At 68.8% G+C, this 55265-nt stretch carries 57 protein-coding genes, 1 tRNA gene and 1 pseudogene (1 of these 59 running past the window's edge); 26 read left to right on the forward strand and 33 right to left on the reverse strand.

All coding sequences use genetic code 11. The features are described 5' to 3' along the window. Both GBO37_RS05075 and GBO37_RS05080 read left to right on the forward strand, forming a co-directional pair. Positions 1–591: HAD-IC family P-type ATPase (locus GBO37_RS05075; RefSeq protein ID WP_252927600.1), on the forward strand; the 591-nt coding region annotated here is incomplete at its 5' end. Then, on the forward strand, positions 588–1232 hold the full coding sequence (locus GBO37_RS05080; protein ID WP_148910945.1) for an arylesterase: 645 nt from the start codon (positions 588–590) through the stop codon (positions 1230–1232). The genes GBO37_RS05075 and GBO37_RS05080, both read left to right, overlap by 4 nt. Positions 1233–1238: 6 nt before the next feature. Here the strand turns inward: GBO37_RS05080 and GBO37_RS05085 are convergent, their stop codons facing one another. The 4 genes and pseudogenes from GBO37_RS05085 to meaB all read right to left on the reverse strand — a co-directional run. Next, positions 1239–1709: a copper chaperone PCu(A)C gene (locus GBO37_RS05085; protein ID WP_045984182.1), complete on the reverse strand. Its 471-nt coding sequence runs from the start codon at positions 1707–1709 to the stop codon at positions 1239–1241. 120 nt (positions 1710–1829) lie between these two features. Next, complete coding sequence (rpmB, locus tag GBO37_RS05090) at positions 1830–2126, reverse strand: 50S ribosomal protein L28 (protein WP_252927601.1); 297 nt, start codon at positions 2124–2126, stop codon at positions 1830–1832. A gap of 126 nt (positions 2127–2252) precedes the next feature. Continuing rightward, entirely contained in the window at positions 2253–3287 is a 1035-nt protein-coding gene (locus GBO37_RS05095; protein ID WP_252927603.1) for a bifunctional transcriptional activator/DNA repair enzyme AdaA, read from the reverse strand. A 65-nt stretch (positions 3288–3352) separates the two neighbouring features. Further along, a pseudogene (gene meaB / locus GBO37_RS05100) lies at positions 3353–4258 on the reverse strand (methylmalonyl Co-A mutase-associated GTPase MeaB); the annotation flags it as partial. 29 nt (positions 4259–4287) lie between these two features. Here meaB and GBO37_RS05105 point away from each other — a divergent pair. The 3 genes from GBO37_RS05105 to GBO37_RS05115 all read left to right on the forward strand — a co-directional run bounded on the left by GBO37_RS05105 (position 4288) and on the right by GBO37_RS05115 (position 6851). After that, positions 4288–4674 carry a SoxS protein gene (locus GBO37_RS05105; RefSeq protein ID WP_252927605.1) on the forward strand — a complete coding sequence of 129 codons (387 nt, stop codon included), beginning with the start codon at positions 4288–4290 and terminating at the stop codon, positions 4672–4674. Between the two features lie 86 nt (positions 4675–4760). Further along, positions 4761–6053, forward strand: a complete 1293-nt coding sequence (gene serS, locus GBO37_RS05110) for a serine--tRNA ligase (protein WP_252927608.1) — start codon at positions 4761–4763, stop codon at positions 6051–6053. Between the two features lie 54 nt (positions 6054–6107). Further along, on the forward strand, positions 6108–6851 hold the full coding sequence (locus GBO37_RS05115; RefSeq protein WP_252927610.1) for a hypothetical protein: 744 nt from the start codon (positions 6108–6110) through the stop codon (positions 6849–6851). Between the two features lie 6 nt (positions 6852–6857). On the opposite strand, the gene der is transcribed toward GBO37_RS05115, so the two are convergent. The 9 genes from der to GBO37_RS05160 form a co-directional block, all read right to left on the reverse strand. Beyond that, positions 6858–8342: a ribosome biogenesis GTPase Der gene (gene der, locus GBO37_RS05120; RefSeq protein WP_046001301.1), complete on the reverse strand. Its 1485-nt coding sequence runs from the start codon at positions 8340–8342 to the stop codon at positions 6858–6860. Then, on the reverse strand, positions 8339–9655 hold the full coding sequence (locus GBO37_RS05125; RefSeq protein ID WP_252927612.1) for a PQQ-binding-like beta-propeller repeat protein: 1317 nt from the start codon (positions 9653–9655) through the stop codon (positions 8339–8341). Before GBO37_RS05125 ends, der begins: the two co-directional genes overlap by 4 nt. Before the next feature lie 26 nt (positions 9656–9681). Continuing rightward, positions 9682–10323 carry a tetratricopeptide repeat protein gene (locus GBO37_RS05130; protein WP_252927614.1) on the reverse strand — a complete coding sequence of 214 codons (642 nt, stop codon included), beginning with the start codon at positions 10321–10323 and terminating at the stop codon, positions 9682–9684. Positions 10324–10453: 130 nt separating this feature from the next. Continuing rightward, positions 10454–11053, reverse strand: coding sequence for a superoxide dismutase (locus GBO37_RS05135; RefSeq protein WP_045983614.1), 600 nt, complete (start codon positions 11051–11053; stop codon positions 10454–10456). A 110-nt stretch (positions 11054–11163) separates the two neighbouring features. Then, a complete protein-coding gene (locus tag GBO37_RS05140; RefSeq protein ID WP_252927616.1) occupies positions 11164–11682 on the reverse strand; it encodes a sarcosine oxidase subunit gamma in 519 nt (172 codons plus the stop codon). Next, entirely contained in the window at positions 11675–14605 is a 2931-nt protein-coding gene (locus tag GBO37_RS05145; RefSeq protein WP_252927618.1) for a sarcosine oxidase subunit alpha family protein, read from the reverse strand. The genes GBO37_RS05140 and GBO37_RS05145 overlap by 8 nt, the downstream gene beginning before the upstream one ends. Further along, positions 14602–14949 carry a sarcosine oxidase subunit delta gene (locus GBO37_RS05150; protein WP_046001297.1) on the reverse strand — a complete coding sequence of 116 codons (348 nt, stop codon included), beginning with the start codon at positions 14947–14949 and terminating at the stop codon, positions 14602–14604. The genes GBO37_RS05145 and GBO37_RS05150 overlap by 4 nt, the downstream gene beginning before the upstream one ends. 165 nt (positions 14950–15114) lie before the next feature. Further along, complete coding sequence (locus tag GBO37_RS05155; protein WP_046001296.1) at positions 15115–15375, reverse strand: hypothetical protein; 261 nt, start codon at positions 15373–15375, stop codon at positions 15115–15117. Between the two features lie 91 nt (positions 15376–15466). Further along, positions 15467–16732 carry a sarcosine oxidase subunit beta family protein gene (locus GBO37_RS05160; protein WP_252927621.1) on the reverse strand — a complete coding sequence of 422 codons (1266 nt, stop codon included), beginning with the start codon at positions 16730–16732 and terminating at the stop codon, positions 15467–15469. A 174-nt stretch (positions 16733–16906) separates the two neighbouring features. Between GBO37_RS05160 and ccmI the strand changes: the two genes are divergently transcribed. From ccmI to GBO37_RS05175, 3 genes are all read left to right on the forward strand, one after another. Beyond that, entirely contained in the window at positions 16907–18136 is a 1230-nt protein-coding gene (gene ccmI, locus GBO37_RS05165) for a c-type cytochrome biogenesis protein CcmI (RefSeq protein WP_252927623.1), read from the forward strand. Next, entirely contained in the window at positions 18133–18609 is a 477-nt protein-coding gene (gene ruvX, locus GBO37_RS05170; RefSeq protein ID WP_252927625.1) for a Holliday junction resolvase RuvX, read from the forward strand. Before ccmI ends, ruvX begins: the two co-directional genes overlap by 4 nt. A gap of 120 nt (positions 18610–18729) precedes the next feature. Then, the gene (locus GBO37_RS05175; protein ID WP_045983361.1) at positions 18730–18915 is read left to right on the forward strand and encodes a DUF1289 domain-containing protein; all 186 of its coding nucleotides are present in this window, start codon (positions 18730–18732) and stop codon (positions 18913–18915) included. Here the strand turns inward: GBO37_RS05175 and GBO37_RS05180 are convergent. After that, the gene (locus GBO37_RS05180) at positions 18879–19823 is read right to left on the reverse strand and encodes a DnaJ C-terminal domain-containing protein (protein ID WP_252927627.1); all 945 of its coding nucleotides are present in this window, start codon (positions 19821–19823) and stop codon (positions 18879–18881) included. The two genes, GBO37_RS05175 and GBO37_RS05180, sit on opposite strands and share 37 nt — an antisense overlap. A 57-nt stretch (positions 19824–19880) precedes the next feature. Next, positions 19881–20939: an aldo/keto reductase gene (locus GBO37_RS05185; RefSeq protein WP_252927629.1), complete on the reverse strand. Its 1059-nt coding sequence runs from the start codon at positions 20937–20939 to the stop codon at positions 19881–19883. Between the two features lie 338 nt (positions 20940–21277). Between GBO37_RS05185 and GBO37_RS05190 the strand changes: the two genes are divergently transcribed. Next, positions 21278–21949: an autoinducer binding domain-containing protein gene (locus GBO37_RS05190; RefSeq protein WP_045983358.1), complete on the forward strand. Its 672-nt coding sequence runs from the start codon at positions 21278–21280 to the stop codon at positions 21947–21949. Here GBO37_RS05190 and GBO37_RS05195 read toward each other — a convergent pair. The 8 genes from GBO37_RS05195 to ltnD all read right to left on the reverse strand — a co-directional run bounded on the left by GBO37_RS05195 (position 21946) and on the right by ltnD (position 30292). Further along, a complete protein-coding gene (locus GBO37_RS05195) occupies positions 21946–23442 on the reverse strand; it encodes a phospholipase D-like domain-containing protein (RefSeq protein WP_252927631.1) in 1497 nt (498 codons plus the stop codon). The two genes, GBO37_RS05190 and GBO37_RS05195, sit on opposite strands and share 4 nt — an antisense overlap. Positions 23443–23573: 131 nt before the next feature. Then, positions 23574–24971 (reverse strand): GntP family permease, encoded by a 1398-nt coding sequence (locus tag GBO37_RS05200; RefSeq protein WP_252927633.1) that lies wholly within the window; start codon positions 24969–24971, stop codon positions 23574–23576. Positions 24972–25021: 50 nt separating this feature from the next. After that, positions 25022–25951, reverse strand: coding sequence for a D-erythronate dehydrogenase (gene denD / locus GBO37_RS05205; RefSeq protein WP_252927635.1), 930 nt, complete (start codon positions 25949–25951; stop codon positions 25022–25024). Continuing rightward, entirely contained in the window at positions 25948–26730 is a 783-nt protein-coding gene (locus GBO37_RS05210) for a DeoR/GlpR family DNA-binding transcription regulator (RefSeq protein ID WP_046001288.1), read from the reverse strand. The genes denD and GBO37_RS05210 overlap by 4 nt, the downstream gene beginning before the upstream one ends. Continuing rightward, on the reverse strand, positions 26727–27515 hold the full coding sequence (gene otnI / locus GBO37_RS05215; protein WP_252927636.1) for a 2-oxo-tetronate isomerase: 789 nt from the start codon (positions 27513–27515) through the stop codon (positions 26727–26729). The genes GBO37_RS05210 and otnI overlap by 4 nt, the downstream gene beginning before the upstream one ends. 1 nt (position 27516) lies before the next feature. Next, on the reverse strand, positions 27517–28143 hold the full coding sequence (locus tag GBO37_RS05220) for an aldolase (RefSeq protein WP_252927638.1): 627 nt from the start codon (positions 28141–28143) through the stop codon (positions 27517–27519). Beyond that, positions 28140–29387, reverse strand: a complete 1248-nt coding sequence (otnK, locus tag GBO37_RS05225) for a 3-oxo-tetronate kinase (RefSeq protein ID WP_252927640.1) — start codon at positions 29385–29387, stop codon at positions 28140–28142. The genes GBO37_RS05220 and otnK overlap by 4 nt, the downstream gene beginning before the upstream one ends. After that, a complete protein-coding gene (gene ltnD, locus GBO37_RS05230; protein ID WP_252927642.1) occupies positions 29384–30292 on the reverse strand; it encodes an L-threonate dehydrogenase in 909 nt (302 codons plus the stop codon). The genes otnK and ltnD overlap by 4 nt, the downstream gene beginning before the upstream one ends. A 225-nt stretch (positions 30293–30517) precedes the next feature. Here ltnD and GBO37_RS05235 point away from each other — a divergent pair, with 225 nt between their 5' ends. From GBO37_RS05235 to GBO37_RS05270, 8 genes are all read left to right on the forward strand, one after another. Beyond that, complete coding sequence (locus tag GBO37_RS05235) at positions 30518–31558, forward strand: NAD(P)-dependent alcohol dehydrogenase (protein WP_252927644.1); 1041 nt, start codon at positions 30518–30520, stop codon at positions 31556–31558. Between the two features lie 301 nt (positions 31559–31859). After that, the gene (locus GBO37_RS05240; RefSeq protein WP_252927646.1) at positions 31860–32744 is read left to right on the forward strand and encodes an AraC family transcriptional regulator; all 885 of its coding nucleotides are present in this window, start codon (positions 31860–31862) and stop codon (positions 32742–32744) included. A gap of 96 nt (positions 32745–32840) precedes the next feature. After that, positions 32841–33758, forward strand: a complete 918-nt coding sequence (locus tag GBO37_RS05245; RefSeq protein ID WP_371927494.1) for an ABC transporter substrate-binding protein — start codon at positions 32841–32843, stop codon at positions 33756–33758. 50 nt (positions 33759–33808) lie between these two features. After that, the gene (locus GBO37_RS05250) at positions 33809–35311 is read left to right on the forward strand and encodes a sugar ABC transporter ATP-binding protein (protein ID WP_139599201.1); all 1503 of its coding nucleotides are present in this window, start codon (positions 33809–33811) and stop codon (positions 35309–35311) included. After that, the gene (locus GBO37_RS05255) at positions 35301–36263 is read left to right on the forward strand and encodes an ABC transporter permease (protein ID WP_217845386.1); all 963 of its coding nucleotides are present in this window, start codon (positions 35301–35303) and stop codon (positions 36261–36263) included. The genes GBO37_RS05250 and GBO37_RS05255 overlap by 11 nt, the downstream gene beginning before the upstream one ends. Beyond that, positions 36263–37882 carry an FGGY-family carbohydrate kinase gene (locus GBO37_RS05260; RefSeq protein ID WP_252927650.1) on the forward strand — a complete coding sequence of 540 codons (1620 nt, stop codon included), beginning with the start codon at positions 36263–36265 and terminating at the stop codon, positions 37880–37882. The genes GBO37_RS05255 and GBO37_RS05260 overlap by 1 nt, the downstream gene beginning before the upstream one ends. Continuing rightward, on the forward strand, positions 37866–38579 hold the full coding sequence (locus tag GBO37_RS05265; protein WP_148910926.1) for an SDR family oxidoreductase: 714 nt from the start codon (positions 37866–37868) through the stop codon (positions 38577–38579). Before GBO37_RS05260 ends, GBO37_RS05265 begins: the two co-directional genes overlap by 17 nt. A 26-nt stretch (positions 38580–38605) precedes the next feature. Continuing rightward, positions 38606–39334: an SDR family oxidoreductase gene (locus GBO37_RS05270; RefSeq protein WP_252927652.1), complete on the forward strand. Its 729-nt coding sequence runs from the start codon at positions 38606–38608 to the stop codon at positions 39332–39334. Here the strand turns inward: GBO37_RS05270 and hydA are convergent. Genes hydA through GBO37_RS05295 form a run of 5 tightly spaced genes read right to left on the reverse strand, consistent with a single transcriptional unit; the run spans position 39331 to position 44208 of the window. Then, positions 39331–40734, reverse strand: coding sequence for a dihydropyrimidinase (gene hydA, locus GBO37_RS05275; protein WP_252927654.1), 1404 nt, complete (start codon positions 40732–40734; stop codon positions 39331–39333). The two genes, GBO37_RS05270 and hydA, sit on opposite strands and share 4 nt — an antisense overlap. Beyond that, positions 40731–41960, reverse strand: a complete 1230-nt coding sequence (locus GBO37_RS05280; protein ID WP_252927656.1) for a cysteine desulfurase-like protein — start codon at positions 41958–41960, stop codon at positions 40731–40733. The genes hydA and GBO37_RS05280 overlap by 4 nt, the downstream gene beginning before the upstream one ends. 12 nt (positions 41961–41972) lie before the next feature. Beyond that, positions 41973–42710: an amino acid ABC transporter ATP-binding protein gene (locus GBO37_RS05285; protein ID WP_127899191.1), complete on the reverse strand. Its 738-nt coding sequence runs from the start codon at positions 42708–42710 to the stop codon at positions 41973–41975. A gap of 1 nt (position 42711) precedes the next feature. After that, positions 42712–43383, reverse strand: coding sequence for an amino acid ABC transporter permease (locus GBO37_RS05290; protein ID WP_252927657.1), 672 nt, complete (start codon positions 43381–43383; stop codon positions 42712–42714). 45 nt (positions 43384–43428) lie between these two features. Beyond that, the gene (locus GBO37_RS05295; protein ID WP_252927659.1) at positions 43429–44208 is read right to left on the reverse strand and encodes an ABC transporter substrate-binding protein; all 780 of its coding nucleotides are present in this window, start codon (positions 44206–44208) and stop codon (positions 43429–43431) included. Positions 44209–44307: 99 nt separating this feature from the next. Here GBO37_RS05295 and GBO37_RS05300 point away from each other — a divergent pair, with 99 nt between their 5' ends. Continuing rightward, positions 44308–45057, forward strand: a complete 750-nt coding sequence (locus GBO37_RS05300; protein ID WP_245008422.1) for a FadR/GntR family transcriptional regulator — start codon at positions 44308–44310, stop codon at positions 45055–45057. 83 nt (positions 45058–45140) lie between these two features. Continuing rightward, positions 45141–45217: transfer RNA gene (locus tag GBO37_RS05305), tRNA-Met, on the forward strand. A 69-nt stretch (positions 45218–45286) separates the two neighbouring features. On the opposite strand, the gene GBO37_RS05310 is transcribed toward GBO37_RS05305, so the two are convergent. The 5 genes from GBO37_RS05310 to GBO37_RS05330 all read right to left on the reverse strand — a co-directional run bounded on the left by GBO37_RS05310 (position 45287) and on the right by GBO37_RS05330 (position 49451). After that, positions 45287–45568 (reverse strand): hypothetical protein, encoded by a 282-nt coding sequence (locus GBO37_RS05310; RefSeq protein WP_252927661.1) that lies wholly within the window; start codon positions 45566–45568, stop codon positions 45287–45289. Between the two features lie 136 nt (positions 45569–45704). After that, entirely contained in the window at positions 45705–46283 is a 579-nt protein-coding gene (locus GBO37_RS05315; RefSeq protein ID WP_252927663.1) for a YceI family protein, read from the reverse strand. Between the two features lie 92 nt (positions 46284–46375). Beyond that, the gene (locus GBO37_RS05320) at positions 46376–47530 is read right to left on the reverse strand and encodes a cytochrome b/b6 domain-containing protein (protein ID WP_252927665.1); all 1155 of its coding nucleotides are present in this window, start codon (positions 47528–47530) and stop codon (positions 46376–46378) included. Positions 47531–47618: 88 nt separating this feature from the next. Further along, positions 47619–48725: a Gfo/Idh/MocA family protein gene (locus tag GBO37_RS05325; RefSeq protein ID WP_252927667.1), complete on the reverse strand. Its 1107-nt coding sequence runs from the start codon at positions 48723–48725 to the stop codon at positions 47619–47621. A 9-nt stretch (positions 48726–48734) separates the two neighbouring features. Then, positions 48735–49451 (reverse strand): GntR family transcriptional regulator, encoded by a 717-nt coding sequence (locus GBO37_RS05330; protein WP_369799445.1) that lies wholly within the window; start codon positions 49449–49451, stop codon positions 48735–48737. A 91-nt stretch (positions 49452–49542) separates the two neighbouring features. Here GBO37_RS05330 and GBO37_RS05335 point away from each other — a divergent pair, with 91 nt between their 5' ends. From GBO37_RS05335 to GBO37_RS05365, 7 genes are all read left to right on the forward strand, one after another. Beyond that, complete coding sequence (locus GBO37_RS05335) at positions 49543–50697, forward strand: LLM class flavin-dependent oxidoreductase (protein WP_252927669.1); 1155 nt, start codon at positions 49543–49545, stop codon at positions 50695–50697. A 1-nt stretch (position 50698) separates the two neighbouring features. Next, the gene (locus tag GBO37_RS05340) at positions 50699–51589 is read left to right on the forward strand and encodes an aldo/keto reductase family oxidoreductase (protein WP_252927671.1); all 891 of its coding nucleotides are present in this window, start codon (positions 50699–50701) and stop codon (positions 51587–51589) included. Then, positions 51586–52092 (forward strand): flavin reductase family protein, encoded by a 507-nt coding sequence (locus tag GBO37_RS05345; protein WP_252927673.1) that lies wholly within the window; start codon positions 51586–51588, stop codon positions 52090–52092. The genes GBO37_RS05340 and GBO37_RS05345 overlap by 4 nt, the downstream gene beginning before the upstream one ends. Before the next feature lie 65 nt (positions 52093–52157). Next, positions 52158–52751, forward strand: a complete 594-nt coding sequence (locus GBO37_RS05350; RefSeq protein ID WP_252927674.1) for a TRAP transporter small permease — start codon at positions 52158–52160, stop codon at positions 52749–52751. Continuing rightward, on the forward strand, positions 52751–54040 hold the full coding sequence (locus tag GBO37_RS05355) for a TRAP transporter large permease (RefSeq protein WP_252927676.1): 1290 nt from the start codon (positions 52751–52753) through the stop codon (positions 54038–54040). Before GBO37_RS05350 ends, GBO37_RS05355 begins: the two co-directional genes overlap by 1 nt. Positions 54041–54060: 20 nt before the next feature. Continuing rightward, positions 54061–55107, forward strand: coding sequence for a TRAP transporter substrate-binding protein DctP (dctP, locus tag GBO37_RS05360; protein ID WP_139599207.1), 1047 nt, complete (start codon positions 54061–54063; stop codon positions 55105–55107). A gap of 39 nt (positions 55108–55146) precedes the next feature. After that, positions 55147–55265, forward strand: partial view of a YeiH family protein gene (locus GBO37_RS05365; RefSeq protein ID WP_252927678.1) — the beginning only. Its footprint extends 889 nt past the window's final position; the window shows 119 of its 1008 coding nt (coding positions 1–119); its start codon is at positions 55147–55149; its stop codon lies beyond the right edge, outside the window.

Raw genomic sequence — 55265 nt, forward strand, 5'->3', positions numbered from 1 at the left:
GTGCATCTGGCCGCCGACGGCCGCCACGTGGCGACATTCGCGCTGGCCGATCCCGAACGACCGGAATCCGCCGCGGCCATTGCCGCCCTGCGCGACATGGGCCTGCGGACCCAGATGCTGTCGGGCGACCTCCCCGCCACCGCGCAGGCCATGGGCGCGCGGCTTGGCATCGACCGGGCGCAGGGCGGGCTGACCCCCGATGACAAGCTGACGGCGATCCGCGCGATGGGGCCGGGCAGCGTCTTCGTGGGCGACGGCATAAACGATGCGCCGGCGCTGGCCGCCGCCGACACGGGCATCGCCATCGGCACCGGGACCGATATCGCCATCGAGGCCGCCGATGCGGTGCTGATGGCGGGCGATCCGCAGGGCGTCGCCCGCGCGATCCGCCTGTCGCGCGCCGTGATGCGCAACATCCGCCAGAACCTGTTCTGGGCATTCGCCTACAATGCCGCGCTGATCCCGGTTGCCATGGGCGCGCTGGTGCCCTTTGGTGGGCCGCAACTGTCGCCCATGCTGGGGGCCGGCGCGATGGCGCTGTCCTCGGTCTTCGTGGTGACCAATGCCCTGCGCCTGAGGACTGCCGCATGATCCTGACCCGCCGCCACCTACTGACCGCCGCCGCCGCCGCCACGCTGGTCCGCCCCGCCCAGGCACAGGCGCTGCCGCGCATCCTGTGCTTTGGCGACAGCCTGACCGCCGGTTTCGGCCTTGGCCCGACCGAGGGGCTGGTCCCGCAGCTGTCGGCCTGGCTGGCCGATGCGGGGCGCCCGGCGGACCTGATCGATGCGGGGCTGTCGGGGGACACGACCTATGGCGGCCGCGTGCGGATCGAGCTGTCGATGCGCCGCCACCGCCCCGATGCCGTCATGGTCGAGCTGGGCGGCAACGACATGCTGCGCCGCTGGCAGCCCGCAGATGCCGAGGCGAACCTGGACGCGATCCTGCAGACCGCGGGCAGCGGCGGGCGGCCCCTGCTGCTGGTCGGCATCCACGCCCCGGCGGGCCAGCCCGACTGGCGCCGCGCCTGGAGCGGGATCTGGCCGCGTTTGGCCGAACGCCACGGCGCGCTGCTGCTGCAGGATCTGTATGCGCCGCTGGCACAGGTGCCCGCGACCGATCGGGCGCCCCTGCTGCTGCGGGACGGGGTTCACCCGTCGGCGCAGGGGGTGGCGCTGATCGTCCGGCACCTGGGTCCGGTGGCCGCCCAGCTGGTCGAACGGGCGGCCTGAGGGGCCTCAGTGGCCCTGATGGTCGCCGTGGTCGTGATCGGCGGGGGCGGCATCCTCGCGCTGGTTGTCGACGACGACCTGCACCTCCTCGGTGCCGCAATCGCCGAAATCCATCGACAGGGTCAGCGTGTCGCCATCGGCCAGCGGTTCGGCCAGGCCCAGCATCATGATGTGGTCGCCGCCGCGGTTCAGGGCGTGGGTCTGACCGGCGGCGACGGCGATCCCGTCCTCGATCCGGGTCATCTTCATGACGCCGCCTTCCTCGACATGGGTGTGCAGCTCGACCCGCTCGGCCGCGTCGGACGACACGCCCTGCAGGGTGCAGGCGACCTGACGGTGGTTTTCCAGCTGCATGAAGACCGCGCCCACCTTGGGGTTGGTGCTGCGCGCATAGGCGTCGTTGGCGTGCATGCCGTCATGGGCAAGGGCGGCCACCGGGGACAGCACCGCGACGGCGGCCAGGATCGACAGTTTCATTCGGCAAGGTCCTTGGATGGGGCCGGGGCGCGCACAGGCCGCACCGCACGGGCCGGGGTTCCGGACATGCAAAAGCCCCGCCGGAACGGCAGGGCCATGCATCATCCGACGATCATCGGATCAGGCGGTCGCGGCAGCCGATTCGGCCTTGACCAGGTCGCGCTTGATCTTCTGGGCGCGGTCCGAGAGGTCGGTGTCCTTGGCTTTGGCCAGGAAGGCGTCCAGGCCGCCACGGTGATCGACCGAACGCAGCGCCGCGGCCGAGATGCGCAGCGAGTAGCCGCGGCCCAGCTTTTCGGACAGCAGCGTGACCTCGTTCAGGTTCGGCAGGAACCGGCGACGGGTCTTGTTGTTGGCATGGCTGACATTGTTACCGCTCATCGGGCCTTTGCCGGTCAGTTCGCAGACGCGCGACATGGTGTGTTCCTTCGTCTCAGCTGTGCGGGCGGGGGGTCCGTCCCAATGTGAAAAGGCGCCGCGAGGCAGCGCCCGGAATTCCGTTCGCGGGTGGCTACCGCATGAGGGGCGCGTCGTCAAGCCTTGTCAGGTGATTCCATAGCCGCGCTCCAGCGCGATCAGGCGCTCCTTGCGCCACAGGCCGCCCGCATATCCGGTCATGGTGCCATCTGTGCCGATGACCCGGTGACAGGGCACGACCAGCGCCAGCCGGTTCGCCCCATTGGCCGCCGCGACCGCGCGGACGGCGGTGGGATGGCCGATGGCCGCCGCAAGCTGGGCATAGCTGCGCGTCCGGCCCGCGGGAATCGCCTGCAGTTCCTGCCAGACGCGGGTCTGGAACGGCGTGCCGCGCAGGCGCACCGGCAGGTCCAGCCGCCCGTCGCTGCCCGCGAAGAACCGGGCCAAAGCGGCCTCGGCCCGGTCGGTCACCGCGGTGCGGCCCAGCCCGATTCGCCCCCCCGCCATCACCGACAGCCGCCGCAGCCCCTGGGGCAGCGCCTTGCGGTCGGTGAATTCCAGCAGGTGCAGGGCGTCGTCATCGGCGATGGCGATCATCCCGCCCAGGGGCGTATCGATCCAGTCCGCGCGCAGGTCCGCGGCCCCCCGCATCTGGTGCGGGGCATGCCCGAACAGGCGTGTAAAGGCCTGCCGGAACCCCGATGCCGAATCGAACCCCGCGTCCAGCTGTGCGTCGATCATCCTGCCTCCTTGCGTCAATGTGGTCAGGCCCGCGCGCAGCCGTGCCGCGCGCGCCAGCTGCAGAAAGCTGGTGCCCAGATGCTGGCGGAACAGCCGCCGCACGGTCGAGGGGTCGTGCCCCAGGGCGGTCAGCTCCGCCTCGGACCAGCGGTGGGCGGGGTCGGCGGCCAGCGCCGCACCCAACGTGGCGACCAGCGTCGGCACCTGCCCTTCGGGACGGCAGCGCAGGCAGGGGCGGAACCCCGCGGCCCGCGCGGCGGCGGCATCCGCGAACCAGCGGCAGTTGTCGCGCCGCGGCTTGCGCGCCGGGCAGCTCAGCCGGCAAAAGATCCCGGTCGAGGTGACGCCGACCAGCGCCCGCCCGTCATATCCCGGATCGCGCGCCAGCAGCGCGGCATACAGATCGTCATGGTCCGGCATCGCCCCCTCCTGTGCGGACCGGTCTAGCCGATTCGCGGACAGGGCGGGGCGCGTTTTCGGGCATTTCATCGCGGCTGCCGCAACCAGTCCAGCATCTGGCGCGCCGCCTCGACCGGGGGCAGCGCGCCTTGGGTGACACGGGCGCCCAGATCACTGATGCGCGCGCGGGCGTCCGGGGCGTCCAGCTGCGCCAGCAGCCCACCCTGCAGTTCGGCCATGAACCAGTCGCGCGCCTGTTCGGCCCGGATGCGGTCGAAATGACCGGCATCGCGGCGCCAGTCGGCCAGATGGCGCATGCAGGACCAGGCCTCGGGCAGGCCCGCGCCGGTGGTCGCGCTGACCGGCATGGCCTTGGGAAAGCCGTCGGGATCCTGCGGGCGCTTGCGCAGCAGGCGCAGCGCGCCCGCGTAATCGGCCACCGTCCGGCGCGCGGGCGACAGCAGGTCGCCATCGGCCTTGTTCACCAGAATCAGGTCGGCCATCTCCATGATGCCGCGCTTGACCCCCTGCAATTCATCGCCGCCCGCAGGCGCCAGCAGCAGGATGAACAGGTCCGACATCTGTGCGACCAGGGTTTCGGACTGGCCGACGCCCACCGTCTCGATCAGGACGACGTCGTGGCCCGCGGCCTCGCACAGGCGGATCGCCTCGCGCGTGCGGCGGGCGACGCCGCCCAGATGGGCGCTGGACGGGCTGGGCCGGACATAGGCGCGGGGGTTGCGCGACAGAAGCTCCATCCGCGTCTTGTCCCCCAGGATCGAACCGCCCGACCGGGTCGAGGACGGATCGACCGCCAGCACCGCGACGCGCAGCCCCTGTTCGGTCAGCATCGTGCCGAACGCCTCGATGAAGGTCGACTTGCCCACCCCCGGCGTGCCCGACAGGCCGATCCGCAGGGCCGTGCTGTCGGGCAGCGCCGCGATCAGGCGGCCTGCGCGGTCGCGGTGGTCGGGGCGGCCCGATTCCACCAGGGGGCGCCATCCCGCGTGGAGGTCCCGTCATGCCCATCCTGTCCCGCCGCACCGTCCTGATGGGCGCCGCGGTCGTGATGCTGCCCCTGGGGGTGCGGGGTGCGCCGCCGTCGGGCTGGCGGCTGATGATGGTCGAATCGCCCGCCTGCCACCATTGCCGCGCCTGGCATGCGCAGATCGGGCCGGGCTATGCGGCCTCGGCCGCGGGGCGGGCCGCGCCGATCCTGCATGTCGACGTGGATGGCCCCTATCCCGATGGGCTGGCACTGGCGCGGCGACCCTGGATCACGCCCACCTTCGTGCTGCTGTCGGATGGATCCGAGGCGGGCCGGATCGAGGGTTATGTCGGCCAGCGCTATTTCTATCCCGTGCTGGAGGAGATGATGCGCGGTGCGGGACTGACACTGGGCGCGTGATATTCCCGCGGTGGCGGCGGGCCGGGCTTTCTGTCGCAGTCGGCATGCGCTAGTCAGGCACCCAGACAATTTGCGAAGGTGCCGCCATGCATGACATCCGTGCGATCCGTGACAATCCCGATGCCTTCGAGGCGGCGCTGAACCGCCGCGGGCTGACCGGCCTGACCGCGCAGATCCTGTCGCTGGACGAGGCCCGCCGCGGTCGCATCGCCGCCGCCGAGACCGCGCAGGCGGACCAGAACAAGGCCAGCAAGGACGTGGGCGCCGCCAAGGCGCGGGGCGACGACGCCGAGTTCGAGCGTCTGCGCGCGCTGGTCGCCACGACCAAGGCCGACATCGCCCGCATGCAGGCAGAGGCCGCCGATCTGGACGCGCAGCTGCGCGATCTGCTGCTGGGTATTCCGAACCTGCCGCTGGACCGTGTCCCCGAGGGCCGGGACGAGGACGACAATGTCGAGCTGCGCCGGTGGGGCACGCCTGCGGCACTGGACTTCGCCCCGGTCGAGCATTTCCAGATCGCCGGCGTCGTGCCGGGCATGGATTTCCAGACCGGCGCCAAGCTGTCCGGCAGCCGCTTCGTCGTGCTGAAGGGGGCGGTCGCGCGCATCCATCGCGCGCTGGCACAGTTCATGGTCGACCTGCATGTCGACCAGCACGGGCTGGAGGAGACCTGGACCCCCGTCCTGGTGCTGGAACAGATGATGCTGGGCACCGGCCAGCTGCCCAAGTTCGGAGAGGACAGCTATCTGACCCGCGAAGGGTACTGGCTGATCCCCACATCCGAGGTGACGCTGACGAACACCGTGAACGGCGACCTGCTGGACCAGGCCGCCCTGCCCCGCCGCATGGTCGCGCACAGCCAGTGCTTCCGATCCGAGGCAGGCAGCGCGGGCCGCGACACCACCGGCATGCTGCGCCAGCACCAGTTCGAGAAGGTCGAGATGGTGTCGATCACCGACGCCGATACCGGTCTGGCCGAACATGACCGCATGACCCGCTGCGCCGAGGCCGTGCTGGAGGCGCTGGAGCTGCCCTATCGCACGATGATCCTGTGCACCGGCGACATGGGCGCGGGCGCGCGCATCACCCACGACCTGGAGGTCTGGCTGCCGGGACAGGACCGCTATCGCGAGATCAGCAGCGTCAGCTATTGCGGCGACTATCAGGGACGGCGGATGAACGCGCGCTATCGCCCGGCAGGCGGGGGCAAGCCGGAATTCGTGCACACCCTGAACGGGTCCGGCCTGGCCGTCGGGCGCGCGCTGATCGCGGTGCTGGAAAACGGCCAGCAGGCCGACGGATCGGTCCGCCTGCCCGCGGTCCTGCACCCCTATCTGAAGGGCGCGACCACGCTGACCGCCCAGGGATCGCTGGCCTGACACCCCGATTGCGGACGGCGCGAAACTGCCGCAGGCCGGCGCGCGTTGGCCTGCATGACACGGATCGGTTCAGTCTTGCATCTGGTGGTCGCCGCGATCTTCGTGATCTGCGGCGTGATCTTCGCGATGCAGCCCGATGCGCGCATCATCACGGACGCGGCGCGTCTGGCGGCGCCGCTGCTGCCGCCCGTCGCGCCGACCAGCATCGCCATTCCCCATCTGTACCTGAACCCCGACAACCTGCTGATGTGGATGCTGCTGATCGCCGTCTGGATGATGGTGATGCTGGATGCGGTCGGGCAATGGATCGACCCGTCTGATGACGAGCCGATCCGTGCGGGCCGACCGCGCGTGTGGCCGATGCTGCTGGGCGCGCTGGTCCTGGCATCGGTCTGGCCGCTGCTGATCGACAATTCGGGCGTGCTGACCCTGGCCTCCGTGGCCGGGGCCGTCGCCGCCACGGTGGGTGCCCGGCGCGCGGCAGGTCGGCACCGCCCCGCGATCGGGTTTCTGGCCGGATGGGCCACCGCCCKGGCCTCGGCCGCGCTGGCGGAGCTGACCGCCGTGCAGTTCGGCCTGTCCGCGCAGATCGTGTCGGCCGTGGCGATCCTGCCCGCCGCGGCCCTCGGCATGGCCGCGCAGATGTGGATCGGCCCAAGCGTGGGCTATTCCGTGGCGCTGATCTGGGCATTCTGTGGGCTGGCCATCTCGACCATGGGCAGCGATCCAATGATCGCGCTGGCCGCGATCATCGGGATCAGCGCGATGGCCACAGTGCTGATCCGCGCGGCCAGCTGAGCCGGGTCAGCTGCCCTTGGGTTTCTGGCGATGCTTGTGCTTGGACAGCGCACCTGACTGCACGATCTTGGTAGCCTTGGCCTTGTAGGGGTTCTCGCCGCCCTGATCGCGGAAGAACAGGCGGATCGGCGTGCCGGGCATGTCGAAATCGGTCCGCAGCCCGTTGATCAGATACCGCTGATAGCTGGTGGGTATCTGGTCGGTATGGGTCGATTTCACGATGAACGCAGGCGGACGCGTCTTGACCTGCGTCATGTAGCGCAGGCGGATGCGGCGGCCGCCGGGGGCCGGGGGCGGATGGCTTTCGGTCATCGCACCCAGCCACTGATTCAGGCGGGCGGTCGGCACGCGGCGGTTCCAGACCTCGTGCGCCTTGATGACGGCGTTGTGCAGGCGGTCCAGCCCCTTGCCGGTCTTGGCCGACACGGTGATCAGCGGCGCGCCGCGCAGCTGCGGCAGCAGCTTTTCGAAACTGGCGCGCATCTCGTTCAGCTTGTGGGACTTGTCGTCCTCGGTGTCCCACTTGTTCACGGCAATGACGACGGCCCGCCCCTCGGTCTCGGCGAAATCGGCGATGCGCAGGTCCTGGGTCTCGAAGGGGATCTCGACGTCCAGCAGGACGACGACGACCTCGGCAAAGCGCACGGCCCGCAGGCCGTCGGCCACCGACAGCTTCTCCAGCTTCTCGGTCACGCGGGCGCGCTTGCGCATGCCGGCCGTGTCGAAGATGCGCATGGGCGTGCCCATGAAGTTCGTGGTCACGCTGATCGAATCGCGGGTGATCCCGGCCTCGGGGCCGGTCAGCAGGCGGTCCTGCCCCAGGATCTTGTTGATCAGCGTCGACTTGCCCGCATTGGGGCGGCCGATCACGGCGATCTGCAGGGGACGGGCCTCGGACGGGCGCCAGTCCTCGGAACCCTCGCCCGATTCGGCGTCCTCCTCGGACAAGTCCAGGTCGGTCACGGCCTCGATCGGGGCGGGACGCTCGGCCTCGATCCTGTCGGCCAAGGGCATCAGCACGCCGTAAAGGTCGTCCATCCCCTCGCCATGCTCGGCCGAGATGCGCAGGGGCTCACCCAGACCCAGAGCGTAGGCCTCCATGGCCCCCGCCTCTCCGGCGCGGCCCTCGGACTTGTTGGCGGCGACGATGACGTGCTTGGCGCGGCGGCGCAGGATCTCGGCGAAATACTCGTCGGCCGCGGTGATGCCGATGCGCGCATCGACGACGAACAGGCAGATGTCGGCCTCGTCAACGGCGCGTTCGGTCAGGCGGCGCATGCGCCCCTGAAGGCTGTCATCCTCGGCCATCTCCAGGCCCGCGCTGTCGATCACGACAAAGCGCAGGTCGCCAAGGCGGCCCGCGCCCTCGCGGATGTCGCGGGTCACGCCGGGCTGGTCATCGACCAGCGCAAGTTTCTTGCCAACCAGACGGTTGAACAGGGTGGACTTGCCCACATTGGGCCGCCCGACGATCGCAAGGGTGAATGTCATCTGAACGCATGCAACTGGCCGTTGCGCGCAACGACGTAAAGGGTTTGACCGGCGACCACCGGGGCCGATGCCGCCCCACCGGGGATCGCCACCTGACCGACCAGCGCGCCGGAGGCGGGATCGAAGCTGCGCAACATGCCATCGCTGGAGGCGATATGCAACCGCCCCCCGGCCAGCACGGGACCATAATGCGCGTGGACCGCATCCTGACGCCGCACGCGCTGCGTGGTGTAATACGGCAGGGGCTGGCGCCAGACGACGCCGCCCGTCGCCGCATCCAGCCGGACCAGCTGGGCCTGGTCGTTCACGGCAAAGACCGACCCGCCCGCGACGACGACCGGGCTGTTGGCGCCCTCGTCCGCGGTCCAGTCGTTCAGGCCGGTCGACAGTTCGACCGCGCTGATGCGGCCGGAAGAGGTGCCCGAATAGACGCGCCCGCCCGCGATCACCGGATCGCCGGTCACGTCACGGACCACCGCGATGGCGCGTCCGGGACGGGTGCCCGCGATCTGCGACGTCCAGTTGGTCAGGCCCGACTGGCGGTCCACCGCCACGATCTGCCCCGACGAGAACGGGAACACCACCGTGTCGCCCTGCACGGCCGGGACCGACACGCCCATGACGCCCGACCCCGACGGCGTGCCTGCCGCCTGCCACAGCACGCGCCCGTCGCTGGCGCGCACGGCCCAACCCACGGCGTTCCGGGCCGCGACATAGACCMCGCCGTCCTGCACGGCCGGGCCGCCGCCGATAGAGGCCTCGACCCGCTGGCGCCACAGCACGGCGCCGCTGGCCGCGTCCAGCGCGACCAGTTCGCCGAAACCGGTGGTGACGAAGACGCGCCCGCCCTCATAGGCCAGACCGCCGCCCGAGGCGCTGTCGACATTCTCCAGCGCGGGCGTCACGTCGGTGGACCAGGCGCGCCCGCCGTTCAGCGCGGTCGCGGTGACGCGGGCTCGGCTGTCCAGGGTAAAGACCCGGCCCGCCGCCACGACGGGGTCGGCGGTGATGCGGTGACGACGGGTTTCACCCTGGCCGATGGATGCGGACCACAGGGCCGTGCCGCCCGCGCCCAGGGCCAGATGGCCCGGCGCATGGGCGGCGTTGCCGCCGCGATGGGTCCATTCGCCGTTGGTGACCGGGGCGGACAGGGACAGCGCGGTGCCGGTGATGCCCGCCGCGCCCTCGACCGCGGGACCGTCGGCCGAGATGACGGCCAGGGGGTCCAGGCGCTCTCCGGGCAGGATGATTTCGCGGTCGCCGCAGCCGGCAAGTCCCAGTCCGGCGGCCATCGCCAAGGTCAGTCGCAGCATGGCGGTCATCCCTGTCTCTCAGTCCGTTATTCGGTCGGTTCGGGCGTCTCGCCCAGGGCGATCATCATCTCGGACAGGCGACGACGCAAGGCCTCGGTCAGGCCGTCCTTGTCCTGGATCTGGCGGATCAGGGTGATCGCATCCTCGGGGCGCCCGGCACCGATCAGGGCCACGGCCTTCTGTTCCAGCGCCAGCAGCTCGAACGGCGCACCGGCGCGCGACAGGCGGGTCAGGATGGCGTCGCGTTCGGCCGCATCCATCTCTGCGCCCTGTGCCATCACCAGCTTCAGCTGCGCCAGCTCTCCCAGCACGCTGTCGGGCTGGGCATCGGCCACGCCCTGCAGCGCCTGTGCGCGGGCATCGGGATCGGTCTGCGCGCCCGCGGCCAGCAGCCCGGTCAGCGCCTGCCGCCCGGCCGAGCCGCGCGGATCGACGGCCAGAATGGCGGCGGGGTCGTTCTCGGCCTCGGCCGCCAGGATCGCATCGCCCCAGGCCTGCGCCGCGGCGCGATCCTGGGCGGCGCTGTATTCGCGCCAGGCGGTGAATCCGACCACCGCCACGATCACCAGGACCACGATCCAGCCGTAACGGCGCATCGCCCCGTACAGGCGGTCGCGCCGCAGCTCTTCGGTGACTTCGTCGATGAAGGTGTCGCTCTGGTTGGCCATGCCCGCCCTGCCGATCTGTCCTGTGTTCCCGTGGTCTTATACCGCGATGGACGGAAATGCCAATGCCGGCGCGGGCGCCACGCAAAAGGCCCGCCACAAGGGGCGGGCCTTTCGATCGATGCGTCCGACCTCACATGCGCGAGGCGACGTTCTCCCAGTTCACCAGCTTGTCCAGGAAGTTCTCCAGGTACTTGGGGCGCGCGTTGCGGAAGTCGATGTAGTAGCTGTGCTCCCACACGTCGCAGCCCAGCAGCGCCGTCTGACCGGTGCACAGCGGGTTCACACCGTTTTCGGTCTTGGTGATCTCCAGCTTGCCGTCGGCATTCTTGACCAGCCAGACCCAGCCCGACCCGAACTGGCCGACGCCGGCCTCGGCGAACTTCTTCTTGAACTCCTCGACCGAACCGAAGCTGTCCTTGATCGCGGCTTCCAGGTTGGCGGGCATCGGGCCGGGGTTCGGGCCCATCATCTCCCAGAACTGGGCGTGGTTCCAATGCTGGCTGGCATTGTTGAAGATGCCGTTCTGCGCCACGGCGCCCTTCTGGTAGGTGCCCTTGACGATATCTTCCAGCGACTTGCCTTCCCACTCGGTCCCGGCCACCAGCTCGTTCAGCTTGGTGACATAGGCGTTGTGGTGCTTGTCGTGGTGATACTCCAGCGTCTCGCGCGACATGCCGCCGGCTTCCAGGGCATCGTGCGAATAGGGAAGATCGGGAAGGGTGAAGGCCATTTTGCGGTCCTTTCGAAAGGGTTGGTTCGGCTCGGCGCGAACGGTCGCGCATTCGGGGGACCAACGCAAGGGGTGGACCGGGGTTCCGATCCCCCCTTGCGCCAAGGTGGTCAGCGCGGTGCCAGCTGGCTGCCCGGCATGGCCGCATTGGTCAGGATCAGCGACAGGTAGTCCGCCGTCGACCGAAAGCCGATCACGCGGAACCCGCCGTCCACCCGCCAGAAGGCTGCGGCGGTCTGCGCCATGCGCGTGCGGCGCAAGACGCCCGACGGCAGGGCCGCGGCATCGACCGGGGCGAGTTTCGCGATCACGTCCGCGGCATGGGGGCCCGTCACGTCAAAGACCGCACGGGCATCCGACACGTCGGCCACAAGCCCGTGTTCACCCGTCAGCGCCTGCGTCAGGTCCGACAGCGCGGCGGAAAGGTCCGATGCGGGTAGGATCAGCAACAGCTCGTCCGGCGACATCCACGCCAGGGTGCGGCTGCCGTCGGTCACGGTGCCGGTCGCGTCGGGGATGGCCAGGCCCACGGCCTCGGCCAGGGCGTCGCCCGCGCGGTCCAGATCGGCCCGGATGGTGATCATGCCCAGGCCCGCGACGGGGGTGATGGTAGCCAGCGCTTCAGCCATTCTGACGGCTTCCTTCCTTGTCGTAGAAGACCGGATCGACGATCCGGGCCTGCATCACCGCACCGTCCGGCATCGGGAAATCCAGGACCTGCCCCATGCGGGCCGGACCGTGGCGGACCAGGCCCATCGCGATGGGCTTGTCCAGCGTCGGCGAGTGATAGCTGGAGGTGACGCGCCCCTGGGTCTTGCGCTGGCCGTTGCCGTTCGTGCCGTCCGCCACCGCATAGGCGCCGTCGGGTATGACCTTGCCGGACAGGCTCTCCAGCCCCACCAGCTTCCAGCGGGTGCCGTCGGTCATGTGGCTGCGGCGTTGGGCGCGCTTGCCGATATAGTCGGCCTTCTTTTTGGATATCGCCCAGTCCAGCCCCAGATCCTGCGGGATGATGGTGCCGTCGGTCTCGTCCCCGATCATGATGAAGCCCTTTTCGGCGCGCATCACGTGCATGGCCTCGGTCCCGTATGGGGTGATGCCCAGATCGCGGCCGACCTCGTGCAGACGCTCCCACAGCTCCAGACCGCGATTGGCGGGCACCGCGATCTCATAGCTGAGCTCACCCGAGAAGCTGATGCGGAAGATGCGGGCGGGGATGCCCGCGATGTCGCCTTCGGCCCATTGCATGAAGGGCAGCGCCTCGGCCGACAGATCGATGCTGCCCGGCAGGCGTTCCAGCAGGGCGCGGGCCTTGGGTCCGGCCACGGCGATCTGGGCGAACTGTTCGGTCAGGTTGGCGGTATAGACCTTCCAGTCCCACCATTCGCATTGCAGCCAGTCCTCCATGTGCCCATGGATGCGGTCCGCGCCGCCGGTGGTGGTGTGGCACAGCCAGGTGTCGTCGGACAGGCGCGCCACGACGCCGTCATCCATCAGGAAGCCGTTCTCGTTGCACATCAGGCCATAGCGGCATTTGCCGACCGGCAGGGTGGACATCATGTTCGTATAGAGCATGTCCAGGAACCGCCCGGCATCGGGCCCCTTGACGATGATCTTGCCCAGGGTCGAGGCGTCCAGCGTGCCGACGCCCGCCCGCACCGCCAGGATCTCGCGGTTGACGGCGGCGTGGCGATCCTCGGTCGCGCGGGGATAGGCATAGGGGCGACGCCATTGGCCCACCGGCTCCCAGCTGGCGCCGTTGCGGTCGTGCCAGGCGTGGATCGGCGTCTTGCGCAGCGGCTGGAAGGCTTCGTCCTTGGCCTCGGCCGCGATGGTGGCCAGGGTCAGCGGCGTGTAGGGCGGGCGGAACGTGGTGGTGCCGGTCGCCTGGATGGGCTGGTTCAGCGCGTTGGACAGCACCGCCAAGCCGTTGATGTTGGACAGCTTACCCTGGTCGGTCGCCATGCCAAGCGTGGTATAGCGCTTGGTGTGCTCGACGCTGGCATAGCCCTCCTGGGCGGCCAGTTCGACATCGGTGACCTTCACGTCGTTCTGGAAATCCAGCCACATCTTGGCGCGCAGCTTGTAGGGCGCGCGGGCGGGCATGACCCAGACAGGCATGGTCACACCCGCAGGGCTTTCCAGATCGCCGGCGCAGTGCAGATCACCATTGGCGGCCCCCACGACGGTCACGTTGCCCTGCCCGTCCGCACCCAGGGGCGGGCGGTCGGGGTCGGGGCGGAACATCGATTGCGCCTCGTCCCAGGTCAGCTTGCCGCCGCAATGCGAATAGAGATGCACGACCGGCGACCAGCCGCCCGACATGGCCACCACGTCACAATCGACGGTCTGGCGCGGCGCGCCGTCGCCTTGGTGGTCACACAGCACCACTCCCTCGACATGCTTGCCCCCCTTTACCTTGGCGACGGCCGTGCCGGTCAGGACAGTGATGCCCGCAGCCCGCGCAGCCTGGGGCAGCGCCCCGTCGGCGGTGGGTCGGGCATCGACGATGGCCGGCACCTCCAGCCCCGCGGCATGGGCCGTCAGGGCGGTGCGATAAGCGTCGTCGTTGTTCGTGACCACGACGATGCGCCGCCCCGGCGCCACGGCGTAATCGGTGATGAAATCGCGGACGGCGCTGGCCAGCATCACGCCCGGCACGTCGTTGCAGGCAAAGGACAAGGGACGCTCCAGCGCGCCGGTCGCGGCGATCACCCGGCCCGCCCGGATGCGCCACAGGCGCTGGCGGGGGATGCCCTGGTTCGGGTCATGATCGGCCAGCGATTCCCGCGCGATCAGATAGCCGTGGTCGTAAAGGCCGGTGGCCATGGTGTTGCGGCGCAGGGTGACGGTGTCGCGGCCTTGCAGGTCGGCCAGCAGCGCATCGATGGCGGCCTGTCCACCGTCGTGGTCGGTGGGCGTGCGCCCGCCCCAATGGGCGCCCTGTTCCAAGACCAGGACCGTGCCGCCCGCCAGTGCCGCGTCGCGTGCGGCGGTCAGGCCCGCGATGCCGCCGCCGACCACGACCGTGTCGGCAAAGCCGTAGGCCTGTTCATAGCGGTCCGGATCGGGGTCGGTCGGTGCCCGGCCCAGGCCCGCGCTGCGGCGGATGATCGGTTCGAACAGGTGCTTCCAGAAGGGGCGCGGATGGATGAACGTCTTGTAGTAGAAGCCTGCCGGAAGGACCGGCGACAGCCAGTTGTTCACCGCCCCCACATCGGCATCCAGGCTGGGCCAGCAGTTCTGGCTGCGCGTGACCATGCCGTGGGTCAGGGGCGTGGTGGTGGCGCGCTGGTTTGGTTCGAACCGGCCACCCTGGCCCAGGCCCAGCAGCGCGTTCGGCTCCTCGGCGCCCGAGGCCAGGGGACCGCGCGGGCGGTGATACTTGAAGGACCGGCCCATCAGCATCTGGCCGTTGGCCAGAAGCGCCGAGGCGATGGTGTCGCCGGTCAGCCCGCGCAGGTGGCGGCCGTCAAAGCGGAACGGCACCTGCCAGGCACGGTCGATGCGGCGGCCACCGGCGGGCAGTCGGAAGGGGGGCGTGTGGGTCATTCGGCGATGCCTTCGGCGGGGGTCCAGTCGGGTGTCCAGTCGGGGCGGACCTTGCGGATCGCCTCCACGATCTGGGCAGGGGGATGGGGCGTCTGCGCCCTGTAGGTGCCGAAAACCTGCAGCGTGGCGGTGCAGCGCGCGGCCAAAAACCACTTGCCGCAGCCATAGGCATGGCGCCAGCGTTCGAAATGCACGCCCTTGGCGTTCTTGCGCGCGAACAGGTAGCTTTCGAACTCCTCGTCGGTGCCGTTCGGGCCGATGCGGGCCAGGTGCGCCTCTCCGCCGGGATGCAGTTCGGTTTCCTCGGCGTTCACACCGCAATAGGGACAGGTCAGGATCAGCATCGGGCTTCCTTGGGGTGCGAGAGTTGCGGATGCGAAAAGGCACCGCAGCGGCGCAAGCCGGCGGTGCTGTCTGTCCGACATGCCGTCGGACGCAGGCCGGGGGCTGACCGCCCCCGCCCCCCCGTGGTCGCGCAGAACGGCCGGGCCGTCCCGCGCGTTAGGGCATCAGTTGGCCGGAGCCGGGGTTGCCGGTTCGGCAGGGGCGTCGACGGCCGCGGGGCTGTCGGTCTCGACAGAGACGGCAGGAGCGTCGGCCGCAGGTTCGGCCGCCGGCGTGTCGACGCTGATGTTGGTCGTGTCGCCTTCGACCGGATCGGTCGTGGCAACGCCGGTCGGTTCGCCTGACATGAAGAAGAACAGCAGTGCAACGACGACGACGATGCCGCCGACGATGAAGTAGAGGCCATTGTTGTTGCGGTCAGCCATGATGAACCCTTTCGGTCGGACCTGTCATGGCAAGGCAATTCGCGGATGGCGTCCGGGGTTCCGTCGCGGGAAAACATCGGCGCGCCCTCGCCTAATGCGCGACGCCGGCGGCGACCGATTCGTCGATGAACCGGCCCTCGCGGAAGCGGTTCAGCCCGAAATCGGCGGCCAGCGGACCCGGCGTTCCCTTGGCGACCAGCTCGGCCATCGCCCAGCCGGAACCGGGGATCGCCTTGAACCCGCCGGTGCCCCACCCGCAGTTCACGAAGATGCCACCCACCGGGGTCGACGACAGGATCGGGGACCGGTCGCCGGTCATGTCGACGATGCCGCCCCATTGGCGCAGCATCTTCAGGCGGCTGATCATCGGGAAGGTCTCGATCAGGGCGCGGACGGTTTCCTCGACATGCTGCCAGGAGCCGCGCTGGGTGAAGTTGTTGAACCCGTCGGTGCCGCCGCCGATCACCATCTCTCCCTTGTCGGATTGCGACATGTAGCCGTGGACGGTGTTGGCCATCACGACCACATCCATGCAGGGCTTGATCGGTTCGCTGACCAGCGCCTGCAGCGCGACGCTTTCGATGGGCAGGCGGAACCCGGCCATGGCCGCCAGCTGGCTGGAATGGCCCGCGACCACGATCGCCAGCTTGTCGCAGCCGATGCGCCCCTTGGAGGTGTTGACGGCGCGGACCTGGCCGCCCTCGGTCTCGACCCCCGTCACCTCGCAATTCTGGATGATGTGCATGCCCATGTCGGAACAGGCCCGCGCATAGCCCCAGGCCACCGCGTCATGGCGCGCCGTGCCGCCGCGGGCCTGATAGAGGCCGCCCAGCACCGGATAGCGCGGCCCGTCCAGGTTGATGATCGGCACCTTGGCCTTCAGCTGCTGGGGGTCCAGCCATTCTGTCTGAACGCCCTGCAGGTTGTTGGCATAGACGGTGCGCTTGTAGCCGCGGATCTCGTGCTCGGTCTGGGCCAGCATGATCAGCCCGCGCGGGCTGAACATGATGTTGTAGTTCAGGTCCTGGGACAGGGTCTCGTACAGGCTGCGCGACTTCTCATAGATCGCCGCCGACGGATCCTGCAGATAGTTCGATCGGATGATGGTCGTGTTGCGACCCGTGTTGCCGCCGCCCAGCCAGCCCTTCTCGATCACAGCGACGTCCGTGATGCCGAAGTTCTTGCCCAGGTAATAGGCCGTCGCCAGCCCGTGCCCGCCCGCACCGACCACGATCACCTTGTAGCGTGATTTCGGTTCCGCGCTGGCCCAGGCCCGCGTCCAGCCCTTGTGCTGACGCAGCGCCTCGCGGGCGATGGCAAAGACGGAATAGCGTCGGGCGCGGGGGGCTTCGGGCATGGTGCCTCTCAGGAAACGGGTTGCCTGCACCATGGCTGCGGCGGGCCCGACCCTCAAGGCGGCTTGCGGCAGATCGCGGCGAAATGCGACATGCGACATTCGGACAGCCCTGTCGCAGCGGGCTTTCGGTCCGCCGCCATCCGCGCTAGGAACGGGGCCAACCGGAGGTGACGCATGTTCTGGATCCTGGCTGCCGCCCTGACGGCCATCACGGCCCTTGCCATCCTGTCGCCCCTGCGGCGGGGCCGCGGGGGTGCCGCCCCTGCCGCGGCCTACGACCTGCGCGTCTATCGCGACCAGCTGGCCGAGGTCGAACGCGACCTGGACCGCGGCGTGATCGGCCCCGACGACGCGCAGCGCCTGCGCGCCGAGATCGGGCGCAAGGTGCTGGACGCCGACCGTCGCGCCGCGCTGTCGGCCCCTGCCGCGCGCGGCGGCCGCGCGCTGTGGCCCGCGGTCGCGCTGGCCGCGATGCTGGCCGGTGCCGTGGCGCTGTATCTGCGCGAGGGTGTTCCGGGCGCCCCCGACATGCCGCTGGCCGAACGCTTTGCCGCCGCCGACGCTGCCTATCGCGACCGCCCCAGCCAGGCCGAGGCCGAGGCGGCGGCCCCTGCCCGTCCCGCGCCCGACCTGTCGCAGGCCGATCCCGAATACCTGGCGATGATCGACCAGCTGCGCGACGCCGTCGGGCGCAACCCGGACGACCAGCAGGGTCTTGCGCTGCTGGCCAGCAACGAGATGCGCCTCGGCAACCTGGCCGCTGCCCGCGCGGCCCAGCAGCGGCTGGTCGACCTGCGCGGCGATCAGGCCGATGCCGTCCAGCTGATGCAACTGGCCACGCTGATGGTCGATGCCGCAGGCGGCGTCGTCACCCCCGAGGCCGAGGCCGTCCTGCGGCGCGCCCTGACCTTGGACCCCACGCAGCCGCAGGCCCGCTATCTGCAGGGCGTCCTGCTGATCCAGAACGGCCGCCCCGATCGGGCCTTTCCGCTGTGGCGCGGCCTGCTGGACGAGGGCCCCGAGGGTGCGCCCTGGATCGCCCCGATCCGCGCCGCGATCCAGGATCTGGCCTGGCTGGCGGGCGATGACGAATACCGCGCGCCGGCACCCCCCGCAACGGACCTGCCCGGCCCCGATGCCGACGCCCTGGCCGCGGCCGAGGACCTGTCCCCCGAGGATCGTGCCCGCATGATCCAGGACATGGTCGACCGCCTGCAGCAGCGCCTGGCGACGCAGGGCGGCTCTCCCGAGGAATGGGCGCGGCTGATCGCGGCGCTGGCGATGCTGGACCAGCGCGACCAGGCGACCGCGATCCTGACCGAGGCCCGCCAGCGTTTCGGCAGCGCCCCCGACGCCCTGGCCCCGATCGAACGGGCCGCGACCGAAGCGGGGCTGGACGGATGATCCACGAGGACATGACCGATTTCGCCGCCGCCCTGCCCCGCTTCGGCGCGCTGGCCGGGCTGGACCTGGGCACCAAGACCATCGGCGTCGCCGTCAGCGACGGCATGCGGGGCGTGGCGTCCCCCATCACCACGATCCGCCGGACCAAGTTCACCCAGGATGCGCAGGCGCTGCTGACGCTGATCGCGGACCGGGGGCTGGCCGGACTGGTCCTGGGCCTGCCGCGCAACATGGACGGCTCCGAAGGGCCGCGCGCCCAGGCCACCCGCGCCTTCGCGCGCAACATGACCCGGCTGACCGACCTGCCCATCGCCTACTGGGACGAACGCCTCTCCACGGTCGCCGCCGAACGCGCCCTCCTTGAGGGCGACACCTCGCGCAAGCGCCGGGCCGAGGTCATCGACCAGGTCGCCGCGGGCTACATCCTGCAGGGTGCCTTGGACCGCCTGCGCCACATCGCGATCCATGGATAAGGGCGCGACCGCCGCGCGTCAGCGCGGCCATGGGCCAAGCGGCAGCGTCCGGGCCGGGCCTCGCACGGCCCGTCCCCCGCGACCCGAACCCCGCTCCGCGCATCAGAAGGACAGCCGCCGATGATCGAAAGCCCCTGCATCAAGCTGTGCCGCATCGACGCGGACCGCAACCTGTGTCTCGGCTGCCACCGCACCCTGGCCGAGATCGCGGCCTGGGGCCGCATGACCCCCGATGCCCGCGCCCGCGTCATGGCCGTGCTGCCCGCGCGTCAGGACGCCTCGGACATGCCCCGCCGCGGGTCATAGGCGTTCTCGCGCCGCCATTCCTCGAAGAACGCCGCCAACTTGGCGTCCACCTTGGCCGGCATGGCGATGCGCAGCTCGACATGCTGATCGCCGCCGTTCACGCCGCGCCCCCGCAGCCGCAGCCGCTGCCCCGACGTCGCGCCCCGCGGGATGGTCAGGTTGACCGGCCCGTCGATGGTCGGCGCCGCGACCTTGCCGCCCAGCACCGCCTCGTCCAGGCTGATCGGCAAGATCAAGTGGATGTCGTCGCCGTCGCGCGTGAACTGGGGATGCTCGGCGACCCGAACCTCAAGATAGGCGTCGCCGGGCTCTCCGCGGCCGATGCCCGGTTCGCCCTTGCCGCGCAGGCGGATCACCTGGCCGTCGCGCACGCCCTTGGGGATGGTGACCTCCAGCGTGCCGCCCTGCGGCAGTGTGATGCGGTTGCGCCCGCCGCGGACCGCGGTCAGGAAATCCACCTGCAGCGCCAGCCGCAGGTCCTGGCCGCGCATGTCGGACGCGCGCCCGCCGCCGAACCCACCAAAGCCCCCGAACCCGCCAAAACCGCCGCCGCCCCGCGGAGAGGCGCGCTGTCCGAACAGGTCGGCAAAGACATCCGACAGGTCCGGATCGCCTCCATGGCCGGGCGTGTCGCCGAACGGGTTACCGCCCGCCCCCGGGCGACCCTGCCAGCGGGGTGCCTGTTCCTGGCCCTGGGCGTTGATCTCGCCCGCGTCAAAGCGGCGGCGCTGGTCGGCATCCTTCAGCAGGTCATAGGCCGCCGACGCCGCCGCGAACCGCTTGGCGGCGGCCGGATCCTGGTTCAGGTCCGGGTGATCGGTCTTCGCGATGCGCCGATAGGCCTTCTTGATCTCATCGGCACTGGCGCTTCGCGACACGCCGAGTGCTGCATAGGGATCGCCTGCCATGCCTGGTCCTTCGTGTTCATCCGTCCTGTCGGTAAGATAGAGACGGTCGGGTTCACATCAATAGGGCAGCGGGTGGGCGCGGTGCAGGCGCTCGATCCCGCGACGCAGCTCGTCGGGCAGATCCCGGTCCAGACCCGCGATCAGATGGCGCAGCTGATCCATCGTCGTGGCACCGATGATCGGCACCACCTTGAAGGGGCGCGTCAGCTGCCAGGCGATGACCATGTGCACCACGTCCCAGCCATGCTCCGCCGCCAGGCGGCCATAGGCCTCTGCCGCGGCCACCCCGCGGTCGGTCTTGCGCCCACCCAGGTTGCCCTGCCCGCCGGTGGCCTTGTCGACCGCCGCGCGGCTGCCCTCGGGCATCGCGCCCGAGGCGTATTTCCCGGTCAGCAGGCCCGCCGCCAGCGGCGAATAGGACAGCAGCGTGACGTCCTCGTTCACCGCGACCTCGGCCAGATCGGTGTCGTAGAGACGATAAAGCGGCGAATACTCGTTCTGGATCGCGGCCATCCGCGGCCCGCCAATCTCATCGGCCACGTCGCACCACCGCGTCAGGCCCCAGGCCGATTCGTTCGACAGGCCCACGGCGCGGATCTTGCCCGCATCGACCGCATCCGACAGCGCGCCCAGCACGTCGCGCATATGCGCCAGCGTCTGCGCCTTGTCCTGGCCCGACGGATCGAAGGCCCAGTTCTGCCGGAACCCATAGGATCCGCGCACCGGCCAGTGCAGCTGATAGAGGTCGATCCGGTCCGTCTGCAGCCGGCGCAGCGAGGCGTCGATGCAGGCCGTGACCGTCGCCCCGTCGAACGGCGCCCCGTCGCGGACCATCTGGCTGGGTCCGGTGATCTTGGTCGCGATCTCGACCCGGTCGCGGTTGCCGGTCCGCGCCAGCCAGCGCCCGATGATCTCCTCGGACAGGCCGACCGTCTCGCGGCGGACGGGGTTCACGGGATACATCTCGGCGCAGTCCATGAAGGTCATCGCGACCTCCAGGGCGGCATCCATCTGCGCATGGGCCTCCGCCTCGGCGGTCTGGTTGCCGAAGGTCATCGTTCCCAGGCAGATCCGGCTGACCTCGATCGCGCTGCCGCCCAGTTTCACACGTTCCATCGGACCACTTCCCTGTTTGCGATTTCGGGCGCAGGCTAGCGATCCCCCCGCCGGGCGCAAGCCCGCGTCGGACATGAAAAAAAGGACACCCCCGAAGGGGCGTCCTGACATGACTGAAATGAGGGCATAGCGCCCGCTAACCGTCCCGACAGGCACGACGTGCGCAAGACATCGCATAAGGGCAAATGACCCCACGGGACTATAGCCCCGTAAGGCTATGTTGCCCCGCTGCAACGACAGTCAGGAAAGCCCCCCTTGCCGTACCCGCCGGCTGCTCTTAAATGGGCGAACAAATCTGTTCACCCCGTGTCGTCTTCGCTGTTCCAGGTGTCTTCCGGATGTCCGTGCACGCCCTTGCCCAGATCGACGATGCCCTGTCGGTGCTGGCACCCCGCGGCTTCACCCTGGGGTTGCATATCCGCTATTCGCGCCCGGTCAGGCGCGTGTCGACCTATCCCTCTCAATGGATCCAGACCTATACCCGCTGCAATCTGGGCGTCGGCGACCCGATGGTCATGTGGTGCGTCCTGAACGAGGGCCAGATCCGGTGGAGCGCCCTGACCCGCCTGCTGCCCGATCCGCTGAACGTGATGGGCCAGGCGCGCGATCACGGCCTGACCTATGGCGCGGCGCTGTCCTACGGCCCGGCCGAATCGCGGTCCTATATCGGGGCGTCCCATGGCGAGCGCGAGTTCACGGATGCCGAGATCGCCAGCATGGCCGACCTGTTGAAACGCGCGCATGACATGGTCGACCGCACCGCCTCGCTCCGCCCGATCCTGGTCGACGCGCTGGAGGCGATCGCCTGCGGCATGACCTATGACCAGGCCTGCGAGGCGCTTGGCATCTCGCGCACCGCGTTGCGCTATCGGCTGCGCATGGCGCGCACCGCCCTGGGGGTCGAGGACAACCCCCATGCGATCCGCAAGGCCATCGATGCGGGGCTGCTGAACGGGATCAGCGTGTCCGGCCTCAGCAAGGGGCTGCCCACGGGGCCCGACCAGGACTAGGCCGACCTGCGCCGGCGCCATTTCAGCCGCTTGGGCCAGTGCCAGCGACGGATCAGGCCCTTGCGCTTGCCCAAAGGCTCAAAGATCTTGTCGGGCCCTTCGGGGTCCAGGATCTCGTTCTCGGCCAGCCAGGCCTCGAAGCCGCTCAGCTCGGGGATCTCGTAGGGGATCAGGGTGCGGCCCTGCCCCTGCGTGCCGCGATTGGCGTCGATCATCGCGATCAGGCTGCCATGTTCCTTGATGCCCTGCGTCACCTGATCGGGCGTCATCGCCAGATGTTCCGCCAGCAGGTCGTCGCGCAGCGCGGTGATCGTGGCGCGCGTCGCCTCGGCGCCCGGACGTTCGGCGGCCAGCATCACGTCGCATTCCGTGTCCAGCCGCATCGAGCGGTTGTTGAAGTTCGACGACCCGACCCGCAGATAGGTGTCGTCGACGATCGTCACCTTGGCATGGACATAGATTTCGGCACCCGCATCCGTCACCGGGTGATAGATGCGCAGCCGGTCGCGATGGTCCAGCTTGCGCAGCGCCTCGACCAGCTGGGCGCGGGCGGTGTCCATCGCCATCGGCTCCAGCCAGCCCTGGGCGCTGACCGGGTTGATGATGACGATCTCGGGGGGATCGTCCTCGGCCAGGCGCTTGGCGATGGCCTGGGCGATGCGGCGGGACGCGAAATACTGACTTTCGGCATAGATGACCCGTTTCGCCCGCGCGATCAGGTCCAGATACATCTGCTCGACCTCGTAGGCCGGCTGGACGTCGGGAATGTCCGGACGGGTCCGCGCGATGGCCAGCGCCACGTCGCGGAACGTGGGCTTGATCGCGTCGGGCCAGCATCCCGACGCGTCGCTGACCGCCGACAGCTCCTCGCCGCAGGCGATGCGCCAGCGGTCGCGGGCCAGATCGCCCATCGCCCGCGCGGCGGGTCCGTCAAAGGCGCTGGTCGCGTCGTGCCAAGGCTTCATCAGCTTGCCGCTGGCGCTGGTGCGGCGCGGATCGTCGTCCTTGTGTTCGCGCGTGTCCCACCGGCCCTCGGTCATGTCGATGCCGCCGCAGAAAGCCAAGCAGTCGTCGATGACGACGATCTTGTGGTGATGCGAACTGGCCAGCGGGTGCTTGCCGTCCAGGCGCAGCGTGATGCGCGGATGCATCTTCCAGCGCAGGATCGTCAACAACGTGCTGCCCCGGAACATCGCCTTGAAGGCACCGGTGTCCCACCGCAGCAGGCGCACGTGCAGCGTGGGGCGGCGGCGGGCCAGCCACATCACGAAATCGCCCAAGGCCGGGGGGCCGCCGTCCGCGGCGTCGCCCAGGTGGATGCGGGCGTCGAAGTCCCAACCGATCATCAGGATCGAATGGCGCGCCTGCAGCATGGCCTGGCGCACGGCACGGAAATATTCGTCGGCATCAGCGATGAACGCGAACCGCCCCGATTGTTCGACCCGCCAGCAGTTCCATCCCGGACGGGCCAGCCGATCACTCGAAGCATCCATGTTGTCCCGCCGTCCCTTTTGCTGCTGCCCCGCCATGCGGCGCGTCAGCGCAACACGAAGGGCGACCTTCGGTTCCATTAAGGAAGTGTTTGCCGCACGATCAAGGTCGACCGTGCGGCAGCGATCCGACCCTAGCCGAACAGCGCGTTGCAGATCAACAGCATGGCCAGCGACGATCCCCAGGCCAGCGTGGTCGGCACCGACCACAGCAGCATCTGGTGCTTGGCCTGCTTGACGCCCAGCATCCGGTTGATGACCCAGAAATAGCTGTCGTTGAAATAGCCGAAGACCATCGACCCGATGGCCGCGGCCTGGGCGGCAAAGACCATGTTCACGTCCGGCATGTTCATCAGGATCGGCGCCGAGATCGACGCGCCCGTGATCATCGCGACCGTGCCCGAACCCTGGATCAGGCGCACCAGAGAGCTGATCACGAAGGGGATCAGCACCGCCGGGATGGCAAGACCGGCCACGGCCTGGCCGATCACGTCGCCCGCGCCCGAATCGCGCAGGACCGAACCCAGGGCCCCGCCCGCACCGGTCACCAGCAGGATGATGCCCGCGCTTTCGACGCCCTGCTCCATGTAGCCCAGCACCTCGTCGCGCGAACGGCCGGGCAGCAGGGTATAGATCGACACCAGAAGGCCGATGGCCACTGCGATCACCGGGTTGCCGAAGAAGGACATCGCCTGCACCAGCAGGTTCGTCTCCAGCGCCGGGTCGCCCGAGGTGCGCACGACCGCCGTGGCGATGGTGTTCAGGAAGATCAGCACGATCGGCAGCAGCAGCGGCAGCACCGACAGGCCCAGGGACGGCAGGACCTTCTGGCGGTCGTCCACGGCCTCCTCGAACTGACGATAGGCGGCCGAGAGGTCCTCGCCGGTGTCGGTCTGGATCATCCGCTCGATCCGGGGGCCCATGGCGCGGGCATAGAAGACGATGACCGCCATGCCGGGGATCGTGAAGACGATGCCCCACAGGATCATCAGCCCCAGATCGACGCCATAGATGCCCGCGACGCCCAGGGGGCCGGGGGTCGGCGGCACGGCATGGTGGGTCAGCATCAGACCGCCCGCCAGCGCGATGCCAAGCGTCAGCACCGACTTGCCCGAGGAGCGCGCCAGCGCCTTGACCAGCGGCGACAGGATCACGAAGGCGCTGTCGCAGAAGATCGGGATCGACACGATATAGCCCGTCAGAACCATCGCCCAGTCCTCGCGCTTTTTCCCGACCCAGCGGATCAGCGAATAGGCCATCTGCTCGGCCGCGCCCGACACCTCCAGGATGCGGCCCATCATCACGCCGAAGCCGATGACCAGGCCGATGGTGGACAGCGTGCGGCCGAAACCGGTGGTGATCGAATTGATCACCTCGGCGGGCATCATGCCGCCGATCAGGCCCGACACGGACGCGGCGATGACCAGCGCGATGATCGCGTGGACCTTGGTCTTCACGACCAGGAAGATCAGCAGAAAGATGGCAAAGCCAAGTCCTGCGATCAGCTGGAACTCCATTCCGGGTTCAGCCATGGGTTACTCCTCCACTGCGCCCGGCATGGGGCGCCTCCAGTTGAAAAGGCTCAGCGATCCGCCAGGAACTGCGTCAGGATCGCGTCGAAATCGGTATCCGCGCCAAAGCCCAGCGCGCGCGCGCGGGTCACGTCGAAGGCGCCGGGCCAGCTGCAGACGATGGCCTCGATGCGCGCATCGCGGGTCAGGGCCACGCGGGCGCGGGCCTCGACGCCCACCAGCCGCTCAAGGCTGTCCAGCATTTCGGCCGGGGTCGCGGTGATGCCCGGCATGTCCATGACGCGGTTGATGCCCAGATCGGCGGCGGGGATGCGGCCCGCGCGGACCAGGTTCGTGACCGCCACGCCCGGAGAGCTGATCCACAGCCGCGTGTCCAGCGGTACCGGGCATTCCGACGCCTGCCCCGCAACCGGTTCGCGGATGATCCCCGACACGAAGCTGGAGGCCGCCGAATTGGGCGCACCGGGGCGCACGCAGATCGTGGGCAGGCGCACGGTCAGCCCGTCGACGAAACCCTTGCGGCTGTATTCGCTGACCAGCAGTTCGCCGATGGCCTTGCCGCAGCCATATGAGGACTGGGGCATCAGGGCCATGGTCGGCGGCACGATCTGCGGCATCTCTCCGCCAAAGACGGCCAGCGAGCTGGTGAAGACGAAGCGCGGCGCGCGGTCCAGTTTGCGGCAGGCCTCCAGCAGCAGGCGTGTGGCGTCGACGTTGATGTGCAACCCGGTGTCGAAATCCTCCTCGGACTGGCCCGACAGCACGGCCGCCAAGTGATAGACCGTGCCAGCGCCCCCTGACAGCGCGCGGGCCACGGCATCCGCGTCGTCGATGGAGCCGACCAGGCTCTCCACCCGCGCGTCATCGACCGGGCAGGCCACGCGGTCCAGCGACACGATGCGGTCCGCGCCGTCCTTCAGCAGGGCCGCGATCAGGCGCGCGCCCAGAAAACCGGCGCCGCCGGTCACGATGATGGTCATAGGCTCTCTCCCTTCAGGTCGGGGGCCAGGATCACCTGCACCCCCATCTCGCGCAGGGCGTCTGCCGCGCCTGCGTCGATGCCCGCATCGGTCACGACCGTGTCGAAGACCGAGACGGGCAGGATGTTCATCGCCGCCACCGCGCCGTATTTCGTCGAATCCGACACCAGCACGGCGCGCCGCGCGCGATCGACCGCGACGCGCTTGACCGGGCCCTTGGCCTCGGAGGGCGAACTCAGCCCCGCCACTGTCCAAGACGAGGTCGAGATGAAGGCGATGTCATAGTTGAACCGCGCCAGCGCCTCGGACGCCGCACCGCCCACGCAGGACTGGTTCGCGCGTTCGACCAGTCCGCCGCTGTGATAAAGCGTGCAGTCCGAATGCGTGGACAGCCAGGCGCAGATGACGAAGTCGTTCGTGACCACCGTCAGCCCCCGCCGCCCGGCGATCTGGCGCGCCAGTTCCAAGAGCGTCGTGCCCGCGTCCAGATAGATCACCATGCCGTCGCGGACCAGATCGGCCGCCGCCTGCCCCACCGCGCGCTTGGCCCCGGTGTTCATCGCGGCCTTCTGCAGATGCGGCAGCTCCTGCGCCAACCTCCGCGACAGGCGCACGCCCCCGGTGACCGAGGACACGCGGCCCGCCTCCTCCAGTGCCTGGATGTCGCGGCGCACGGTCATGTGCGACACGCCCAGGCGGTCCACCAGATCGGCGATGCTGACGATGTCGCGTTCAGCCAGGCAGGACAGGATGAACTGCTGGCGTTCGGCCGGGATCATGACACCGCGCGTAGATAGGGCGCGGCCCAGCCCAGACCGTCCTCGGTCCGGCCGCGCGGGTTGTATTCGCAGCCCATCGGCCCGTCGAACCCGGTCCGCTCGAACGCCGCGAAGATTTCGGCATAATTCAGCTCGCCCGTGTCGGGTTCGTGGCGGTCAGGGACGCCCGCGATCTGGACATGGCCATAGGCGCCCTTCAACCGCTCGATCCGGCGGATGATGTCGCCGTCCATGATCTGCGTGTGATAGACGTCGAACTGCAGCAGCACGTTGCGGCGATCCAGGCGTTCGATCAGGGCCAGCGTCGGGTCCTGATGGGCGATGAAATAGCCTGGCACGTCGCGGCTGTTCAACGGCTCGATGCTGATGAAGAGGCCCGCCCCGGCGGCCATGTCGGCGGCCTCGCGCAGGTTCTCGGTCCAGACCGCCTCGCAGGCGGCGCGGTCGGGCTCATCGGCGGTGATCCCGGACATGACGTGGATGCGCGGACAGCCCAGGCCCGTGGCATAGGTGATCGCCTGCTCCACGCTGGCCCGGAACTCGGCGCGCTTGCCCGGACGCGCGGCAAAGCCCCGCTCGCCCCCCGCCCAATCGCCCGCGGGCGCGTTGATCAGCGACAGGCGCAACCCGTTGCGGTCCAGCCGGGTCTTCACGACGTCGATGGGGTGGTCATAGGGGAACAGGAACTCGACCGTGTCGAAGCCCGCGGCACCCGCCCGATCGAAGCGGTCGAGGAAAGGCGCGTCGGTGAACAGCATCGAGAGGTTCGCGGCAATGCGGGTCATGTCAGTATCCTCCGCCCAGTTCGGCGATCTCGGCCTCGGTCAGGTAGTGCAGCTTTTCGCCGCGCAGGATGAACTGCAGCTTGGCGGTCTCCTCCAGCTCCTCGGCGTTGTTCACGGCATCGTCGATGTCGCGGCCCAGCACCACGACCCCGTGGGACGCCAGCAGGAAGGCCTGCGCGCTGCTGCCCTGCGCCGCGGCGGCCAGGTCCAGCCCGATCTGCGGCGATCCGGGGCGGGAATAGGGGATGACCGGCATGTGGCCGATGCGCATGACGTAATAGGGGGTGAAGGGCCGGATCGCATTGTCCCGCGGCAGCCCCTCCAGACAGGACAGCGCCGTCAGATAGGTCGAATGAAGATGCACGATGGCCCCCGCCTGCGGCCGCACGTCATAGAGCGCGCGGTGGAAGGCGAATTCCTTGGACGGCTTCGGCCCCGACAGCGGCTCGCCATCCGCACCGATCACCGACAGCGCATCGGCCGACAGGCGGCCCAGGCTGCTGCCCGTGGGGGTCACGGTGAAGCCGCCATCGGGATTGCGGACCGACACGTTGCCTGCCCCGCCCACGGAATAGCCCCGCTCGAACAGGCTGCGGCACAGCATCACCATGCGGTCGGCGGCGCTCATGCGCGGACCTCCTGCGCATCGGTGAAGAAGGTCTCGGCCCCGAAATTGCCGGATTTCAGCGCCAGCGACAGCGGCTTGTCCACCGCGCGGACCCACGGCACGCCGGGCGCGATCTGCGGCCCGATGGCAAAGCCCGTGACCTTCAGCGCCTGCGTGACGGACCCCGAGGTCTCTCCTCCCGCGACGATGAAGCGGGTGGTGCCGCCCTGCGCCAAACGCGCGGCGGCGGCGGCGAAGGTGCGTTCGACCGCCTCGGACGCGGCGGCGCCGTGCTGTCCCTGGATCTCGCGCAGGCGGGCCGGGTCGGCGGTCGCGGTGATCATCGGCGCGCGGCCCTGCGGCTGCGCCAGCACCCATTCGGCCAGCTCGGCGCCATAGGCGTCGGCATCCGCCAGGCAGCGGTTCACATCCACGTCCAGCGTCGGCGCCAGTTCGCGATAGGCCGCGACCTGTCGGTTCGTCATCACCGAGCACGACCCCGAGATCACCACCGCAGGCCCCGCCAGCGGCGCGCCCGCGTCCTGCGCCTGCGCATCGGCCCCGCCGGACACCGCCCGCGCGATGCCGTATCCCAGCCCCGACCCGCCGGTGACCAGCGCCATGTCCGCCACGGCCTGCCCCAGGGTCGCCAGATGCGCGTCACTGATCGCGTCCAGTACCACATAACGGACCCCGTCCGCCCGCAGCGCCGCGATGCGGTCGCGCACGGCCTGCGGCCCCTGATCGACGGTCGCCGCATCGACCAGCCCGCAGCGGCCCTGCGCCTGCTCCTCCATCAGCCGGATCAGGCTGCTGTCGCGCATGGGCGTGATCGGGTGATCGCGCATCCCCGAATCCTGCAGCAGGTCCTGGCCCACGAACAGATGGCCCAGATAGACCGACCGCCCGTTCACCGGCAGCGCCGGGCAAATCACCGTGATGTCGGTGCCCAGGGCCGCCATCAGCGCATCGGCCACCGGGCCGATGTTGCCGTCCGCGGTCGAATCGAAGGTCGAGCAGTATTTCTGATAGATCTGCGCGCAGCCTCGCGCGCGCAGCCAGTCCAGCGCGGCCAGACTGTCGGCCACGGCCTCCGCCGCCGGGTTCGACCGGCTTTTGAGCGAGATCACCACCGCATCGGCATCGACCTGCGCATCCGCGTCCGGCACGCCGATCATCTGCGTGGTGGTCAGGCCACCGGCGACCAGGAACCCGGCGATGTCGGTCGCGCCGGTGAAATCATCCGCGATGACGCCGATCTTCATGCCTTGCCCTCCGGCAGGGTGATGCCCGAGAAGGTCTTGATCACCGCGCTGTCATCCTCGCGCCCATGGCCCATGTTGGAGGCCTGCTGGAACATCGCGAAGGCGGTCGAGGCCAGGGGCAGCGGGAACCCCAGGGCACGCCCGGTTTCCGTCACCAGCCCCAGATCCTTGACGAAGATGTCCACGGCCGAGGTCGGGGTGTAGTCGCCATCGACCACATGCTTCATCCGGTTCTCGAACATCCAGGAATTGCCGGCGGCGTTGGTCACAACGTCATACATCGCGTCCAGCGGGATGCCCGCGCGGGCGGCCAGGGCCATCGCCTCGGCACCGACGGCGATATGCACGCCCGCCAGCAGCTGGTGGATGACCTTGACCGTGGCACCCTGCCCGATATCAGGCCCGATGCGATAGGTCTTGGCGGCCACCGCCTCCAGCACCGGGGCCAGCGCCTCGAAGGCCGCATCCGGCCCCGAGGCCATGACGGTCATCGCCCCCTGCGCGGCCTTGGCGGCCCCGCCCGACACCGGCGCGTCCAGCATCAGGATGCCGCGCGCGGCCAGATCGGCGCCCAAGGCGCGCGCATCATCCGCCGACTGGGTGCAGCTGACCATGATCGCGCCGCCGGGTGCGATGCGGTCGGCAACGCCTCCCTGCCCCAGGATCACCTGACGCGCCTGCGCGCCGTTCACCACCAGCACGATCACCGCGTCGAAATCGCCGCCGAGGCCCGCGACGCCATCCGCCACGCCCTCGGCCCCCTGGGCCGCAAAGGCGTCGCGGCGCCCCGCATCCAGGTCTATGCCGCTGGTGGCCAGTCCGGCACGCAGGCAGGACAGCGCCGCCCCCATGCCCATGGACCCAAGGCCGACGACGCATACTCGATAGCGGGACGGGACGGACATCTGTGCTTCTCCCTGATCAGATTGGGGCGCAGTCAGTCACAAACACGCGCGCAATGCAACAATTTATCTCAATAAGTCACGTTTTTTAACATCCTCGCTTATCGTTGCGGTGATAGTTTTTTTCCGTTCCCGCAGATTTCACGGCCCGACGGCCACCGGACGGATTTACACCGTCGCGCGCCCGGCGTTCTGTCGGCACCGGATCGCAACATCGGAGGGGACGACATGGCGACATCACTGGTACTGGAACGCAAGGGTCAGCTGGCGCTGCGCGACATCGCGCTGGATCAGGACCTGTCGCCCACCGACGTGCGCATCGCGGTCCATACGGTCGGCATCTGCGGGTCGGACGTGCATTACTATACGCACGGCAAGATCGGCCCCTTCGTGGTCGAGCAGCCGATGGTCCTGGGCCACGAGGCATCGGGCACCGTGGTCGAGGTCGGCGCCCAGGTCACGCACCTGAAGCCCGGCGACAGGGTCTGCATGGAGCCCGGCATTCCCGATGCGACCTCGCGCGCGGCCAAGCTGGGCATCTACAACGTCGATCCGGCGGTGCGGTTCTGGGCCACCCCACCCGTGCATGGCTGCCTGACGCCGCAGGTCGTGCATCCGGCGGCCTATACCTACCGGCTGCCCGATCAGGTCTCCTTCGCGCAGGGCGCGATGGTCGAGCCCTTCGCGATCGGCATGCAGGCCGCGTTGCGGGCACGCATCCAGCCGGGCGACATCGGCCTGGTCACCGGCGCCGGGCCCATCGGCATGATGACCGCGCTGGCGGCGCTGGCGGGGGGCTGCGCCAAGGTGATGGTCGCGGACCTAGCCCAGCCCAAGCTGGACATCATCGGCGCCTATCCGGGCATCGAGACCGTCAACATCCGCACCACCCCCGCAGCCCAGGCGATCGTCGAGGCCACCGATGGATGGGGCGCGGACGTCGTCTTCGAATGTTCCGGGGCGGCCCCCGCGATCCTGGGCCTGCCGGCGCTGGCGCGTCCCGGCGGCACGGTCGTGCTGGTCGGCATGCCGGTCGATCCGGTGCCGGTCGACATCGTCGGCCTGCAGGCCAAGGAGCTGCGCATCGAGACGGTGTTCCGCTATGCCAACGTCTATGACCGCGCGATATCGCTGATCGCGGCGGGCAAGGTCGACCTGTCGCCGCTGATCTCGGCCACGATCCCGTTCGCGGACAGCATCGCCGCCTTCGACCGTGCGGTCGAGGCGCGCGACACCGACGTCAAGATCCAGATCCGCATGCCGGACTGAAACGCGCCTGAAAAGTATGACCGCCGCCCCGGCGTTTTGGAGTGGCTGCAGCCCTGGGTTGCAGCCATTTCCCACCGGGCAAGGCGCCCCTGGCGCGGCCATGCTGCATGGCAGCATTTTCATGCCGCGGTTCCCGTCCCGCTGACATGATGATTTTTCGGCACCCGGTGTCAAAAAAGTATCTGAAGATTCGCCGTGCCGTCGTGGCCCCGTCTGGACGACCCGTGCTAGCAAAGGTCCAGCGCCTTGGAGGGCCGGCATCGCAGCAGCGGGCCGTGCTGGCGCGGAGAGGGGGAACGCGATGCAGCCAGATCTGGAACTGGTCCATATCCGCAAGGGTGAATCCTTTGCCGCGTGGCAGCACGGCTATCCCTTCCGCACGGTCCGCTGGCACTTCCATCCGGAATACGAGATCCACCTGGTCGTGGCGACCTCGGGCAAGTTCTATATCGGCGACCATGTCGGCGAACTCGGGCCGGGCCAGCTGATCATGACCGGACCGAACCTGCCCCAGAACTGGATCAGCGACATCCGCCCCGGACAGATCGTGCCCTGCCGCACCAAGGTCATCCAATTCCCCGAAAGCTTCATCGAGGCCGCCCGCGGGGCATTCCCCGAGTTGGAATCCGCCCGGCACCTGCTGGAGCGCAGCCGCCGGGGCCTGCTGTTCGACGACGACACCTCGCGTGCGGTGATGCCGCTGATGGGCAAGCTGATCGACGCGCGCGGCGTGCGCCGGCTGGGGCTGTTCTTCCAGATCCTGGACCTGCTGGCGACGGCGTCCAAGGCGCAGACGTTGGCCAGCCTGAGCTTTGTCATGGACATGCAGCGCGCCGAGGAATCGGACATGAACCGCGCCCTGGGCCATCTGCGGGAAAACCTGCTGGACGCGGTCAGCGAAACCGAACTGGCCGACCTGACCGGACAGAGCCAAAGCGCGTTCTCGCGGTCGTTCAAGCGCCATACCGGGACCACGCTGGTCCGCTATCGCAACCAGATGCGGATCGACCTGGCCTGTCACATGCTGCTGTCGGACCCCGACGCCAAGGTCGCCGATATCTGCTTTGACGTGGGCTTTTCGAACCTGTCGAACTTCAACCGCCATTTCCTCAAGCTGAAGAAGATGTCGCCGTCGGAATTTCGCGCGACCTTCGCCGCCAACCAGACGATCCGCATGGCCAGCTGAACCCGCCACACCACCCCATACCCTGCGCGACGCGGTTCCCCATGCGGGCCGCGACCGGAGGGGGACTGCCGACTGCACATCGAAGGGAGGACTATGATGAACACCTTGCTCAAGACCGTATCCGCCGCCGCGCTAGGCTTTGTCGCCTCGGCCGGCCTTGCCGCCGCCCAGGACGACACGCTGAAGATCGGCATGACGTTCCAGGAGATGAACAACCCCTATTTCGTGTCCATGCAGGAGGCCCTGAACGAGGCCGCCGCCCAGATCGGCGCCGAGGTCATCGTGACCGACGCGGGCCATGACGTGGCCAAGCAGATCTCGGATGTCGAGGACATGCTGCAGCAGGGCATCGACATCCTGCTGCTGAACCCCACCGACAGCGCGGGCGTCGAATCGGCGGTGCGCATGGCCAAGGACCAGGGCGTGATCGTGGTCGCGGTCGACGCCAACGCCAACGGCCCGGTCGACACGTTCGTCGGCTCCAAGAACCGCGACGCGGGCTATCAGTCCTGCGCCTATCTGGCCGAAGCCCTGGACGGCCAGGGAGAGGTCGCCATCCTGGACGGCATCCCGGTCGTGCCGATCCTGCAGCGCGTCGAGGGCTGCAAGGAGGCCCTGGCCGAGCATGAGGGCATCACCCTGGTCGACACCCAGAACGGCCGCCAGGACCGGTCCGTCGCCCTGGGCGTGGTCGAGAACATGATCCAGTCGCACCAGAACCTGGCCGGCATCTTCTCGGTCAACGACGGCGGTGCGATGGGTGCGCTGGCCGCGATCCAGGGGTCGGGGCGCGACATCAAGCTGACCTCGGTCGACGGCGCCCCCGAGGCGGTCAAGGCCATCGCCGACGGCGGCCCGTTCATCCAGACCACCGCGCAGTTCCCGCGCGACCAGGTCCGCGTGGGCCTGGGCATGGCGCTGGCCCAGTACTGGGGCGCGCGCGTGGTACCGACCGAGGTGCCGATCGACGTGCGCACGGTCGATGCCGAGAACGCGGCCGACTTCAGCTGGTGACGGACCCGGCCGCGCCCCCTACGGGGCGCGGCCGAACAAAGGGGGGCAAGATGCTGGAACTCAGGGGAATACGCAAAAGCTTCGGCCGGATCGAGGTCCTGCATGGCGTGGACCTGCATGTCCGCGCCGGAGAGGTGCACGCCCTTCTGGGCGAGAACGGCGCAGGGAAATCGACGCTGATGAAGATCGTCAGCGGCATCATCCAGCCCTCGGACGGCCAGATCCTGATCGACGGAGAGCCGCGCAGCTTTGCCACCTATGACGCGGCGATCGCGGCGGGCGTCGGCATCGTGTTCCAGGAATTCAGCCTGATCCCCGGCCTGACCGCGGTCGAGAACATGTTCCTGGCCCGCGAGATGCGCGGCCCCCTGGGCCTTCTGGACCGCAAGGCGATGCGCGTCCGTGCGCAGGCGATCCTGCGGCGGCTGGAGGTCGACCTGCCGCTGGACGTGCCCATCGCCCGCCTGTCGGTCGCCGAACAGCAGTTCGTCGAGATCGCCAAGGCGCTGTCGCTGGACGCCCGCATCCTGGTCCTGGACGAACCCACCGCGACCCTGACCCCGTCCGAGACCGAACACCTGTTCAAGGTCATGCGCGAACTGCGCGCCGCCGGGGTGGCCATCGTCTTCATCTCACACCACCTGGACGAGATCTTCGAGATCTGCGACCGCATCACCGTGCTGCGCGACGGCGAATATGTCGGCAGCACCGATGTCGCCGACGTCACCATCGACCGCCTGGTCGAGATGATGGTCGGCCGCCGCATCGAGAACAGCTTTCCCCCCAAGCCCGCCCGCGACCCCGCGGCCCCCGTCGTGCTGGAGGCGGTGGAGGTGCAGCTGCGTCGCGGCGGCCCGGTATCGTCCTTTCAGCTGCGCGCCGGAGAGATCCTGGGCTTCGCCGGGCTGGTCGGATCGGGGCGCACCGAGACCGTCCTGTCGATCCTGGGCGAATATCCCGCCGCGCGCTGCAAGATCCGCGTGGACGGCGCCGAGGCGCGCCTGCGCGACCCCGCCGACGGGCTGGCCCGCGGCATCGGCCTGCTGCCCGAAAGCCGCAAGGAGCAGGGGCTGATCACGGCCTTTTCCATCCTGCAGAACGTGTCGGTGAACAACTACGGCAAATATCGCCAGGCCCATTGGTTCATCGACTTCAAGAAGGAACTGGCCTCGACCCAGGCCGCGATGGAGCAGGTGCGCGTCAAGGCCCAGGGCCCCCGCGCCCGCGTCGACACCCTGTCGGGCGGCAACCAGCAGAAGGTCGTCATCGCCCGCTGGCTGAACCACCAGATGCGGGTGCTGATCTTCGACGAACCCACGCGCGGCATCGACGTCGGCGCAAAGGCCGAAATCTATCAGCTGATGCGCCGGTTCACGGCGCAGGGATACGCCATCATCATGATCTCGTCAGAACTGCCGGAAGTCATCGGCATGGCCGACCGGGTCTGCGTCTTCCGCTCTGGCGGGATCGTCGCGACGGTCGAGGGGGACGCGATCACCTCGGAAGGGATCATGACACATGCAACCACGGGAAAGGTCCACCATGTCGCATGACGCAAACACCGCCAGGCACCGCGCCTTCGACTGGCTGCTGCATTCGCCCCTGGCGCTGCCCCTAGTCGGGCTGATCGTGGTGTCGGTGCTGATGGCCTTCGCCAGCGACAATTTCTTCACCGTCAACAACATCCTGAACGTGCTGCGGCAGGTGTCGGTCGTGGGCATCCTGGCGGTGGGCATGACCTTCGTCATCCTGACCGGCGGGATCGACCTGTCGGTGGGCGCGGTCATGGCGTTGGCCGGCACGGTCGCGGCCGGGATCATGGTGAACATGGGCCTGCCCGGCGGGGTGGGCATCGCCGCCGCCCTGCTGGTCGGGCTGGGGCTGGGGCTGTTCAACGGCGTGCTGGTGGCCTGGGGCAAGATGCCCGCGATCATCGTGACCCTGGCCACGATGGGCATCGCCCGCGGGCTGGGCCTGATCTATTCGGGCGGCTATCCGATCAGCGGGCTGCCGGGCTGGGTGTCCTGGTTCGGCGTGGGCCGGGTGGGCATCATGCCCGTGCCGGTGATCATCATGATCGTCGTCTATGCACTGGCCTGGCTGCTGCTGCAGCGCACGCCCTTCGGCCGCCACGTCTATGCCATCGGCGGCAACGAGACCGCCGCCCGCCTGTCCGGCGTGCGCACCCGGCTGGTCAAGCTGGCGGTCTATGCCATCTCGGGGCTGACCGCGTCGCTGGCCGCCATCGTGCTGACCGGCCGCCTGATGAGCGGCCAGCCCAACGCCGGGGTGGGATTCGAGCTGGACGCCATCGCCGCGGTCGTCCTAGGCGGGACCGCCATCGCCGGTGGGCGCGGGCTGATCCTGGGCACGCTGATCGGCGCGGTGCTGCTGGGCATCCTGAACAACGGCCTGAACCTGGTGGGCATCAACCCCTACATGCAGGACGTCATCAAGGGCCTGATCATCCTTCTGGCGATCTATATCGGGCGGGAATGGCGCTGATGGACCGGTACCTGATCGGCATCGACGTCGGCACCGGATCGGCGCGGGCGGGCGTGTTCGACGCCACGGGCGCCGCGCTTGGCACCGGGAAATGCGACATCGCCATGCACCGCCCCGACGGGGTGATCGCCGAACAGTCCAGCGCGCAGGTCTGGGACGCGGTCTGCGCCGCGACCCGCGCCGCGGTGGCCCAGGCCGGGATCGACCCGGCCCGCGTGGCAGGCATCGGGTTCGACGCCACCTGTTCGCTGGTGGTGGTGGGCGATACGCCCCTGGGCGTGGGCGACCCCGCCCATCCCGACCGCGACATCATCGTCTGGATGGACCACCGCGCGGTCGACCAGGCGGCGCGCATCAATGCGGGCGGGCACGACGTCCTGCGCTATGTCGGCGGGCGCATCTCTCCCGAAATGGAGACGCCCAAGCTGCTGTGGCTGCGCGAAAACCGGCCCCAGGTCTTTGACGCGGCGCGCCATTTCTTCGACCTGACCGATTTTTTGACCTGGAAGGCCACGGACAGCACCGCGCGGTCGACCTGCACGGTGACCTGCAAATGGACCTATCTGGCGCATGAAGAACGGTGGGACGGCGATTACTTCCGCGCCATTGGCCTGGGCGTGCTGGCCGACGAAGGCTTCGCGCGCATCGGCACGCAGGTCGTGCCGCCCGCCACGCCCCTTGGCGCGGGCCTGACCGCCGATGCGGCGCGCGCCATGGGCCTGCGGCCCGGCATCGCCGTCGGCGCAGGGCTGATCGACGCGCATGCGGGCGGGGTCGGCACCGTCGCCGCGATGGGCGATCCGGTCGACACGGTGGGCTATGTGTTCGGCACATCATCCTGCACCATGACCACGACGCGGAACCCGGCCTTCGTGCCGGGCGTCTGGGGGCCCTATTTCTCGGCCATGGTGCCGGGCATGTGGCTGAACGAGGGCGGGCAGTCGGTCGCGGGCGCGGCCATCGACCACCTGCTGCGCCTGCACCCCGCCCACGACCAGGCGACCGATGCTGCCCGCGCGCAGGGCCGGTCCCTGCCCGAATGGCTGGCGGACCAGGCCGCGCCCGACGCCGTGCGGCAGGCGGCCCACCTGCACGTGGTGCCCGAATTCCTGGGCAACCGTGCGCCCTTTGCCGACCCCCATGCCCGCGCCATCGTCAGCGGCCAGGGGATGGACACGGACCTGGCGTCCCTGATCTCGCTGTATGTCGCGGGGGTCTGCGGGCTGGGTTACGGCCTGCGCCAGATCATCGCGACCCAGGCTGCCCACGGGGCACCGGTCGCGCGCATCGCCATCAGCGGGGGCGCGGGCCGCCATCCGCTGATCCGCAAGCTGCTGGCCGATGCGACCGGCCTGCCCGTGGATGCCGCGGCGGCGGACGAGCCCGTGCTGCTGGGCGCGGCCATGCTGGGCGCGGTCGCGGGCGGGGTGTTCCCCGACCTGGCATCGGCCATGCCAGCCATGTCGCGCGTCCAGACCACCCATCATCCCGACCCCGACAGCCAGCGGCTGCACGCCGCGCGCCATCGGGCCTTCCTGACGCTTCAGGCCACCGCCCGCGACCTGCGCGGCGACATCGACGCCGCATTGAGAGGAGACCACGATGCCCTTCACGGATAGATCCGTCATCATCACCGGCGCAGGCAAGGGCATCGGCCGGGCCACCGCCAGCCTGCTGGCCGAACGCGGCGCGCGGGTCACGGCCATCAGCCGCACGCAATCCGACCTGGACAGCCTGGACGCCCGGGCCATCGTGGCCGATCTGTCCGACCCCGCGGCCGCGCGTGATGCCATGGCCCAGGCCGGGACCTGCGACTTCCTGGTCAACTGCGCCGGCACCAACGTGCTGGAGGGGCTACTGGATCTGACCGACGCGGGCTATGACACGGTGATGGACATCAACCTGCGCAGCGCGTTGATCTGCGCGCAGGAGTTCGCCCGCGCCCGGATCGCCGCGGGCGGCGGCGGCGCCATCGTCAACGTCACCAGCATCGCGGGCCATCGCGGATTCCCCGACCACGTCGCCTATGCCGCGTCCAAGGCCGGGCTGGAGGGCGCGACCCGCGTCATGGCGCGCGAACTGGGCCCCCACGGCATCCGCGCCGTGGCCATCGCGCCCACCGTCACCCTGACCGAACTGGCCGCCGCCGCCTGGAGCGCGCCGGCCAAGCGCGACCCGATGATGGCCCGCCACCCGATGGGCCGCTTTGCCGAGGCCGAAGACGTGGCCCGCGCCATCGCGCTGCTGCTGTCGGACGATGCGGGCCTGATCACCGGGGCGGTCCTGCCCCTTGACGGCGGCTTCCTGGCCGTCTGACCGAACACCATCCCAAGGAGAATACCATGTCCCAAGACCTGCACGGCAAGGTTGCCGCGATCACCGGGGCCGCATCGGGCATCGGGCTGGCCGCCACGCGCGCACTGCTGGAGGCGGGCGCCCGCGTGGTGCTGGTCGACCGCAACGCCGACGCGCTGGACGCGCTGACGCGCGAGCTGGGCGCAGACGCGATCGCCCAGGTCACCGACCTGCTGGACGCGGACAGCTGCAACGCGATGGTGCCGCAGATCCTGGACAAGGTCGGCCAGATCGACATCATGCTGTGCAACGCGGGCAGCTATATCGGCGGCGATCTGGTCGACACCAACCCGGCCGCCATCGACCGCATGCTGAACCTGAACGTCAACGCGGTGATGAAGAACATCCATGCGGTGGCCCCCCACATGATCGAACGCGGCACGGGCGACATCATCGTCACCAGCTCCATCGCCGGACACGCGCCGATCCACGTCGAGCCGGTCTATACCGCGTCGAAATGGGCCGTGACCTGTTTCGTCCAGACCATGCGCCGCCAGCTGATGGGCCACGGCGTGCGGGTGGGACAGGTCTCTCCGGGGCCGGTCATCTCGGCCCTGCTGGCGGATTGGGAACCCGAACGCCTGCAGCGCATGAAGGATGCCGGCGCCCTGATCGAACCGGTCGAGGTCGCGGACGCGCTGATGTACATGCTGACGCGCCCGCGCAACGTGACGATCCGCGACATGATCGTGCTGCCCAGCAACTTCGACGTCTAGGCGAACGCCTCGCTGGTGGCGCGCGACAGGTGCCCCCCGGTGGGATCGCCCACCGGGACGCCGTCCTGCGCGATGGTCCGGCCGCGCAGCAGGGTGCGGACCGGCCAGCCGGTGATCTCCATCCCCTCGTAGGGCGTGTAGTCGCAGCCGTGGTTCAGCTGCGCCTGCCGGATCGACCGGGTCAGGGTCGGGTCCCACAGCGCCAGGTCGGCATCCGCGCCGATGGCGATGCTGCCCTTCTGCGGATAGAGGCCATAGAGCCGCGCGGGGTTGGTCGAGGTCAGCGCCACGAACCGCTGCAGGCTGATGCGCCCCTTGCCGACACCTTCGGAAAACAGGATCGGCAGGCGGGTTTCGACCCCCGGAATGCCGTTCGGCACGTATTTGAACGACGATCGCGCGCGGGGCGTGTCCTTGCCCGTCCCGTCGATGCGAAACGGGCAATGGTCGGACGAGAAGATGTCGAAGGTCCCGTCCCGCAACCCCTGCCAGATCGCCGCCTGGCTGTCCGCATCGCGCGGCGGCGGGGAACAGACGTATTTCGCGCCGTCGAAATCCATGTTCAGCCCGCGCAGGTCGTCCGCGGTCAGGGCGATGTACTGGGGGCAGGTTTCGGCGTGAACCTTCATGCCTCGGGCACGGGCCCACTGGATCTGCTCCATCGGGTCGCGGCCCGAGACGTGGACGATCACCACCGGCACGTCGATCAGCTGGGCGTGGCTGATGGCGCGGTGCGTGGCCTCGCGTTCGGCGATCTGGGCGTGGGCCTGACCGTGGTAATAGGGCGCGGTGCGGCCCTCGGCCTCCAGGCGCCGGGTCAGGTGCCGGATCGCGTCATGCCCTTCGGCATGGACCATGACCAGGGCGCGTTCGCGGCGCGCCACCTCGAACACGTCCAGGATCTGGGCGTCGTTCAGGACCAGGTCGTCATAGGTCATGAAGACCTTGAAGGACGTGTACCCGTCGCGGACCAGCGCCGGCAATTCTTGCCCCAGCACCTGCGGGGTCGGGTCGCTGACGATCAGGTGGAACGACACGTCGGTGTGGCAATGCCCCTGGGCCTTGCGATGATAATCCTCGACGCAGGCGCGCAACGACTGTCCTTTGATCTGCAGCGCAAAGGGCAGCACGGTCGTGTTGCCCCCCGCCGCCGCCGACCGGGTGCCGCTGGCGAAATCGTCCGCCATGGTGGTGCCGTCCGATGTCGGCTGGTCCAGATGCACATGCGCGTCGATCCCGCCCGGCAGGACCAGCAGCCCCGTGGCGTCGATCCGCTCGGCCCCGGTCAGCCCCTGCCCGATCTGCGCGATGCGCCCGTCGCGGATGCCGATATCGGCGGCATAGCTGTCGGCGGCGGTGACGACCGTGCCGCCCGCGATGACCAGGTCCAGCCCGCTCATGCGACGATCCGGGCCAGCGCGTCGGTCAGGCGGTCGACCTGATCCAGCGTGTTGTAATGCACCATCGACACGCGCAGCACGCCGCCGTTTTGATCCTCGCCCAGATGCTCGACCAAGCGGCGCGAATGGAAATCGCCGAACCGCATGGCGATGCCGTGATTGTCCATCGCGCGGGCGACGGCGCCGGAATCGACACCGTCGAACTTGAACGCGATGGTCGGCACGCGGGTGCTGTCGCGATTGACCGATCCGCCGATGACGCGGCAGTCGTTGCGCGCCGACAGCCAGGCCAGCAGGCGGTCGGTCAGCGCATCCTCCTGCGCGGTGATCAGATCGAAGGCGGCCTCCAGCAAGGCGCGGTCGTCGCCCGTGGCGCCGTGATGGCGGGCCAGCGTGGTCAGGTATTCAAGGATGCCGTCGGTGGCATAGGCGGCCTCATAGCTGGGATTGCCGGGCTCCAGCTTAGCCGAAACCTTATCCTTGCCATAGAAGTAATGGTACAGCCCGTCCAGTTCGGCCAGCAGGTCGTATTTCCCGTACATCAGCGCGCCATGCGGGCCATAGGCCTTGTAGAGGCTGAAGACATAGTAATCAACATCCCAGGCCTGAACGTCAATCAGCCGGTGCGGCGCATAGGCGACCGCATCGACGCAGATCCGTGCGCCGCGGTCATGGACGAAGCGCGCGAAATCCGCGACCGGATAAACCTGGCCCAGGATGTTGGACACATGCGTCACGCAGACCAGACGGGTGCGGTCGGTCATCAGCGGGGCCAGATCGGCCAGCTGCAGATCCATCGTGTCCGCATTCAGCGGCCACACCTTGAGGGTGACGCCGAACTCCTCCAGCCGGGTCCAGGGGCCGATGTTGCTTTCGTGATCGGCCATGGTGACGATGACCTCGTCGCCCGGCACGAACTGACGGCGCATGGCCTGCATCAGGTTGCCCATCAGCACCGTGGTCGAGGGGCCGAACACGATCTCCTCGGGGCGGGCGGCATTGACCAGCGTCGCGGCGGCGCGACGGCCCGCCATCAGCGCCTCGGCCGCGGCCTGCGACACCGCATAGCTGCCGCCGATCTGGACGTTGCGATGGGTCAGGAACTCGACCATGCGGTCCAGGGCGGGCTGGGCGATCTGCGCGCCGCCGGCATTGTCGAAGAACACCCAGTCCTGCGTCAGGCCGGGAAATTGGGACTGCACATAGGCCATGTCCAGTTGTGTCATCGGGGTCGTCCTTCAGTGGTTCAGCACGGCGCCCAGGAAATTGCGCGTGCGTGGTTCTTGGGGGTCGGACAGCACCTGCGCGGGCGGTCCCTGTTCGACGATCTGGCCCGCATCCATGAAGATGACGCGGTCGGCCACTTGGGACGCGAATCCCATCTCGTGCGTGACGACGATCATGGTGGTGCCCGTCCGGGCCAGATCGCGCATGACGTCCAGCACCTCGCCCACCATTTCGGGGTCCAGCGCGCTGGTCGGTTCGTCGAACAGCATCACCTGCGGCTCCATCGCCAGCGCCCGGGCGATGGCGACGCGCTGCTGCTGGCCGCCGGACAGATGCTCGGGGTACTTGTCGGCCTGGCTGGAAATGCCCACGCGGGCCAGCAGGCGGTCGGCCTGGGCCGCGGCATCCGCCCGCGTGGTGCGGCGCACGCGGCGGGGCGCCAGCATGACGTTTTCACGCACCGTCAGATGCGGGAACAGGTTGAAGGACTGGAACACCATCCCGACCTCGGCGCGCACGCGGGCCAAGGCGCGGCCGGTGGTGACGGGGGTGCCGTCCACGCGGATCTCGCTTGCGGGGTCGAACCCCTCCAGGCGGTTGATGCAGCGGATCAGGGTCGATTTGCCGGACCCCGACGGGCCGATGATGCAGACGACCTCGCCCTTGGCGACGTCCAGGTCGATGCCGCGCAGGGCCTCGAAGCTGCCATAGGATTTCCGCAGGTTGCGGATGCTGACGAAACCGGCCATCTCAGCGCCTCCGTGCCGCAAAGCGGCGTTCCATGCGCGACACCAGCGCGACCAGCGGCCACAGGAACGCGATGTAGATCACCGCGGCCACGATCAGCGGCGTGGGGTTCGCGGCCAGGGCCTGCGCCTGCGTCGCCTGTTTCAGCAGGTCGGGCATGGCCACGACCGATGCCAGCGCGGTGTCCTTGACCACATTGATCGAATTGTTGGTCAGCGGCGGGATGACGATTCGCACCGCCTGCGGCAGGATCACGTCGGCCATGGTCTGGCGCCCGTTCAGGCCCAGGGCGGCGGAGGCCTCGAACTGGCCCTTGGGAATCGCCTCGATGCCGGCGCGAAAGATCTCGGCCGTATAGGCGCCCGACACCAGCGTCAGCGCGCTCATGGCGGATGCGAATGGCGACAGGCGCAAACCTACGAAGGGCAGCGCGTAATAGACGATGATCAGCAGGACCAGCAGCGGGATCGACCGGAAAATGTCGATATAGAGCTGTGTCACGAACCGGACCGGGCCGGGCCCGTACAGCCGCGCCATCGCCAGCCCCAGGCCCAGCACCAGCCCCGCGACGATGCTGGCCGCCCCCAGCTGCAGCGTGATCCACAGACCCTGCAGCAGCATGGGAAAGGTCCGCCGCATAACCTCGGCGTTCAGGAAAGTGTCGAAGATATCCATGTGCATCCCTTCGGGTCCGGGACGGGCCCGGACCCGGCTGTCGGATCAGTTGAGCGTCGGCATCGGCAGGACGGTGACGGTGGACGACCCCGCATCGGGGGCGACGCCGAACCACTTCTCGTGCAGCTCGGCCACCACGCCCTCGGTCTTCAGCGCGTCCAGGATGGTGTTGACCTCGGTCGCCAGTTCGGCGTCCTTGGCGAACATCATCGAATACTTCTCTCCGGTCGGGATGCGTTCGACGACGGCCAGCTGCGGCTTGTCCTTGACGTAGTACTGCAGCGCCGGGATGTCCGACACGTACCCGTCGATCCGCCCCGCCTGCAGGTCCAGCATCGCGGGCGCCAGCCCCTCATAGCGGCGGATGTCGGCGAACCCGTATTCGGCCTGGTTCTCGGTCGCCCACATGTCGCCGGTCGATCCGGTGTCGACGCCGACGACCTTGTCCTTCATCTCGGCCAGCGATTTCGGCCCCTCGGCCAGGGTGGTCAGCGACTGGTCGCTGTCGTAATAGGGCTGGGCGAAGGTCACCGATTCCAAGCGTTCGTCGGTGATGGTGATGGAGCTGGTCGCGATGTCGATCCGCCCCGACTGCACGGCAGAGAACAGCCCGTTGAAGGGAATGTTCACCGTCTCGACCTCGGCGCCCATGCGGTCGGCCACGGCGGCGACCAGGTCGATCTCGAAGCCCACGAACTGGCCGGCATCGTCCTGGAACTCCCACGGGACGTTGCCGATGTTGGCGCCCACCGTCAGGGTTTCCTGTGCCGACGCGGCAAGGGCCGAACCGGCAAGCAGCGCCAGTGCCATGGCCGTGCGGCGCATCCTTTTTCCGTGCATGATCATCTCCCCGTCTTTATGATTCTGGATTGACCGGACAAACCGGTCTGACCAGTATCAAGCCACGGGCCGATCCGGTTTGCAATGGCCGTGGTTCCTGTGCAGATGGATGGCGGACGGGATGCCGACGGAAAGGGCAATGCGCGGGTGATGTGGGACAAGGGACCGGTGACGCAGACCATCGCGCGTCGCCTGCAGGAGATGATCCGGTCGGGCGAACTCAAGGCCGGAGAGCGGCTGCCGTCGCAGCGGGTGCTGTCGGAACAGCTGAACGTGTCGCGCCCGTCGCTGCGCGAGGCGCTGCTGACGCTGGAGACGTTGGGCCTGGTCCAGACCCTGCCCGCGCGGGGGACCTTCGTGATGGACCCGGCAACGCGGCCCGCACAGACGACATGGCGCTATGACGATGCCCACGATCTGCGCGAGGTGTTCCAGACCCGCCTGCTGATCGAGGGAGAGCTGGCGCGGCTGGCCGCATCCGCCATCACCCCCGATGCGCTGGCCGGCCTGCAATCGGCCGCCGCCCAGTTCGAGCAGGCTTGGGCGCAGGGCGACTTGGTCGCCCATGTGGACGCGGACCTGGCCCTGCATCAGGGCATCGCGCAGGCCTGCCCGAACCGGATGCTGGCCACGTTGTACAGCACCGTCAGCCAGCTGCTGACCGAGACGCAGCGCCAGCCGATCCCGAACACCGACCCCGATCGCATGGCGCAGTCCATCGCCGAACACCGCGCCATCCTGGCCGCGATGGAACGGCGCGATCCCGACGCGGCGCAGGCGCATATGCGCGACCACATCCGCAACACCGCGCGCTGCGCGGGCCTGCAGATCTAGCGCGCCCCGAACGCTCTGCGCGCGCTTTTTGGCAAAACCCGCTTGACGGCCCTGCGCCAGTCTTTTAGATCGCCGCTACTCGTGGCGGAGTAGCTCAGTTGGTTAGAGCAGCGGAATCATAATCCGCGTGTCGGGGGTTCGAGTCCCTCCTCCGCTACCAGTGATCCCCCCAGATGCAATCTTGTGAACCCTGCCCCAGGTGGTCTGCGGGCATCTTTTCGTTTTGGGCTCACAGGGCCCCCTCGCTGCCGGAATACATCACGTCCAGCACGCGATGGGCTGCGTCGGTCCGACAGGTCCATGGCGCCTCGGCCCCGGTGACAGCCGCCTGGACCTCGGCGCCTGCCTGCGTTTCGGTCATGGTGACGACGGTGACGGCGGACAGGCCCCTGCCCACCTGGGCCGCGATGGCCGCGCGGCAGGCGGTGGCGGCGGGGCCGGTCAGGTCGTCACCGGCGCAGGCGGCCAGCGGCAGCGCCGCCAGCAGGGCAAGGATGGTTTTGGCGGTCATGCGGCGGCCTTCCGATCCAGCGGTGATTCGCGCAGACCAGTCAACCATGCCGGTCGCGACCCGGCTATCGGATCGGCGACATGCGAAAGGGCCCGCGGCGATGCCACGGGCCCCTGTCGTCACGCCGGATCGGCAATCATTCGGCGGGCATCGCCTCGACCGAGATGCGGACCTCGACCTCGTCGGACACGGCGGGGGCGAACATGCCGGCGTTGAAGTCGCTGCGCATCAGGGTGGTGGTCGCGTCGAAGCCCAGCCAGGGCTTGTTCTCCATCGGGTGGGTGCCCTGCTGGTTCAGCGTGGTGTCCAGCACGACCTCCTTGGTGACGCCGTTCAGGGTCAGATCGCCGGTGATCAGCGCGGTGGTGTCGCCGGTGACCTCGATGCCGGTGGACTTGAAGGTCACCTCGGGGGCGGCACCCTCGGCGCCGAAGAAGTCGGGCGACAGGAAGTGCTCGTCACGGCCCGCAAAGCCGGTCATCAGCGAAGCGACCGGGAACGTCGCCTCGACCGAGGATGCGGCCGGGTCCTCGGCGTCGAACATGATCGTGCCGGTGATGTCGCCGAACATGCCCGTCGTGGTCGAGAAGCCCAGGTGGCTGTAGTCGAACACGATCTGGCTGTGCGAGGTGTCCAGGCTGTAGGTTTCGGGCGCGGCCAGGGCGGCACCGGCGACGAGGGCGAAAGCGGCGGTCAGGGCGGTCGTTTTCAGCATCGGAATCTCCGTTTGTTGTGGGGGCACCATCCTTGGAAGCGGCCCGTGGGGCAACTAGCGATGCGCGAACAGGGGCTGTCAGCCAGCGCACATCACCGTGTGGCGGTCAGCGCGACGGTCAGGTCCACCTGGAACCCCACCGTGCTTTCGTCGGCATATGCCGCGCCCACCTGCCAGTCGCGGCGGTCCATCACGGCCTGCCCCTGCATCACGGCGACGCCGTCCGTGATGGTCAGATCGAAGGGCAGCGTGACGGGCATCTGCTGGTCGCGCAGGCGCAGCGGTCCTTCGGCGACATAGCCCGCGCCCTCGGGTCGGATCGTGCCCTCGAAGACGGCGGTGGGATGGGCGGCGACGTCAAAGAAATCGGCCCCCTTGGCCTGGTCGGTGACGGTGCCGATGGTGACGCTGTCCATGTTGATGGTCACCGCCACGGCGCCCGTGCCGCTGTCCGGGTCGAACGTGATCGCCGCCGTCCAGTCGGCAAAGCTGCCGGTCACGGTCGATCCCATCTGGCGCACCGCAAAGCCGAGTTCACCGTCGGTGACCTGCCATTCGGACGCCGCCTGGTCCAGCGTCGCCACCGGGGCCGCGTCGCGCGGCGCGGTGGCCAGCGCATAGGCCGCCCCCGCCCCGAAGACCGCCACCGCGACCAGCGCCGGCAGCGCGTGGCGGGCGGCGATGCCCCGGCCCGCGGGCACGCCCCGCGTCATGCGGCCCAGCACCCCGTCGCGGTCGATCACCGCATGCTTGATGGCGCCCGCCACATGCAGGACCACCGACCCGATCAGCAAGAAGGCAAAGACATGATGCACCTGGGCCATGACCATCGCCAGGGCGGGCGATTTCGGCACCAGCGGCAGCCCCTGCCCCAGGGGCCACAGGATCGGCGCGAACCCGTCGGTCGCGGCATGTTCGATCCAGCCCGTCACCGGCACCAGCACCATCGACCCGTAAAGCGTCCAATGCACCGCCTCGGCCAGCAGGGTCTCCAGCCGGCGTTCGGGGTGGACGGGGGCGGGGCGCGTCTGGGTCAGCGCCCAGCCGATGCGCACCAGCGCCACGACCAGCGCCGCAAGACCCAGCGTCTTGTGGAACGAGAACACCTGCACCTTGAGCGCCATCTGCTCCAGCGGGATGCGTTCGGCCCACAGGCCCAGGGCGATGTTGGACAGGATGATCAGGGCGGTCAGCCAGTGCAGGCTGCGGGCGACGCTGCCATAGCTGGCTTTGGTGTTCTGGCGCATGGGGGGCCTTCGATGCGGATTTTTCCCCTGATAGCGCGTTTCGCGGATGCGCGGCACTGCCTTGGCCGCACATCCGCTGTGCGGGTCGTCACAATTCGACGACGCGCCGCTCGATCATCGCGGTCTGCGCCGCCAGCCCCATGCGCACGGCCCAGATGCCGTCCTGGACGCTGACGTCGGGGCGGTCGCGCTGGCCGCGGACAAGTTCCAAGAACCCCCGGTGCTGATAGAAGGTCGAGCCGTTGTGATCCCCCGCATCCAGCAGCGTCGGGTCCACGGGGATCACGTGGACCTGCGGCCCGCGGGGTTCGCGGGGCGACACGACGACCTGCGCCACGGGCGGATCGCCCAGATGCGCGGGCCAGAAGCGCGTGGGACCGGGCACGAAAGCCTCGATCTTGCCACGGGGGCCCACGGCGCTGATCTCCTCCTGCCAGCGCGATCCTTCGGCGAACATGCACAGCTCCAACATGGCGCGGGTGCCGTCGGCAAAGTCCACCGCGACATAGCCGTGGTCGAAGATGTCGGGCGTCCGGCCGTCATGCACTTCGTCCAGGTGGTTCAGCGCCTGCCCGCCGGTCGCCATCACACGGACCGGGTCAGACCCCAGCGCCAGCCGCATCAGGTCGAAGAAATGGCAACACTTCTCGACGAACGTCCCGCCGCTGTAGCGGTTGAAGCGGTTCCACTGCCCGACCTTGGACAGGAACGGATAGCGGTGTTCGCGGATGCTCAGCATGCGGATGCCGCCGGTGGCCTCCTGGGCCATCTCCAACAGCCGGGCGACGGGGGGCATGTAGCGGTACTCCATCGCGACCCAGACCGGCGCCGCGTGCCGTGCGGCCAGTTCCGCCACCGCCGCCGCGTCCGACGCCTGGGTGAACAGCGGCTTTTCCACCAGCACCGGCAGCGGCCTGTGCGCGGCCACGGCCTGCAGCTGTTCGACATGGCGGTGGTTCGGGCTGGCGATCAGCAGGCAGTCCAGCCCCGGATGCGCCAGCAGGTCGGCCACGCTGTCGACCATGCGCGCACCGGGGGCCAGCGCCGCGGCGCGGGCGCGCATGGCGGCGTCGGGTTCGAAGATGGCACCGATGGCGGTGCCGGGCAGCAGGGCGATGTTGCGCAGGTGTTCCTGGCCCATCATCCCGCAGCCAATCACGCCATAGGTGATCACGCGGCTGTGTTGCATGGTCATGGGATCTCCTTAGACGAGGCGCTGGACGTAGAGCGCGCGGTCGGTGTCGTACCAGGTGCGCGAGAATTCGACCGCGTCCTGGGTCTGCGCCCAGGACAGGCGCTGGATGAAGGCGGTCGTGCTGCCGGGGCGGGGCGCGAAATCGGGCGGCGCCCAGTCGGGCACGGTGCCCAGGCCGACGCGATCCTCGGCCCGGGTGATCCACAGCTTCAGCGCCCGCTTGTAGGTCAGATACAGCGAATCCTGCACCATCTCGGGGGGAATGGCCCCGGCCCCGCCGTCCAGCCAGATCTCCTCGACCGCGATGGGGGTGTCGTCCAGGAACCGCAGGCGCCGGAACCGGGTGCCGTGATCGGCGCTGCCATAGGCGGGCTGGCCGGCATCCTTGGGATGCGATCCGACCGACAGCAGCCGCGCGCGCGGCAGGCCGCCCCCGCCCTGCGCATGTTCCAGCCGGAACATCGAATAGACCGCCCGCGTCGGTTCGCCCGCCCGGATGTAGTTCCCCGATCCCTGCCGACGGTCCAGCAGGCCCTGCGCCTCCAGTTCGGCCAGCGCCTTGCGCAGGGTCCGCACGGTGGTGTCATGCGCCTGGGCCATCTGGCGTTCGGGCGGCAGCTTCTGGCCATCGACCAGACGACCCGCGGCGATGTCGCGAATCATCATCTCGGTGATCTGTAGGTGGATCGGCAACGCGTCCGACCGATGTTCGCCTGCCCCTGCCACGACCGTCCCCCCGGTAAATTGATACACCATTGATTTACACGATGGGGGACGCTATGCAAAGGGAAATCCGACGCCGTCCCGGGAGGAAACCATGACCGTCGTCCCCGTCACCTCAGCCGATCTGGATGCCGTCGAGGTCGCCTGGTTCGCGGCGCTGTGTTCCGACGATTACCGCCATCTGGGCGTGCCCGACGGGTCGCTGCGGTCAAGCTGGGCGCATTGTTCGGACATCGTGCGCACGGCCGAACGGCAGGGGTTCGGCAACATCCTGTGCCCGTCCAGCTATCAGGTCGGCCAGGACACGCTGTCCTTCGTCGCGGGCTGCGCGCCGATCACCCAACGCATCAACATGCTGGCTGCCGTCCGCTGCGGAGAGATGCAGCCGATCATGCTGGCCCGCACCATCGCCACGCTGGACCACATGCTGGAGGGCCGCCTGACGGTCAACATCATCAGCAGCGATTTCCCCGGCCAGCAGGAGCCGAGCCCCTTCCGCTATCAGCGCAGTCGCGAGGTGGTCGAGATCCTGAAGCAGGCCTGGTCGCAGGGCGAAATCAACTATCAGGGTCAGGTCTATGATTTCAGCGGCCTGACCACCGATCCTGTCCAGCCCTATCAGACGGGCGGGCCGATGCTCTATTTCGGCGGCTATTCCCCCGACGCGCTGGACCTGTGCGGCCAGCATTGCGACGTCTATCTGATGTGGCCCGAAAAGACCGAGGACATCGCCGACAGGATGCGCGCCGCCCATGCCGCGGCCGAGAAATACGGCCGCACGCTGGATTACGGCTTTCGCGCCCATGTGATCGTCCGCGACACCGAGGCCGAGGCCCGCGAATATGCCCGCGACCTGGTCAGCCAGCTGGACGATGACCAGGGTCGGCTGATCCGCGAACGCGCGCTGGACGCGGGCTCGCTCGGCGTCAGCCGCCAGGCGCGCAACCGAGAGCTGGCCGATCTGGAGGGCTATATCGAGCCCAACCTGTGGACCGGCGTGGGCCGGGCGCGGTCGGGCTGCGGCGCGGCCATCGTCGGATCGACCGACCAGGTCCTGACCAAGCTGGAGGAGCTGCGTCGCATGGGCATCTGCGCCTTCATCCTGTCGGGCTATCCCCACAAGGACGAGGCCTGCCATTTCGGCAGCCGCGTCCTGCCCCAGATGAATACCTGCCAGTTGAACCGTGTCTGGGGCCGCGTGCCCGACACCACCCCCGCAACGCCCCTGGGCACCGGCGAAAGGCGCTGAGATGAACCGTGTGATGCTGACCGACGTTCTGAGCCTGTCGCGGCTGGTCTATGGCATGTGGCGGATCGGCGACGATGCCGACACCTCGCCCGCCCATGTCCAGGCCAAGATCGAGGCCTGCCTGGACCAGGGCATCACCACGATGGACCAGGCGGACATCTATGGCGCCTATACCGCCGAAGGCATCCTGGGCGCCGCCCTGCGTGCCAGCCCCGGCCTGCGCGACCGGATCGAGATCGTCACGAAATGCGACATCATCGCACCGATCGGCAAATACGCCGACGCGGCCTGCAAGCATTACGACACGTCCGGCGATCACATCCGCGCCGCGGTCGACACGTCGCTGCGCGACATGGGCACGGACCGGATCGACCTGCTGCTGATCCACCGCCCCGACCCGCTGATGGACCCCGACGACACGGGCGCGGCGCTGGACGCGCTGGTGGCATCGGGCAAGGTCCGCGCGGTGGGCGTGTCGAACTTCCGCCCCTGGGACGTGGAGCTGCTGCAGGGGTCGATGCAGACCCGGTTGGTCACCAACCAGATCGAGGTGTCGCTGGCCGCGATCCAGCCCTTCACCAACGGCGACCTGGCCTTTCATCAGCGCCGCCGCGACCCGGTCATGGCCTGGTCGCCCCTGGGCGGCGGCAGCCTGATGACCGGCCACGGACCCGTCGCCGCTGAACTGGACGCGCTGGCGGCGGAATTCGGCGTGGACCGCGCGGCGGTGGCTGTTGCGTTCCTGTTGCGCCACCCCGCGACCATCCTGCCGGTCATGGGCACCAATTCGCTTGCACGGATCGCCCGGATCGCCGATGCCGAAAAGGTCCGGCTGGACCGCGTGCAGTGGTTCCGCCTTTACCAAGCAGCCCTTGGGCAAGAGGTGCCATGACGCGACCGATCCCGCACAGCTTCGTTCCCGATCCGCAGAACGGGCGGCTGCTGCGCGATGCCTTTGGCCGCTTCACGACCGGTGTCACGGTGGTGACCGCCGCGACCGAGGGCGGCTGCGCGGCGATGACCGCCAACAGCTTCTCGTCCATCTCGATGGACCCGCCGCTGGTGATGTGGTCGCCGGCGCTGGCCAGCTCCCGCTTTCAGGTCTTTGCGCAGGCGCGCCATTTCGCCATCCACGTGCTGGCCGCCGACCAGGCCGACCTGGCCTGGACAGTCGCGCGCAACCGCAACGCGCTGGACCATGCGGGCCTGTCCGCGAACGCGCATGGCGTGCCGGTGCTGGACCGCTGCCTGGCCCGGTTCGATTGCGACCTGTTCGCCATGCACGAGGCGGGCGACCACATGATCATCGTCGGTCGCGTCCTGCACGCCCAGATCACCGAAGGCGATCCGCTGGCCTTCTTCGGCGGGCAGATCGCCGGGATCGCCAGAGGCTGACCGACCGCGGCGCCGGGCAGGAGGAGGCCCGGCACCGTCACGAAACGGGGGAGGAGACACCCAAGATGCGCCTGCTGACGGGCCTTGTCCGGCCATTGTCCCGGATCAACGAACAGCTGCTGCGCGCGGGGCGCGCGGTGGGCATCGTGGCCATCGGCCTGATGGTCGTGGTGACCATCGTGCAGGTCGTCGCCCGCTATGGCTTCAACAGCGCCTTGGCTTGGCCGGACGAGGCCGCGCGGTTCTGCATGCTGTGGATGACCGGCCTGATGGCGCCGACCGCGTTCCGGCGCGGGGGTTTCGTCGCGATAGACTTTCTTCCCGCCATGCTGCCCGCGACGGCCGCGCGGCTGCTGAACCTGATCCTGCTGGCCGTGTCGCTGGTGGTGCTGGTTGTCGCGGTGCAGATCGGCTGGCGCGAGGTGACGGGCCTGGGCGGACGCTTTGCCAGCGCCTCGCTGTTCCTGCCCACGTCGCTGGATTTCAGCGACTGGTACCGGGTGCCGCGGTCCTGGATGATGGCGTCGATCCCGGTCGGGCTGATGCTGCTGATTTCCGTGAATGTCGAACTGATCCTGCGCATCCTGGCGCAGTTGGGCGGTGCCCGCGACCTGCCCCCGATCGAGGGGCTGGATGCGGGCCTGCGGGGGGCCGAGTGATGCTGATCCTGTTTCTGCCGCTGTTCCTGACCTTTCTGCTGATCGGCCTGCCGGTGTTCTTCGGGATGCTGGCGGCGCCGGGCATCCTGCTGATGCTGAACGGACAGGAACGCGACCTGACGCTGCTGTACCGCAACCTCTACAACGGCATGGACAGCTTTCCGCTGATGGCGATCCCGTTCTTCATGCTGGCGGGCGAGCTGATGAACCGCGGCGGCATCACGCTGCGCCTGGTCGAATTCGCCCAGGCCCTGATGGGGCATTTCCGCGGCGGCCTGGCGCATGTGAACATCCTGTCGTCGATGCTGTTCGCGGGCCTGTCGGGGTCGGCCGTGGCCGACACCTCGGCGCTTGGGTCCATGCTGATCCCGGCGATGGAGAAGCAGGGCTATACCCGCCGCTTCGCCGCCGCGATCACCGCGGCCAGCTCGGTCATCGGGCCGATCATCCCGCCGTCGGGGATCATGATCATCTATGCCTATGTGATGGGCGAAAGCGTCGCGGCGCTGTTCCTGGCGGGCATCGTGCCCGGCATCCTGGTGGGCGTGGGCCTGATGATCGCGGTCAAGGTCATGGCCGACCGCTACGACTTTCCCATCGCCGCGCCGCGCCAAAGCTGGGACCAGCGCGGACAGGCCAGCCTCAAGGCGTTCTTTCCGCTGATGACCCCGGTCATCATCCTGGGCGGCATCCTGGGCGGCGTCTTCACGCCCACCGAGGCCGCCGCCGTCGCCGCCGTCTATGCGCTGGTCATCAGCCTGTTCGTGCTGCGCACGATGAAGATCGCGGAACTGCCGGACGTCCTGGGCCGCGCGGCGCTGACCTCGGCAGTGGTGCTGCTGCTGGTGGGTGCGGCGATGTCGTTCAAGACGGTGATCTCGCTGTCGCAGACGCCGCAGATGATGGCCGACTGGATCCTGACGCTGACCGCCGACCCGCTGATCCTGCTGCTGATGATCAACCTGTTCCTGTTCGTCGTCGGCATGTTCCTGGACGCGGGCCCCGCGATCATCATCCTGGCGCCGATCCTGGGGCCGGTCTTCACCGGCATGGGCGTCGACAGCGTGCATTTCGCGATCATCATGTGCGTCAACCTGACGGTGGGCCTGGCCACGCCGCCCATGGGGCTGGTGCTGTTCGTGGCCTCTGCGGTGTCGGGCGAAAAGGTCATGACCATCGCCCGCGCCATCCTGCCGTTCCTGCTGGTCGAGGTGCTGGTGATCTTCCTGATCACCTATGTCCCGGCCATTTCCATGACCATCCCGCGCCTGACCGGCTTTGCGGACTGAGACCACCAAGGGAGGATACCATGCTGAAACCCGCACTGACCCTGGCCGCCGCCCTGGCGCTGGCCACCCCCGTCATGGCCCAGGAATACACCCTGCGCGCCGTGGCCAACTCGAACGAGAACGACGAGGATTTCGACGGCCTGCAGGTCTTCAAGTCGCATGTCGAGGCGGCCTCCAACGGCGCCATCGCGGTCGAGATCTTCATGGGAACGCAGCTCTGTTCGAACGGTGCAGAATGCCTGCAGGGCGTGGCCGACGGCTCGATCGACGTCTACATCTCGACCTCGGACGGGGCGGCGGGGCTGTTTCCCTATCTGCAGGTTCTGGACCTGCCCTACATTATGGCCGACGACCGGGTGGCCGAACGCGTCCTGACGGGCGATTTCACCCGCCAGCTGCGCGACATGACGCTGGAGGATTCGGGCGGGATGCTGCGGCTGATGACCATCGGCAACACCGGCGGCTGGCGCAACTTCGCCAACACCAAGCGCCGCATCCAGACGCCCGCCGACCTGTCGGGCCTGAAGATGCGCACCGTGGTGGCCGACCTGCCGCAAGAGCTGGTGCGCGCGCTGGACGCCTCGCCCACGCCGATCCCCTGGGCGGAACTGTTCACCTCGCTGCAGACCAACGTGGTCGAGGGCACCGCGAACGGCATCACCGACATCATGTCGATGCGTTTCCCCGAAGCCGGGCTGCAATACCTGACGCTGGACGGCCACGCCTACATGGGCGCGATGTGGTGGATGTCGAACGAACGCTTCATGGAGATGCCCGAGGACATGCGCGCCATCGTGGTCGACGGGTTCGCCCAGCTGCAGCAGGCGACCTTCGCCTCGCCCAAACGCAAGTCCATCGCGGCCTATGAGGAGTTCCGCGCCGGCGGCGGCGAGGTCTATGTCCCCACGGCCGAGGAGAAGGCCGCCTTCACCGAGGCCGCGGCCCCGGTCTATGACTGGTTCACCAGCAATGTCGACGGCGGCGAGGAGATCCTGGCCAGCTTCCGCGAGGCCGTGTCCCAGGCCGAGACCGCGCTGGCCGAGGAACGCGCCCGCGACATCCAGTAACCCCTGCCGGGGGCCGCGACCCGGCCCCCTTGGACGCCCATGACCCGCACCGACATCCCCCTTGCCGCACGCGCGCGCGCCCTGGCGCTCGGCCTGATGCTGGCCGTCACCGTCGCCATGGCGGCGCAGTTCCTGTCCGGCCATTACGGCGTGCCGGT

The sequence above is a fragment of the Paracoccus sp. 08 genome, assembly GCF_024105395.1.
GTDB classification, from domain to species: Bacteria; Pseudomonadota; Alphaproteobacteria; order Rhodobacterales; family Rhodobacteraceae; genus Paracoccus; species Paracoccus marcusii.

Coding starts and splice junctions, on each gene's coding strand:
- GBO37_RS05080 (WP_148910945.1), top strand. CDS start 588: ATGATCCTGACCCGCCGCCACCTACTGACCGCCGCCGCCGCCGCCACG.
- GBO37_RS05085 (WP_045984182.1), bottom strand. CDS start 1,709: ATGAAACTGTCGATCCTGGCCGCCGTCGCGGTGCTGTCCCCGGTGGCC.
- rpmB (WP_252927601.1), bottom strand. CDS start 2,126: ATGTCGCGCGTCTGCGAACTGACCGGCAAAGGCCCGATGAGCGGTAAC.
- GBO37_RS05095 (WP_252927603.1), bottom strand. CDS start 3,287: ATGCCGGACCATGACGATCTGTATGCCGCGCTGCTGGCGCGCGATCCG.
- GBO37_RS05105 (WP_252927605.1), top strand. CDS start 4,288: ATGCCCATCCTGTCCCGCCGCACCGTCCTGATGGGCGCCGCGGTCGTG.
- serS (WP_252927608.1), top strand. CDS start 4,761: ATGCATGACATCCGTGCGATCCGTGACAATCCCGATGCCTTCGAGGCG.
- der (WP_046001301.1), bottom strand. CDS start 8,342: ATGACATTCACCCTTGCGATCGTCGGGCGGCCCAATGTGGGCAAGTCC.
- GBO37_RS05130 (WP_252927614.1), bottom strand. CDS start 10,323: ATGGCCAACCAGAGCGACACCTTCATCGACGAAGTCACCGAAGAGCTG.
- GBO37_RS05135 (WP_045983614.1), bottom strand. CDS start 11,053: ATGGCCTTCACCCTTCCCGATCTTCCCTATTCGCACGATGCCCTGGAA.
- GBO37_RS05140 (WP_252927616.1), bottom strand. CDS start 11,682: ATGGCTGAAGCGCTGGCTACCATCACCCCCGTCGCGGGCCTGGGCATG.
- GBO37_RS05145 (WP_252927618.1), bottom strand. CDS start 14,605: ATGACCCACACGCCCCCCTTCCGACTGCCCGCCGGTGGCCGCCGCATC.
- GBO37_RS05150 (WP_046001297.1), bottom strand. CDS start 14,949: ATGCTGATCCTGACCTGTCCCTATTGCGGTGTGAACGCCGAGGAAACC.
- GBO37_RS05155 (WP_046001296.1), bottom strand. CDS start 15,375: ATGGCTGACCGCAACAACAATGGCCTCTACTTCATCGTCGGCGGCATC.
- GBO37_RS05160 (WP_252927621.1), bottom strand. CDS start 16,732: ATGCCCGAAGCCCCCCGCGCCCGACGCTATTCCGTCTTTGCCATCGCC.
- ccmI (WP_252927623.1), top strand. CDS start 16,907: ATGTTCTGGATCCTGGCTGCCGCCCTGACGGCCATCACGGCCCTTGCC.
- ruvX (WP_252927625.1), top strand. CDS start 18,133: ATGATCCACGAGGACATGACCGATTTCGCCGCCGCCCTGCCCCGCTTC.
- GBO37_RS05175 (WP_045983361.1), top strand. CDS start 18,730: ATGATCGAAAGCCCCTGCATCAAGCTGTGCCGCATCGACGCGGACCGC.
- GBO37_RS05180 (WP_252927627.1), bottom strand. CDS start 19,823: ATGGCAGGCGATCCCTATGCAGCACTCGGCGTGTCGCGAAGCGCCAGT.
- GBO37_RS05185 (WP_252927629.1), bottom strand. CDS start 20,939: ATGGAACGTGTGAAACTGGGCGGCAGCGCGATCGAGGTCAGCCGGATC.
- GBO37_RS05190 (WP_045983358.1), top strand. CDS start 21,278: ATGTCCGTGCACGCCCTTGCCCAGATCGACGATGCCCTGTCGGTGCTG.
- GBO37_RS05195 (WP_252927631.1), bottom strand. CDS start 23,442: ATGGATGCTTCGAGTGATCGGCTGGCCCGTCCGGGATGGAACTGCTGG.
- GBO37_RS05200 (WP_252927633.1), bottom strand. CDS start 24,971: ATGGCTGAACCCGGAATGGAGTTCCAGCTGATCGCAGGACTTGGCTTT.
- denD (WP_252927635.1), bottom strand. CDS start 25,951: ATGACCATCATCGTGACCGGCGGCGCCGGTTTTCTGGGCGCGCGCCTG.
- GBO37_RS05210 (WP_046001288.1), bottom strand. CDS start 26,730: ATGATCCCGGCCGAACGCCAGCAGTTCATCCTGTCCTGCCTGGCTGAA.
- otnI (WP_252927636.1), bottom strand. CDS start 27,515: ATGACCCGCATTGCCGCGAACCTCTCGATGCTGTTCACCGACGCGCCT.
- GBO37_RS05220 (WP_252927638.1), bottom strand. CDS start 28,143: ATGAGCGCCGCCGACCGCATGGTGATGCTGTGCCGCAGCCTGTTCGAG.
- otnK (WP_252927640.1), bottom strand. CDS start 29,387: ATGAAGATCGGCGTCATCGCGGATGATTTCACCGGCGCGACCGACATC.
- ltnD (WP_252927642.1), bottom strand. CDS start 30,292: ATGTCCGTCCCGTCCCGCTATCGAGTATGCGTCGTCGGCCTTGGGTCC.
- GBO37_RS05235 (WP_252927644.1), top strand. CDS start 30,518: ATGGCGACATCACTGGTACTGGAACGCAAGGGTCAGCTGGCGCTGCGC.
- GBO37_RS05240 (WP_252927646.1), top strand. CDS start 31,860: ATGCAGCCAGATCTGGAACTGGTCCATATCCGCAAGGGTGAATCCTTT.
- GBO37_RS05245 (WP_371927494.1), top strand. CDS start 32,841: ATGAACACCTTGCTCAAGACCGTATCCGCCGCCGCGCTAGGCTTTGTC.
- GBO37_RS05250 (WP_139599201.1), top strand. CDS start 33,809: ATGCTGGAACTCAGGGGAATACGCAAAAGCTTCGGCCGGATCGAGGTC.
- GBO37_RS05255 (WP_217845386.1), top strand. CDS start 35,301: ATGTCGCATGACGCAAACACCGCCAGGCACCGCGCCTTCGACTGGCTG.
- GBO37_RS05260 (WP_252927650.1), top strand. CDS start 36,263: ATGGACCGGTACCTGATCGGCATCGACGTCGGCACCGGATCGGCGCGG.
- GBO37_RS05265 (WP_148910926.1), top strand. CDS start 37,866: ATGCCCTTCACGGATAGATCCGTCATCATCACCGGCGCAGGCAAGGGC.
- GBO37_RS05270 (WP_252927652.1), top strand. CDS start 38,606: ATGTCCCAAGACCTGCACGGCAAGGTTGCCGCGATCACCGGGGCCGCA.
- hydA (WP_252927654.1), bottom strand. CDS start 40,734: ATGAGCGGGCTGGACCTGGTCATCGCGGGCGGCACGGTCGTCACCGCC.
- GBO37_RS05280 (WP_252927656.1), bottom strand. CDS start 41,960: ATGACACAACTGGACATGGCCTATGTGCAGTCCCAATTTCCCGGCCTG.
- GBO37_RS05285 (WP_127899191.1), bottom strand. CDS start 42,710: ATGGCCGGTTTCGTCAGCATCCGCAACCTGCGGAAATCCTATGGCAGC.
- GBO37_RS05290 (WP_252927657.1), bottom strand. CDS start 43,383: ATGGATATCTTCGACACTTTCCTGAACGCCGAGGTTATGCGGCGGACC.
- GBO37_RS05295 (WP_252927659.1), bottom strand. CDS start 44,208: ATGCGCCGCACGGCCATGGCACTGGCGCTGCTTGCCGGTTCGGCCCTT.
- GBO37_RS05300 (WP_245008422.1), top strand. CDS start 44,308: ATGGCCGTGGTTCCTGTGCAGATGGATGGCGGACGGGATGCCGACGGA.
- GBO37_RS05310 (WP_252927661.1), bottom strand. CDS start 45,568: ATGACCGCCAAAACCATCCTTGCCCTGCTGGCGGCGCTGCCGCTGGCC.
- GBO37_RS05315 (WP_252927663.1), bottom strand. CDS start 46,283: ATGCTGAAAACGACCGCCCTGACCGCCGCTTTCGCCCTCGTCGCCGGT.
- GBO37_RS05320 (WP_252927665.1), bottom strand. CDS start 47,530: ATGCGCCAGAACACCAAAGCCAGCTATGGCAGCGTCGCCCGCAGCCTG.
- GBO37_RS05325 (WP_252927667.1), bottom strand. CDS start 48,725: ATGACCATGCAACACAGCCGCGTGATCACCTATGGCGTGATTGGCTGC.
- GBO37_RS05335 (WP_252927669.1), top strand. CDS start 49,543: ATGACCGTCGTCCCCGTCACCTCAGCCGATCTGGATGCCGTCGAGGTC.
- GBO37_RS05340 (WP_252927671.1), top strand. CDS start 50,699: ATGAACCGTGTGATGCTGACCGACGTTCTGAGCCTGTCGCGGCTGGTC.
- GBO37_RS05345 (WP_252927673.1), top strand. CDS start 51,586: ATGACGCGACCGATCCCGCACAGCTTCGTTCCCGATCCGCAGAACGGG.
- GBO37_RS05350 (WP_252927674.1), top strand. CDS start 52,158: ATGCGCCTGCTGACGGGCCTTGTCCGGCCATTGTCCCGGATCAACGAA.
- GBO37_RS05355 (WP_252927676.1), top strand. CDS start 52,751: ATGCTGATCCTGTTTCTGCCGCTGTTCCTGACCTTTCTGCTGATCGGC.
- dctP (WP_139599207.1), top strand. CDS start 54,061: ATGCTGAAACCCGCACTGACCCTGGCCGCCGCCCTGGCGCTGGCCACC.